This window comes from Thalassotalea sp. PP2-459, assembly GCF_001913705.1.
GTDB classification, from domain to species: Bacteria; Pseudomonadota; Gammaproteobacteria; order Enterobacterales; family Alteromonadaceae; genus Thalassotalea_C; species Thalassotalea_C hakodatensis.
Map to the genome: position 1 here is coordinate 1 of NZ_MKQD01000046.1, position 57,671 is coordinate 57,671.

The 57,671-nt window shown below is 36.6% G+C and carries 57 protein-coding genes, 1 tRNA gene and 5 pseudogenes (1 of these 63 running past the window's edge); 24 read left to right on the forward strand and 39 right to left on the reverse strand.

The annotated features are described in order from the left end of the window. Positions 1 to 326: 326 nt before the first annotated feature. Both BI291_RS11545 and BI291_RS11550 read left to right on the forward strand, forming a co-directional pair. Positions 327 to 728: a hypothetical protein gene (locus BI291_RS11545; RefSeq protein ID WP_074498925.1), complete on the forward strand. Its 402-nt coding sequence runs from the start codon at positions 327 to 329 to the stop codon at positions 726 to 728. Positions 729 to 831: 103 nt separating this feature from the next. Further along, positions 832 to 1,227 carry a hypothetical protein gene (locus tag BI291_RS11550; protein ID WP_074498926.1) on the forward strand — a complete coding sequence of 132 codons (396 nt, stop codon included), beginning with the start codon at positions 832 to 834 and terminating at the stop codon, positions 1,225 to 1,227. A 28-nt stretch (positions 1,228 to 1,255) separates the two neighbouring features. Here the strand turns inward: BI291_RS11550 and BI291_RS11555 are convergent, their stop codons facing one another. Then, complete coding sequence (locus tag BI291_RS11555; protein ID WP_074498927.1) at positions 1,256 to 2,206, reverse strand: IS110 family transposase; 951 nt, start codon at positions 2,204 to 2,206, stop codon at positions 1,256 to 1,258. Positions 2,207 to 2,900: 694 nt separating this feature from the next. Between BI291_RS11555 and BI291_RS11560 the strand changes: the two genes are divergently transcribed. The 5 genes and pseudogenes from BI291_RS11560 to BI291_RS11580 all read left to right on the forward strand — a co-directional run. Next, positions 2,901 to 3,704, forward strand: a complete 804-nt coding sequence (locus BI291_RS11560; RefSeq protein ID WP_074498928.1) for a serine hydrolase — start codon at positions 2,901 to 2,903, stop codon at positions 3,702 to 3,704. A 15-nt stretch (positions 3,705 to 3,719) separates the two neighbouring features. Further along, on the forward strand, positions 3,720 to 4,055 hold the full coding sequence (locus BI291_RS18325) for a hypothetical protein (protein ID WP_074498929.1): 336 nt from the start codon (positions 3,720 to 3,722) through the stop codon (positions 4,053 to 4,055). A gap of 253 nt (positions 4,056 to 4,308) precedes the next feature. After that, positions 4,309 to 4,395 (forward strand): annotated as a pseudogene (locus BI291_RS18590) (Mobile element protein); the annotation flags it as partial. A 91-nt stretch (positions 4,396 to 4,486) separates the two neighbouring features. Beyond that, positions 4,487 to 4,744 (forward strand): type II toxin-antitoxin system Phd/YefM family antitoxin, encoded by a 258-nt coding sequence (locus BI291_RS11575; protein WP_074498930.1) that lies wholly within the window; start codon positions 4,487 to 4,489, stop codon positions 4,742 to 4,744. After that, positions 4,732 to 4,944: pseudogene (locus BI291_RS11580) on the forward strand (type II toxin-antitoxin system RelE/ParE family toxin); the annotation flags it as partial. The gene BI291_RS11575 and the pseudogene BI291_RS11580, both read left to right, overlap by 13 nt. Positions 4,945 to 5,297: 353 nt before the next feature. On the opposite strand, the gene BI291_RS11585 reads toward BI291_RS11580, so the two are convergent. Beyond that, positions 5,298 to 6,263 (reverse strand): CPBP family intramembrane glutamic endopeptidase, encoded by a 966-nt coding sequence (locus tag BI291_RS11585; protein WP_175573117.1) that lies wholly within the window; start codon positions 6,261 to 6,263, stop codon positions 5,298 to 5,300. A 701-nt stretch (positions 6,264 to 6,964) separates the two neighbouring features. Here BI291_RS11585 and BI291_RS11590 point away from each other — a divergent pair. Next, positions 6,965 to 7,285: a hypothetical protein gene (locus tag BI291_RS11590; RefSeq protein ID WP_074498932.1), complete on the forward strand. Its 321-nt coding sequence runs from the start codon at positions 6,965 to 6,967 to the stop codon at positions 7,283 to 7,285. A gap of 162 nt (positions 7,286 to 7,447) precedes the next feature. After that, positions 7,448 to 8,491, forward strand: a complete 1,044-nt coding sequence (locus BI291_RS11595; protein ID WP_139302611.1) for a serine hydrolase — start codon at positions 7,448 to 7,450, stop codon at positions 8,489 to 8,491. 5 nt (positions 8,492 to 8,496) lie between these two features. Here the strand turns inward: BI291_RS11595 and BI291_RS11600 are convergent. Next, a pseudogene (locus tag BI291_RS11600) lies at positions 8,497 to 8,838 on the reverse strand (LysR substrate-binding domain-containing protein); the annotation flags it as partial. Positions 8,839 to 8,894: 56 nt separating this feature from the next. Here BI291_RS11600 and BI291_RS11605 point away from each other — a divergent pair. After that, positions 8,895 to 9,173 (forward strand): annotated as a pseudogene (locus tag BI291_RS11605) (putative sulfate exporter family transporter); the annotation flags it as partial. Positions 9,174 to 9,298: 125 nt separating this feature from the next. Here the strand turns inward: BI291_RS11605 and BI291_RS11610 are convergent. The 3 genes from BI291_RS11610 to BI291_RS11620 form a co-directional block, all read right to left on the reverse strand. Beyond that, a tRNA-Pro gene (locus BI291_RS11610) sits at positions 9,299 to 9,375 on the reverse strand. Positions 9,376 to 9,449: 74 nt separating this feature from the next. Then, positions 9,450 to 11,135, reverse strand: a complete 1,686-nt coding sequence (locus BI291_RS11615) for a DUF3413 domain-containing protein (protein WP_074498935.1) — start codon at positions 11,133 to 11,135, stop codon at positions 9,450 to 9,452. Between the two features lie 42 nt (positions 11,136 to 11,177). Next, a complete protein-coding gene (locus BI291_RS11620; protein WP_074498936.1) occupies positions 11,178 to 11,393 on the reverse strand; it encodes a DUF1414 domain-containing protein in 216 nt (71 codons plus the stop codon). A gap of 74 nt (positions 11,394 to 11,467) precedes the next feature. On the opposite strand from BI291_RS11620, the gene yejK reads away from it, so the two are divergent. The 5 genes from yejK to BI291_RS11645 are packed head-to-tail and all read left to right on the forward strand — an operon-like array spanning position 11,468 to position 16,131. Then, entirely contained in the window at positions 11,468 to 12,532 is a 1,065-nt protein-coding gene (gene yejK / locus BI291_RS11625; protein ID WP_074498937.1) for a nucleoid-associated protein YejK, read from the forward strand. Between the two features lie 39 nt (positions 12,533 to 12,571). Then, positions 12,572 to 13,606, forward strand: coding sequence for a dihydroorotase (gene pyrC, locus BI291_RS11630; RefSeq protein ID WP_074498938.1), 1,035 nt, complete (start codon positions 12,572 to 12,574; stop codon positions 13,604 to 13,606). A gap of 7 nt (positions 13,607 to 13,613) precedes the next feature. Beyond that, positions 13,614 to 14,495, forward strand: a complete 882-nt coding sequence (locus BI291_RS11635) for a 6-carboxytetrahydropterin synthase (protein ID WP_074498939.1) — start codon at positions 13,614 to 13,616, stop codon at positions 14,493 to 14,495. Next, on the forward strand, positions 14,488 to 15,318 hold the full coding sequence (locus tag BI291_RS11640; protein WP_074498940.1) for a M23 family metallopeptidase: 831 nt from the start codon (positions 14,488 to 14,490) through the stop codon (positions 15,316 to 15,318). Before BI291_RS11635 ends, BI291_RS11640 begins: the two co-directional genes overlap by 8 nt. A 27-nt stretch (positions 15,319 to 15,345) precedes the next feature. After that, positions 15,346 to 16,131, forward strand: a complete 786-nt coding sequence (locus BI291_RS11645) for an ABC transporter substrate-binding protein (protein ID WP_074498941.1) — start codon at positions 15,346 to 15,348, stop codon at positions 16,129 to 16,131. On the opposite strand, the gene BI291_RS11650 is transcribed toward BI291_RS11645, so the two are convergent. The 3 genes from BI291_RS11650 to BI291_RS11660 form a co-directional block, all read right to left on the reverse strand. Then, a complete protein-coding gene (locus BI291_RS11650) occupies positions 16,120 to 17,016 on the reverse strand; it encodes a tyrosine-type recombinase/integrase (RefSeq protein WP_074498942.1) in 897 nt (298 codons plus the stop codon). The two genes, BI291_RS11645 and BI291_RS11650, sit on opposite strands and share 12 nt — an antisense overlap. Positions 17,017 to 17,506: 490 nt before the next feature. Next, the gene (locus BI291_RS11655) at positions 17,507 to 18,040 is read right to left on the reverse strand and encodes a cold shock domain-containing protein (protein WP_074498943.1); all 534 of its coding nucleotides are present in this window, start codon (positions 18,038 to 18,040) and stop codon (positions 17,507 to 17,509) included. A 48-nt stretch (positions 18,041 to 18,088) separates the two neighbouring features. Then, a complete protein-coding gene (locus BI291_RS11660; protein WP_074498944.1) occupies positions 18,089 to 18,499 on the reverse strand; it encodes a helix-turn-helix domain-containing protein in 411 nt (136 codons plus the stop codon). A gap of 124 nt (positions 18,500 to 18,623) precedes the next feature. On the opposite strand from BI291_RS11660, the gene BI291_RS11665 reads away from it, so the two are divergent. Beyond that, positions 18,624 to 19,127: a DUF2938 domain-containing protein gene (locus BI291_RS11665; protein ID WP_074498945.1), complete on the forward strand. Its 504-nt coding sequence runs from the start codon at positions 18,624 to 18,626 to the stop codon at positions 19,125 to 19,127. 131 nt (positions 19,128 to 19,258) lie between these two features. Here the strand turns inward: BI291_RS11665 and nhaD are convergent, their stop codons facing one another. Then, on the reverse strand, positions 19,259 to 20,677 hold the full coding sequence (nhaD, locus tag BI291_RS11670; RefSeq protein ID WP_074498946.1) for a sodium:proton antiporter NhaD: 1,419 nt from the start codon (positions 20,675 to 20,677) through the stop codon (positions 19,259 to 19,261). A gap of 289 nt (positions 20,678 to 20,966) precedes the next feature. Here nhaD and BI291_RS11675 point away from each other — a divergent pair, with 289 nt between their 5' ends. After that, the gene (locus BI291_RS11675; RefSeq protein ID WP_074498947.1) at positions 20,967 to 21,353 is read left to right on the forward strand and encodes a response regulator; all 387 of its coding nucleotides are present in this window, start codon (positions 20,967 to 20,969) and stop codon (positions 21,351 to 21,353) included. 5 nt (positions 21,354 to 21,358) lie between these two features. Here the strand turns inward: BI291_RS11675 and BI291_RS11680 are convergent, their stop codons facing one another. The 4 genes from BI291_RS11680 to BI291_RS11695 all read right to left on the reverse strand — a co-directional run bounded on the left by BI291_RS11680 (position 21,359) and on the right by BI291_RS11695 (position 25,829). Then, positions 21,359 to 22,573 carry an EAL and HDOD domain-containing protein gene (locus BI291_RS11680; protein ID WP_074498948.1) on the reverse strand — a complete coding sequence of 405 codons (1,215 nt, stop codon included), beginning with the start codon at positions 22,571 to 22,573 and terminating at the stop codon, positions 21,359 to 21,361. Between the two features lie 97 nt (positions 22,574 to 22,670). Further along, positions 22,671 to 23,873 (reverse strand): alkaline phosphatase family protein, encoded by a 1,203-nt coding sequence (locus BI291_RS11685; protein ID WP_175573118.1) that lies wholly within the window; start codon positions 23,871 to 23,873, stop codon positions 22,671 to 22,673. A gap of 105 nt (positions 23,874 to 23,978) precedes the next feature. Then, positions 23,979 to 24,536, reverse strand: coding sequence for a phosphoribosyltransferase (locus BI291_RS11690; RefSeq protein ID WP_074498950.1), 558 nt, complete (start codon positions 24,534 to 24,536; stop codon positions 23,979 to 23,981). Between the two features lie 111 nt (positions 24,537 to 24,647). Then, positions 24,648 to 25,829, reverse strand: coding sequence for a tetratricopeptide repeat protein (locus tag BI291_RS11695; RefSeq protein WP_083602022.1), 1,182 nt, complete (start codon positions 25,827 to 25,829; stop codon positions 24,648 to 24,650). A 542-nt stretch (positions 25,830 to 26,371) separates the two neighbouring features. Here BI291_RS11695 and BI291_RS11700 point away from each other — a divergent pair. Both BI291_RS11700 and pepE read left to right on the forward strand, forming a co-directional pair. After that, on the forward strand, positions 26,372 to 26,779 hold the full coding sequence (locus tag BI291_RS11700) for a type II toxin-antitoxin system HicB family antitoxin (RefSeq protein WP_074498951.1): 408 nt from the start codon (positions 26,372 to 26,374) through the stop codon (positions 26,777 to 26,779). Positions 26,780 to 26,798: 19 nt separating this feature from the next. Then, the gene (gene pepE, locus BI291_RS11705; protein ID WP_074498952.1) at positions 26,799 to 27,518 is read left to right on the forward strand and encodes a dipeptidase PepE; all 720 of its coding nucleotides are present in this window, start codon (positions 26,799 to 26,801) and stop codon (positions 27,516 to 27,518) included. A gap of 68 nt (positions 27,519 to 27,586) precedes the next feature. Here the strand turns inward: pepE and bioD are convergent, their stop codons facing one another. The 4 genes from bioD to bioB are packed head-to-tail and all read right to left on the reverse strand — an operon-like array spanning position 27,587 to position 31,265. Beyond that, on the reverse strand, positions 27,587 to 28,252 hold the full coding sequence (gene bioD, locus BI291_RS11710) for a dethiobiotin synthase (RefSeq protein ID WP_074498953.1): 666 nt from the start codon (positions 28,250 to 28,252) through the stop codon (positions 27,587 to 27,589). Position 28,253: 1 nt separating this feature from the next. Continuing rightward, positions 28,254 to 29,039 (reverse strand): malonyl-ACP O-methyltransferase BioC, encoded by a 786-nt coding sequence (bioC, locus tag BI291_RS11715; protein WP_074498954.1) that lies wholly within the window; start codon positions 29,037 to 29,039, stop codon positions 28,254 to 28,256. After that, entirely contained in the window at positions 29,029 to 30,183 is a 1,155-nt protein-coding gene (locus tag BI291_RS11720) for an 8-amino-7-oxononanoate synthase (protein WP_074498955.1), read from the reverse strand. Before BI291_RS11720 ends, bioC begins: the two co-directional genes overlap by 11 nt. Before the next feature lie 5 nt (positions 30,184 to 30,188). Next, positions 30,189 to 31,265, reverse strand: coding sequence for a biotin synthase BioB (gene bioB / locus BI291_RS11725; RefSeq protein ID WP_074498956.1), 1,077 nt, complete (start codon positions 31,263 to 31,265; stop codon positions 30,189 to 30,191). Between the two features lie 102 nt (positions 31,266 to 31,367). On the opposite strand from bioB, the gene bioA reads away from it, so the two are divergent. Further along, complete coding sequence (gene bioA, locus BI291_RS11730) at positions 31,368 to 32,669, forward strand: adenosylmethionine--8-amino-7-oxononanoate transaminase (RefSeq protein WP_074498957.1); 1,302 nt, start codon at positions 31,368 to 31,370, stop codon at positions 32,667 to 32,669. Here bioA and BI291_RS11735 read toward each other — a convergent pair. Beyond that, a complete protein-coding gene (locus BI291_RS11735; RefSeq protein WP_074498958.1) occupies positions 32,659 to 33,027 on the reverse strand; it encodes a hypothetical protein in 369 nt (122 codons plus the stop codon). The two genes, bioA and BI291_RS11735, sit on opposite strands and share 11 nt — an antisense overlap. 146 nt (positions 33,028 to 33,173) lie before the next feature. On the opposite strand from BI291_RS11735, the gene asnS reads away from it, so the two are divergent. Then, positions 33,174 to 34,574 carry an asparagine--tRNA ligase gene (gene asnS / locus BI291_RS11740; protein WP_074498959.1) on the forward strand — a complete coding sequence of 467 codons (1,401 nt, stop codon included), beginning with the start codon at positions 33,174 to 33,176 and terminating at the stop codon, positions 34,572 to 34,574. Between the two features lie 129 nt (positions 34,575 to 34,703). Here asnS and BI291_RS11745 read toward each other — a convergent pair whose 3' ends face one another. Both BI291_RS11745 and BI291_RS11750 read right to left on the reverse strand, forming a co-directional pair. Further along, entirely contained in the window at positions 34,704 to 35,258 is a 555-nt protein-coding gene (locus tag BI291_RS11745) for a nitroreductase family protein (RefSeq protein ID WP_074498960.1), read from the reverse strand. After that, positions 35,255 to 35,959: a DoxX family protein gene (locus BI291_RS11750; protein ID WP_074498961.1), complete on the reverse strand. Its 705-nt coding sequence runs from the start codon at positions 35,957 to 35,959 to the stop codon at positions 35,255 to 35,257. Before BI291_RS11750 ends, BI291_RS11745 begins: the two co-directional genes overlap by 4 nt. Positions 35,960 to 36,160: 201 nt before the next feature. Between BI291_RS11750 and sppA the strand changes: the two genes are divergently transcribed. Both sppA and ansA read left to right on the forward strand, forming a co-directional pair. Next, positions 36,161 to 38,020, forward strand: coding sequence for a signal peptide peptidase SppA (gene sppA, locus BI291_RS11755; RefSeq protein ID WP_074498962.1), 1,860 nt, complete (start codon positions 36,161 to 36,163; stop codon positions 38,018 to 38,020). An 82-nt stretch (positions 38,021 to 38,102) separates the two neighbouring features. Then, positions 38,103 to 39,110, forward strand: coding sequence for an asparaginase (ansA, locus tag BI291_RS11760; RefSeq protein WP_217693825.1), 1,008 nt, complete (start codon positions 38,103 to 38,105; stop codon positions 39,108 to 39,110). Between the two features lie 43 nt (positions 39,111 to 39,153). Here the strand turns inward: ansA and BI291_RS18595 are convergent. From BI291_RS18595 to lrp, 13 genes and pseudogenes are all read right to left on the reverse strand, one after another. After that, positions 39,154 to 40,233, reverse strand: a pseudogene (locus tag BI291_RS18595) (ABC transporter substrate-binding protein). Between the two features lie 67 nt (positions 40,234 to 40,300). Continuing rightward, positions 40,301 to 43,114: a DUF349 domain-containing protein gene (locus BI291_RS11775; protein WP_074498966.1), complete on the reverse strand. Its 2,814-nt coding sequence runs from the start codon at positions 43,112 to 43,114 to the stop codon at positions 40,301 to 40,303. Further along, complete coding sequence (locus BI291_RS11780) at positions 43,111 to 43,422, reverse strand: YeaC family protein (RefSeq protein ID WP_083602024.1); 312 nt, start codon at positions 43,420 to 43,422, stop codon at positions 43,111 to 43,113. Before BI291_RS11780 ends, BI291_RS11775 begins: the two co-directional genes overlap by 4 nt. Before the next feature lie 2 nt (positions 43,423 to 43,424). Further along, entirely contained in the window at positions 43,425 to 43,754 is a 330-nt protein-coding gene (locus BI291_RS11785; protein WP_074498968.1) for a zinc-ribbon domain-containing protein, read from the reverse strand. Between the two features lie 99 nt (positions 43,755 to 43,853). Next, positions 43,854 to 45,332, reverse strand: coding sequence for a sodium:alanine symporter family protein (locus BI291_RS11790; protein WP_074498969.1), 1,479 nt, complete (start codon positions 45,330 to 45,332; stop codon positions 43,854 to 43,856). A 38-nt stretch (positions 45,333 to 45,370) separates the two neighbouring features. Next, a complete protein-coding gene (locus BI291_RS11795) occupies positions 45,371 to 46,498 on the reverse strand; it encodes a M14-type cytosolic carboxypeptidase (RefSeq protein ID WP_074498970.1) in 1,128 nt (375 codons plus the stop codon). 68 nt (positions 46,499 to 46,566) lie between these two features. Next, positions 46,567 to 47,046, reverse strand: a complete 480-nt coding sequence (locus BI291_RS11800; protein ID WP_254849571.1) for a peroxiredoxin — start codon at positions 47,044 to 47,046, stop codon at positions 46,567 to 46,569. A 129-nt stretch (positions 47,047 to 47,175) separates the two neighbouring features. Further along, on the reverse strand, positions 47,176 to 48,456 hold the full coding sequence (gene serS, locus BI291_RS11805) for a serine--tRNA ligase (RefSeq protein ID WP_074498972.1): 1,281 nt from the start codon (positions 48,454 to 48,456) through the stop codon (positions 47,176 to 47,178). Positions 48,457 to 48,476: 20 nt separating this feature from the next. Then, complete coding sequence (gene crcB / locus BI291_RS11810; RefSeq protein WP_139302610.1) at positions 48,477 to 48,878, reverse strand: fluoride efflux transporter CrcB; 402 nt, start codon at positions 48,876 to 48,878, stop codon at positions 48,477 to 48,479. After that, a complete protein-coding gene (locus BI291_RS11815; protein WP_074498973.1) occupies positions 48,862 to 50,217 on the reverse strand; it encodes a replication-associated recombination protein A in 1,356 nt (451 codons plus the stop codon). The genes crcB and BI291_RS11815 overlap by 17 nt, the downstream gene beginning before the upstream one ends. Then, positions 50,204 to 50,872 (reverse strand): outer membrane lipoprotein chaperone LolA, encoded by a 669-nt coding sequence (gene lolA / locus BI291_RS11820; RefSeq protein WP_074498974.1) that lies wholly within the window; start codon positions 50,870 to 50,872, stop codon positions 50,204 to 50,206. Before lolA ends, BI291_RS11815 begins: the two co-directional genes overlap by 14 nt. 4 nt (positions 50,873 to 50,876) lie before the next feature. Next, on the reverse strand, positions 50,877 to 53,375 hold the full coding sequence (locus tag BI291_RS11825; protein ID WP_074498975.1) for a DNA translocase FtsK: 2,499 nt from the start codon (positions 53,373 to 53,375) through the stop codon (positions 50,877 to 50,879). 72 nt (positions 53,376 to 53,447) lie between these two features. Continuing rightward, on the reverse strand, positions 53,448 to 53,927 hold the full coding sequence (gene lrp / locus BI291_RS11830) for a leucine-responsive transcriptional regulator Lrp (RefSeq protein ID WP_074498976.1): 480 nt from the start codon (positions 53,925 to 53,927) through the stop codon (positions 53,448 to 53,450). Between the two features lie 136 nt (positions 53,928 to 54,063). On the opposite strand from lrp, the gene ald reads away from it, so the two are divergent. After that, complete coding sequence (gene ald / locus BI291_RS11835; RefSeq protein WP_074498977.1) at positions 54,064 to 55,182, forward strand: alanine dehydrogenase; 1,119 nt, start codon at positions 54,064 to 54,066, stop codon at positions 55,180 to 55,182. Between the two features lie 69 nt (positions 55,183 to 55,251). On the opposite strand, the gene BI291_RS11840 is transcribed toward ald, so the two are convergent. The 5 genes in view from BI291_RS11840 to BI291_RS11860 are tightly spaced (at most 53 nt apart) and all read right to left on the reverse strand, a layout consistent with a single transcriptional unit that may run on beyond the window. Next, positions 55,252 to 55,671 carry a hypothetical protein gene (locus BI291_RS11840; RefSeq protein ID WP_074498978.1) on the reverse strand — a complete coding sequence of 140 codons (420 nt, stop codon included), beginning with the start codon at positions 55,669 to 55,671 and terminating at the stop codon, positions 55,252 to 55,254. 53 nt (positions 55,672 to 55,724) lie between these two features. Further along, entirely contained in the window at positions 55,725 to 56,150 is a 426-nt protein-coding gene (locus BI291_RS11845; protein WP_074498979.1) for a GNAT family N-acetyltransferase, read from the reverse strand. Between the two features lie 9 nt (positions 56,151 to 56,159). Further along, positions 56,160 to 56,804 carry a DUF6058 family natural product biosynthesis protein gene (locus tag BI291_RS11850; RefSeq protein ID WP_074498980.1) on the reverse strand — a complete coding sequence of 215 codons (645 nt, stop codon included), beginning with the start codon at positions 56,802 to 56,804 and terminating at the stop codon, positions 56,160 to 56,162. 2 nt (positions 56,805 to 56,806) lie between these two features. Further along, positions 56,807 to 57,229, reverse strand: coding sequence for a hypothetical protein (locus BI291_RS11855; protein WP_074498981.1), 423 nt, complete (start codon positions 57,227 to 57,229; stop codon positions 56,807 to 56,809). 19 nt (positions 57,230 to 57,248) lie between these two features. Continuing rightward, on the reverse strand, positions 57,249 to 57,671 hold the 3' portion of the coding sequence (locus BI291_RS11860) for a Crp/Fnr family transcriptional regulator (RefSeq protein ID WP_074498982.1). 111 nt of this gene lie beyond the right edge of the window; 423 of the gene's 534 nt are visible here — the last part of the coding sequence; the start codon falls outside the window, past its right edge; it ends in the stop codon at positions 57,249 to 57,251.

The following is a 57,671-nucleotide window of genomic DNA, read 5'->3' on the forward strand; positions in this document are numbered from 1 at the left end:
TTTTAGTATTTAACAAACTAATTATGGCTCTGGCTATCAGCTAATCCACGAATGATTGGAGATCAGCACTTTCGTGGGGAGTCATTATGTCTAGCTTTCAGGTATATGATGCGATCAATAATTTTTGTTCTAGCTCTGGTTTTTTCTTGTAATACACTTGCTAAACATGTCGAACTATCGAAAGGTTCAGAAAATAAAGTTTGTACCAAGCTATTTTCAATTCGACTAATGAAAGCCACTTCAAGCTTTAGAGAAGCTGCAAAGTTATTGGCTGGAAAAAGGGAACGCCAGAGTGGAGGCAGCGAAAGTTATCCGATGACTACTCTTTGCTTAACAACGTAAATTATGCTGTCTTTGACATAGATAATGATGGCGTTAATGAATATGTGTACTCGCATTTTACATGGATGAGTGGTCAGCCTGGGGAAGTTTATAAAGTATTTAGCACCGACGTTATAAATACCAAAAACGATTTAAAGACATATGACTTTCATAAACAGGCAGGGCTTGATTCTGTGAGTCCACAGTTCGATTATCGAGAGTTTGGTGTATGGTTTGCTGATCTAATACATTATGTAGGCATTAAAGATATATACTTCGGAAAGGAAGATTATATTGACCGAAAGTTCTTTGTTGCTAAATATTCAAATAAAATGATCGTTGGTAAATCTGGTTATAAAACCTCAGATTTGGAAAACATTTGTACTTTTGAATATGTAGAAAGCTAACAAGGCGCTCAAGAACGGACAAAAAATAGTTGGCTTTTGTTCACTACGTTCACTATTTTAGCCAACAATTTTTTGCCGCTTAGCGTGGCGTTAGCTAGACAATATGCCAACTCCAGTATTATTTGAAAAGTTAGGCTCTAAATTAGGGCACCATAAAAAGTTAATCGATGCCTTATTTTTTGTAAGCATAACCGTTTTGGCTGTGTGCGTAGTATTGTTAAAAAACGAATCTGAATCTATTTGGCTAATGTTTGCTTTTGCTTCTTCTGGCTATCTTTTAATGTGGTCTGCCATTTTTCAAATGGTGATTTCTTGCTTCGATGTAAATTTTGAACAACATAGAACTTTCATAAATAAATTTTTGGCTATGCCTAATCGTAATGGTGTTGCTGAATCAAAATTAGCTCAATGGTTCTCCAGCTTATTCTTTTCGTTTTTTATGTTTGGGTTGTTTATATTTCCATTTTTTGGCATCTTCGTATGGTTGATGTCTAGCTAACAAGAGACTATGGCGTCAATAGTTAATTTTACACTTTTGGCGCTTCCCACATTACACCGTCTCTGAGCATCGAATTTAAAATCACAATCATCTTTCTGATACACGCTATTATCGCAACTCTTTTAGGTTTACCAACGGCCAGTAATCGTTGATATGTTGCTTTAAAAACGGGGTTTGATTGCATCGCTGACATCATTGCCATGTACAATACGGTTCTAACTTGTGCACGACCTCCTTGTATCTTTCTTTGGCCTTTATATCGCCCACTTTCTCTATTCATTGGTGCTACTCCCACTAAGGCTGCCGCTTGTTTACTGTTGATATAGCCCAATTCTGGTAAGTTACTGATGATAGATGCTGCGGCTATTTTTCCAATCCCAGTCATGCTTTGTAAAATCATGTTTTTGGCTTGATAATCAGGACAGCTCTCGATGACTTCGACGATTTTCTTTTCTATTTTATCTATTTGATTTTTAAATGCTGTGAGTATTGGTTTTATTGTCATGGCGAGGTTCTTTGGGAGTATTTGTAAGCGGTTCTTTTCCATGGTTTGCATCACAAGAAGTTGATTTCTACGCGCAACTAAATCACTCATAACCTGCATGGTATCTGGTTTCAACTGTGACAGCCTGGGTTTAATCGCCTCACCATAATGGGCAATTAATTGGGCATCGAGTTTGTCGGTTTTAGCGCGTTGACCAATGGCACCAGCAAAACGTTTAATATGAACCGGGTTGGCTATCACAAACGGTAAGTTTGCTTTGGCACATGCCATAATGAACGGCATTTCAAGGCGTCCTGTTGCTTCAATGATGATGCGCGTTGGTTTGTGTTTTTTGATAATAGAAACGGCTTTTTTAATGCCTGTTTCATCATTGTTCACTGTGAAATATATATCGAGAGGACGAATATAAATGTCGAGTTGATATTTACCCGTATCGACACCAACGTTTATGTTTTGCTTTGTTTTTGTATTCATAATAAGCTAACTCTTACTTGCATAATGCGGGTTCGAGACCCAGTAGACTATTCGAGTGTGGTGCTTGGAGTCCTTTGTCGCGTTCGTTCTTGTTATCGGTCTCTCAACTGAGGAGCCATCACTCAATCGAACTACGACAAGGAAAGCTTAAGTTGCTGCTTAAGCCTGGGTCTCACTTTACCTAAAGATGTTTAAAAAGAATAAAAAAGATGGGTGTATTATCCATACAAGGCGCTCAAACGGAAAAATTACAGTTGGCTCGCGCTTAGCGCAGTTTAGCCTAACTGTATTTTTCCGCTTAGCTTAGCGTTAGTTGCCCTAGGCGTAGGCGTCGAGTTTTGATGGAAAATATCTACCATTAGTGCCACTCAATTGCATCAAGCCTAACCATCCAATTGCATTTTGGTTTGCCACTTTTAAATGTAAGTGTTAGCAAGAGAAAATCTGATATTTATTAATTTTAAGGCACTGTAAGGCTAAAGCTGCCGTAATCAAAATTTCGAAATATGTCTTCAGTGCCAATAACAATAATTGTGATCATCCGATTTTGCTCATTTCATCACTTTGTTGACTTTTTCAACAAAAAAAGTGAACCTACGAGGTGTTACGTAGTTTATTTGTCTGCTTGATGTAAAGGAAAGTGATGAAACTACACAACTATCAGAATAGTTAATAATAAAAAAAGGGAAAATTAATGTATAAAAGTATTCAAGGAATCGCTGGGGTTATTTTGTTACTTTCATTTAGCGTTATGGGAAACGAAACCCAACTAACGCTGCTGGAAAAGGAAATTGATAGAATTGCAGAAGAGTCTATTCCAACTAATGGACCGGGGTGCTCTGTAGGTATTATTAAGAATCAACAATTTTTATTCAAGAAAAGCTACGGTTTGGCAAACATCGAACACCAGGTTCCGCTCAGTTCAATATCAGTATTTCGTATGGCATCTGTATCCAAACAATTCACCGGGTTTGCGGTATTGCTATTAGCAGAAAAAGGGGAAATTAACCTTGATGATGATATACGGAAACATCTTACTGAATTGAAAGACTATGGTGTAAAAGTAACTATTAACTCAATGTTAGGTCACGTTTCAGGAATGGCAGATTACGATACACTTCAATCGCTCTTACCCAAACCACTACTGTCGACCGCAGGTGGTCCGTTCAGACTTGGTGATGAGGACTACCTGACCAAAGAAGAATACTACGATGTCATAAAATCGCTTCCTTTAGAGCATCAGCCTGATACGCAACAGGCTTATAGTAACTTCGCTTATTTTTTATTGTCGGAGTTAGTCGCTAAAGTCAGTGGCATGTCCATGCGGGAGTACACTACAAAATATATATTTGAACCGCTTGGGATGCACGACACTTTTTTCGCTGATGATATGCGAGAGATAGTACCTAACCGTGCCGAAGGGTATAGAACATTCAAAGATATTGGATTAAAACGTTATGAAACAAATATTTTTGTTGTGGGTGACGGTGGTCTTTAAACGACACTCGAAGATATGTTGATTTGGGATAATCACTTTTATACCCCGAAATTAGGTGATGCTCCTAACAAATTGATGGCTCAATTTAATACGCCAAATAGTCAACACTCATTCGAAAACAACGGAATAACTTTTTATGCTAATGGGCAATATATAGAGCCAAATTATACGCTGCACAATGGCGGATGGATGGGTACAAGCACTAGTTATATCCGTAGACCCAAGGAGCAAGTAGCCTTTGTTGGTATGTGTAATAGCTCTTCACTCGATGCAAATGTTTTTACTTACGAAATACCGAAAATCCTAACTAAACTTAAAATATGGGATGTGACTGACCCTGCAATTTTTTAGTCTGATTTTAGTTTTTAAAAAATAAAGGTTCATAGTAGCGGGGGAAGATCACTGCTAACAGTTTGCTCGGTTTCGCTTCGCTCGGTATTATAGCCAACAATTTTAAGCCTGTTATTTAGGCGTTAGGGTGAATAACTCATTTACTTATCGTTTGTTAAGTTTAGAAAATAATCTAGACACCCACAATTAACTTGTAAAATTCCAGTGTTTGTCTAATCTTTGAGTCATTGTAAATCAATCGCAAGGAAGCGAAATGACTATCGCCAGAAGTCGTCAAGTATGTTTGGCGGCTACACCTTATTATCATTGTATTTCCCGTTGTGTTCGCCGTGCTTTATTAAATCTGCTGTTCACTAAGGAGTAAGATTGTAACCTTGAGTTAATGTGATACTATTGTGATACATTATTTGAATGTTTATATAAGATTTATCATGAGAGTTGAACTTGTAACAACACTTAAACGGCAAGCTACTAAAATTCTCGCTGACCTACATACATCAAAAGAACCCGTACTGATAACTGAACATGGTCAACCATCTGCTTACTTAGTTGATGTAGAAGATTATGAGTTTATGCAACAGAGATTGGCTATTCTTGAAGGTGTAGCACGCGGTGAGCAAGCAATTAAAAATGGTGAAACTTTCTCAAATCAAGAAGCAAAAGAGAAAATGAGTAAATGGCTGAAGTAATATGGACTTCCTCAGCCCTAGATGATTTAAACGAGATCGCTGAATATATTGCTTTAAGTAATCTTTCTGCTGCAAAAAAAGTTGACTCAGAAAGTATTTGATAAAATATCTAGATTAGAAAATCATCCTGAATCTGGTAAAAACCACATGAATTGATGAACTTAAATTATCGTGAAGTGAATATTAATCCTTGTCGTATTTTTTATAAAGTGGATAGCGACAAAGTTTATATTTTACATGTTATGCGACAAGAACGCGATCTACGCAGGTTTCTTTTACAGAGTTAAATACGGCTAACAAAAATTTAAGCCGGACTGTTAACAGCTTAGGTGGTTCCGCTTTGCTACACAATTTGAACAAACTCGATATGGCTCTGCCTTTTTAAATTAGCGACTGTATAAATTGTCAAAAAAATTTTAGGTACTGTAATGTTTGTGATTAAAGATTTTAGATTTTTAACTATTCTACTGGATGTCCTATCTATTCTGCTTCTTCGTTGGTATTTATAACCATTTATAAATTCATTGATAAACACTACATGTTCTGAGAAACGTTAAGCACTGGATGTTAAATTAATCAATTTTCGTTCATTTGATTTAGTTTTACTTGCAGCGAACGTTAATTGGATCAATATAATTAATAGTATTTCAAAGGCTGTCACTAGAACCGAACCTTCTAAACCAAAGTTTCCTCCGGTAATTAACGAGTTTTCGTTACGAACAATTACTAGCCAACTTTCCATTTTATGACCGCTAACTTCGAAGCCCAAAACGGTACCTTGAAAAAAATTCCAAGTAAAGTGAAGCATAATGGGGAACCATAAATTTCTGGTGTGTAAATAATAAAGGCCAAAAGTAACACCTGCTAGTGCTAAGTTAATTAGCGATATTAATGTCCAATTATCATTACCTAAATGGAGTACCATGAAAATCATTGAGGAAATAAATAAAGCTAAGTAGGGTGTCGTTGCCCTCATTAAAAGACCTTGGATAAACCCTCGGCATAAAATTTCTTCTAACATTGCTACTATTAAAAAAAGTGAACAACTTGCTAACCATGGTACAAGGTTAAATGGCCGAACTGTATATGAGATATAACCTTTGCTGACTAATAAAAAGAAACATGTTGCTATAATAATAATTCCCGCCAACGCGCCTAATATCGCATCAGTTTTATAACCATTTAGTTTAAAGCCTAAGGAACTGAAAGGGATGTTTTGGATGTAAAAAGCTATTTTTATACAAATTATAATAGCGATTAACTCGGCTAATAAAACAAATGATTCGCCAGCAGTGCCAAGTGCTTCACTATATTCACGTTGTGACAAATTAAACATATCAAGGGTTAACATGCCATTAATTAAGAGTGGTATAAGAAAAATAAACTGAATAAGCAGTGTTCCAATGAGTACTAAAAAGGTTATATATAGAGCTCCTAAAATACTGGGTTTATCTGTATTATCATCACTGCATTTAGAACGAGCCTTGAGTGAGTCGTCTGGCTTTTCTTGGATGCGCATTATGTGTTCCTGTTGATAAATATAGTCTTTAATTAAAAAGGGCAAAACTTGAGGCTGCATATAAATAGCGCTGGGCTGTCTATTAACTTTGTGCTAATTAACGGCTTTTACTTCTTAATCAAGCACGATTAAATAATAAAAAACTTCACGTTAAACAACAAATCAATAAAAATACAAACAAGTAAATTATCTGTTAAGCCTTTGTTCTTATGTATTTATTTTTTTGTTGTATTTATATTGTAAAAAGGTAGTCCGCGAAAAAGGAGCCTTTTTAACTTAAATGATGATTATAAAGTGTCAAAGTCCACAAGTTTCTCACAAGCAAGAATCACTCGCGCGCAATAAATTGTTTTGAGTGAACATTAATCAAAAAACACAAGTGGCAGCTAAAGTTAGGCGCTCACTACACTGGAAGTATTATTATTTTGTGGGATATTATCTATACGATGAAAATTAAATGAGGCAAAAAAACAGCTGGCTTTTGCCCTAGTGTCGCTTATTTTGGCCAACATATTACTTGTCTTTAACATGTGTTATATACCAAGGAAGTAGGCAAGTTTTAAAGTGCATTATTTCTCAGCATAAAGAAATCATCTCAGCCAAAATTGCAGTGGTCACTTCTTTAGATGGATAGCTATTAAATATCTTGCGTATTGCATATATGATACTAACGTTATTTTTCTGAAAGGTTTGATTAACTTATGACTTGTATAACGAATATTATCCTTACTACCGCCATACAAGATGGGGCTTGGATGAACAGTGATTACGGTAGTATAGATACAATTAATGAATATTTATCTAAAAAATATCAAGGCACAAGGCTTAATTCAGTAGAAAATAGTGCTGGTGGCCACAAAACGATTAGTTGTGATATGTTTGTTGCTGCCGTAGATTATTTGGAGCTACATGAATTCATTGCTGTATTTGAAAAAATAAATTGGGATAAACCAGCCGAGGTGCATCTTCTTATTAAAGGTCATAATGACTTAACTTTTACGTCGTATTATCCAAAAACTTAGTAAATAGGTATACTGCTAACTAGGTTAGTTATTCATCTATTCTTTCAATTTAGTTGGTTGATGTCGTTTAGTAAATTTTTAGTATACTAACAAATAGGGAGTGGGTTAGCGATTTCAAATCATTCGTAATGTTTGATAATTAATATATTGAGGTGTAATTTGATAAAACCAAAGGCAAAAAAAATATTCGGTTTTTCGCTTATTATTACGTCTATTTTTTCATTATATTTTGTGCCGTGGCTATTAGTAAAGGCATGGCTACTACCGTTACCTAATACAATACAACAACAATTAGATGAAGCCATAGAACATGGTTTTGACGGCATGATTGTATATATTAACCAAACAGGTAAGCCAGCTCAGGTTTATACAGCAGGTTGGCATAATAAAGAAGCTAAAGTAGCTGCCAAACCTAAAGCGCTTTTCAAAATTGCCAGCATTAGCAAACTTTACGATGCTGTTGCAGTAGCAAAGTTAGTTAACGATGGAAAGCTTTCATTGAATAAAAGCCTTGCAGATTATTTACCAGAACTAGTCGGTCAAATTCAATATGCAGAAAGTATCACTCTAAAAATGATGGTAGAACATCGAAGTGGAATACCAAATTTTACCGATACAGAAAATTTCTGGGGTACTCCAACCGAAACTTACGAAGAAAGCTTAGCATTAATTTTAAATAAACCGGCTAATTTTAAACCCGGGGATGGTTATGAATATAGCAATACTAATTATCTGTTAATAAATAAAATAATGGATGAGGTCTTGGGTTACGATAATTTTCAATTTATTAAAGCACGAATTCTTACGCCACTTAACTTAGTGAATACATATTCTGGCCTAGATGAAGTTACGCTTGAACAGGTAATGAGTGGTTATCATGTCGGACACCCTTTTGATTTAAAGGAAGACGAACATGGTATGCTCGCGACAGCTGAAAATGTTGGCCTTTTTGTAAAAGCATTAAACGACGGCTCTGTTTTTTCAGGGAAAGAGCAGGAAATATACTCTAGCATTTATAAGTTCGAACATGCTGGTTGGGTGCCTGGATATCAAAGTTTCGCTAATTATTACAAAGACCTAGATGCTGTGGTAATTCAATTCTATAGTACAACGGATCCTAAGTTGTATAATTGGAATTTATCAGAAATTATAAATAGTCGGATCGCTAAAATACTTACAAATCAAAAAAACACAAACCCAAATTAATGTGTTCAAACAGTAAATAAGATTGCTTCAAACGCATTAGCGGCATGGGAACTAGGTCTTTCTTTATATTTTAATTGGTATAAAGATCTTGATGTTTTCTCATTATTTAGCGGTTCTAGACGTTTTAGTTTACCAAGCTGCACTAACTCTTCAGTTACAACATTTGGTAATAGGGCAACGCCTAAACCTTGTGCAACTGCTCTCGCAATGGCTTCATTGCTGCCTAGTTGCATTCTATTTATAACTTTAATATTTTTTTGTTCCAATAGCTGTTTTGAAATTTCTAGCGTACCTGAACCAGGCTCCCGTAAAAGCCAATGCTGATTGCTTAACTAGATTTTTATATTGACCGTTTTTATTCTTTTTATCTATTTGGCTCAACAAAAATAATACAAATGGGCATGAATCTCACATTGAGTTTCCTTGGTTTGCATTATTTTTTATTTTAGCAAGTGGTGTTCATTCAACTTCATGGATATCTTATGAAGTTTCTCAAAGCATTGCTTGGTTAGATAATATTTTATTAACTATTGCGATGGTCGCTTTAGGTTTACGTACCCACATAAGTGCGATACGTAACGCGGGGATCAAGCCATTGTTACTAGCTTTTTGTTTATTTTTGTTTCTCTGTATTGGTGGTTACGTGATTAATTTAGGGTTAATGAAGTTGTTTTGGCTATAATTTTTCAGCAGCGTAGTATTAAAATGCCGTGATGTTGTTATAGATAACTAAAGAAGCAATATTATAATTAATCCGTTTGAAACGATAAGCAATGAGTGTAAATTATAATATTTTTCAGATGAAAATGGTCGGGATAGCAGGACTTGAACCTGCGACCTCACGTCCCCCAGACGCACGCGCTACCAGACTGCGCTATATCCCGATAGCGCAGTATAATAGCGCTTTATATTTTTAATGCAATCAATAATATTGCTTTACAAACTAATTGGTTTTTTATTAATCACTCGAGCCATCTTTTTTATCTGATGTTTGACTGTATTGTTTGATAAAGTGAACACCATCAATCATTAACGGAAAGTCTCTATTGACCATAATGGGGGATTCAAGTTGACGAGAGTAACTTTGAAAATTACCGTTCTGATCAACTAAAACTGATTTATCTTTGCTAAATACCATGATGCCATTATCAACCGTATTGGCAATAATACGACTTTGATATAACGTTGTGATGTCTTTACCAACACTATGATTAATTCCTCTAAGAGGGCAGTTCAGCCAAGTAGTTAATATGGTTGGAACTAAATCAAAATGACTGGTTAAACGATTTGGTGCTTTAGCTTCACTTTTTGGGTTAATAAAGAGCGCGGGTTTAATATTTAAACCATTTTCAATTCGGTTATTACCAATGCCACTGATCCAAATAGTATCTTTTTCTTGTTTACTTCGTTGTGCAAGTAATAAAGCATCAACAAATAATTCAAACTGATACTGATCATTTTCTGCAAAGTAATAAATATGTAGTGCTTGTTTATTGGAAGATAGCTTTTTTCCGACAACAAAGTTTGAAATATTTTCAAAATAATTTACATGATCAAAAAGTCCTTGATATTCCAATAGACTTTCATCTTCTTTACTAGAGAATACGGTAAGGTTAGTGGTAAGATTTTTAGCCGCTAAAACTTGGAAAAGCACCGGTGGCTTTTGTTCTGCAATAATCGGTTTTTTATAAATGGTAGGTAGGCTATAAAGCAAATTAAACCAAGAGTTTTTTGGTAACGCGTTATCTATGTGTTTAACGAGCGGTAAGGCATTTTCACTAGCTCTTCGAGAAAATTGTGCAATTTGACGTTGAGATATATCGCTATTCGTCAATACTAAAATAGCGCTGTTTCTAGGGGAGAATTCAGTTTCACAAGCCTGCGTTATAATAGGGTATTTAGGTGTTTGTTTGCCAAATGATAACGGACTAGTACGTCTTGCCATATAATCGTTTTTATCAAACATTCCGTATTTAGTGAGTAACGTTTTTGCCGTAGCAGGGTACGATAATGGTAGTACCGTGTCTTGTCTTAACACGTCATATTCAAGGTTTGCATCTGCCCAGATATGAGTGATATGGCTAAAAAAGAAAGACGCTACTAAACCAAACACAACAAATTTTGCGTATGTATTTTTTTGTAATTGTCTTAAGTGTTTCCAGGCATAGTTACTCACCACTAATTCAAAGGTAAAAATAGCAAAAAATAATAATAAGCTAATAAACCAAAAAGCACGGCTATTTTGGCTGATTTGTGTTTGAATTAATGAGATTATTTGGTCGCTAGACGAAGCGTTTAAATGATAACCTAGTCGTGCATAAATAAAGGCATCAAGTAATAATAATAAAAGCCCAAAGGTAAACACAATTGATGCAGTAGCCCGAATGAAGCGTGTTTTAGGAATAATTAACGTTAATGGGAATATCAACAATACAAAACCAATGAAGGTTAAAAATCCCATGTGGCTTAACCAAGTTGTGATTAAATACACTTTACCTAATAGCGTTTCAGGTATTGATTCGGTAAACAAATAAAACGTTGATAGTAAAATTGCCGCCAGAATATTGAAAAAAGTAAACCAATGACTCCAACTAACTAGAGGCATTAACCGTTTACTGTATGTTGATGATTTATTTGAAACCATTAAACTTTGTTACTCTTATTCGTGTTTATTGTTAAGGTGTATTTATTTGTTAATCGATTTTTTTAACGCGTTAGTAAAATTATCAACCATCGCTTGCTGTTGAGCTTCTTTTATATCATGCTCAATGATGCTGGTAACAACATTACCCAAACACATTAAGGCGAGATCAGCGGTTACTTTTTCGTCAACTAATACATTTTGTAGGTCTTGAATAATTTTTTCTACACGTTCGTTCGAATACTTAGATACAATAGGCATAATAATATTTAAAAATCTTTAATAATTGCGTTAAGTTTATCAAAAGCTTACTCAATATCATACTGACAATACTTATGAGTTTAATAATTTCTAACATAGCACTTCATTATATTACTAGAACTGGCGAAAACAGTGATGTTCAGGTAACGTTCGGCCCCGATCAGGTTGAGATCACACCTCGCATTGAAAATTTCGTTGATTCATTACATAACATATACAACGGAAAGGGCAGTAAAGCATATGGCCATTTCTCTAATGAGCCAACACCTTCTGATCACAAAAACTTTATTGAATTGATCACTGATTATCTTGATGAGTCAGAACCTTTCAATGATTTCAGTAAAAAATCAACAGCACTATTGAAGCTTGAACTAGAAAAGTACGACATAGAAGAAAATGGCTACTTGGTTTTTTGCTATTATGAATATATGGGCGGCAGATATTTGTTAGTAGCAGTTATTCCCGTATCAGAGCATTATTCTGTTGATGGTGACCTTACCATCTCGGCCAATAAACATTTAGATACTTCTAAACTACAGCTTGCTGCACGCATTGATTTATTTGATTTTCAGCAAAACGCTGAGGGTAATCGTTATATTTCGTTTATTAAAGGCCGAGCAGGTCGAAAGATTTCTGATTTTTTTCTTGATTTTTTATGCTGTCAAGAAGGTTTAGATGCGAAAGAGCAAACACAAACGTTAGTAAAAGCGGTGGAAGATTTTGTATCGGTGAATCAACTAGATGCAAATGAAAAACAAGATACTCGCAAGGAACTTTTATCGTATTGCAAAGATCAAAAAGCTTCTGCTCAAGATGTTTCTATTAAAGAGCTTGGTAATATGATATCTAAAGAAGGTGCTGAGCAAGACTTTTACTCTTTTTGCCAAGAAAATGACTATCCATTAGAAGAGTCATTTCCGCATGAGCAAGCTATTGTAAATAAAGTGACTAAATATTCAGGATACGGTGCAGGCATCAGTATCAGTTTCGAGCGCAGTCATTTTGGGCAAGATGTTGTGTATAATGCTGCTAACGATAGTTTAACCATTTATAAAATACCGCCTAATTTAAAAGAACAGTTACTTAAGCTGTTGCAAGATGAAGATAGAGCGGCGCAAACTAGCCAACCTTTCGAATAAACGCGTTGGCAATATATAGAACACAAGTAAAGGATATTCATGAATACATTAACGATTACTCGACCTGACGATTGGCATGTGCATTTACGTGATGGTGAGTTTTTAAGTACTACTGTAGCTGATATTAGCCGCTACTTTGGCCGTGCTATTGTGATGCCAAACTTAGTACCACCAATCACTAATAAAGAGATGGCCGAGGCTTATTACCAACGTATTATGGCGAACAATCCGTCATCAACATTTAAACCGTTAATGGTGTTATATCTTACTGATAATACAACAGCGCAAGATATCAAAGCAGCTAAAGAAAGTGGCATTGTGTATGCTGCAAAGCTTTATCCGGCAGGGGCTACAACAAACTCATCTTCAGGTGTAACCAATGTTGATAACATTGCCAGCGTTATTGCAGAGCTGGAATCGCTTGATATGCCATTATTAATTCATGGCGAAGTAACCAGCGTAGATATTGATATTTTTGACCGGGAAGCCGTTTTTATTGACACTATTTTGAAACCATTAGTGGCTAAGCATCCTAACTTAAAAGTAGTACTTGAACACATTACTACTAAGAATGCGGTAGACTTTGTAAATAGTGCAAGTGAAAATGTTGCAGCTACCATTACAGCCCATCATTTACTATATAACCGCAATCATATGTTGGTTGGCGGTATCAGGCCGCATTATTTCTGTTTACCTATTCTTAAACGCAATATTCATCAGCAAGCATTAATTGCTGCAGCAACAAGTGGTAGCAATAAATTTTTCTTAGGAACTGATTCTGCCCCCCATCCTAAAGATGCTAAAGAATCAGCCTGCGGTTGTGCTGGTTCTTATACCGCTCATGCGGCTATCGAGTTATACGCTGAAGTGTTCGAACAGGAAAGCGCCTTAGATAAATTAGAAGGGTTTGCGAGTTTAAATGGCCCACGTTTTTATAATTTGCCTGTAAATTCAGACACCATTACGCTTGAAAAGTCAGCTTGGTCAGTTCCTGAAACGATGGCACTTGGTGACGATATAGTTGTTCCAATCAGAGCCGGTGAAGATATTCATTGGCGTGTTTTAGATAAATAGGTAAGTAATGCAATTATTTGTCAAAGATTTAACCGTTATTGATTTTTCCTATTGTTGCTCAGAACGAGGAATAGTAGGAGAGAGTTGGATTGTTGATGTGCTGCTTGATGGTTCGTTAAACGATATGAAAATGGTGCTTGATTTTGCAGTAGTTAAAAAGCAGATCAAAGCGATTATTGATGATGCAGTCGATCATAAATTGTTGATCCCAGAGCAATGTTCATCGGTACAAGTGTCAGAATCTACCTTTCATAAGGAACATGAATTTGTAGATTTAGCTGCGAGCCGTGCACAATATTACTTGCAATCACCTGCATGCGCTTTTGCAAAGTTGCCGGCAAGTGAAATCACTATTTCCTCTGTCACTGATTATCTTACCACTATTATTTTAGCGCAATTACCTAATAATGTGGCTGGCTTAGAGTTAACGTTACGACCAGAAAAAATAGACAGTGATTTTTATCATTATACTCATGGCCTTAAATTACATGATGGTAATTGTCAGCGAATTGCGCATGGTCACCGTTCAAAAATTGAATTGTTTCACAACGACAATCGTTCTACTGACTTAGAGCATTTTTGGTGTCATCGTTGGCAAGACATTTATATTGCCTCAGAAGATGATCGGGTATCAAAACAACATATTCAATTGTCTGAAAATGCACATTCAAAATTATTAGACAGTCATCATTACTTTGCTTATCAAGCGCCACAAGGTCGATTTGACATTGCCGTTGAAACAAAGGTTCTTGAAGTTGTTGATTGTGACTCTACCGTGGAATTATTAGCTGATTACATTGCTCGTCAATTAAAATTACAACAGCCTCAAGATAATTTTACCGTAATTGCGTATGAAGGTGTTGGTAAAGGAGCCATTGCACATGCTTAATTACAGTAAATATGTAAGCTTAGCAGCAGGGTTTCTGCTATCAACATCGATAACTATTTCTGCTTCAGCTCAGGAAGTAACACTTAAAGGCGTTATTAAGCAGGGCGGTTTGATTATTGGCAAAACCATACCTAACAGTAAAGTCAGCTTAAATGGTGAACCACTTTTATTGTCTGACAATGGTGATTTTGTTTTCGGTTTTTCACGTGATGAAGCAAAAACTAAAAAACTTGTGGTAGAAAAGCCAGATGGAACAGTTTACACAAAAACGTTAACACCTAAAAAGCAGCAATATAATATTCAACGGGTTGAAGGGATCGCAAAAAAAATAATGAATCCCGATCCGAACAACGTTAAACGGGCAAAAAAAGACGCTGAACAAGTTTACTTGGCTCGCAATAAAACCAGCCACCGGTTAGACTTTACCCAAGGCTTTATTGCACCGGCAACTGGTACAATCACAGGTGTTTATGGTAGCCAACGTTTTTATAATGGTAAACCTGGTAGGCCACATTATGGTTTAGATTACGCTGGACCAACTGGAACACCTGTGATAGCACCTGCGTCAGGCATTGTGACCTTATATGTTCCTGATATGTTCTATTCAGGTGGCACGATGATCATCGATCACGGGCACGGCGTTACTTCAACCTTTTTACATTTAAGTGATAGTTTTGTAAAAGAAGGGGATACGGTTAACAAAGGTGATAAAGTGGCGGCTATTGGTGCCACAGGGCGTGCCACAGGGCCGCACCTTGATTGGCGTATTAATTGGAAACATGTCAAACTTGACCCCGCTTTAGCACTAAAAGCATTTGAATAATTCAATCTAATATAGGGAAGTGTTGTTGTGAATATTAAAATTTTTATTGCTATAACAGCAACTCTTTTATGCTTATCAAATGCATCTGCAAACACCAAATCAATCCTTGCGGTTGGTTGGGAGCTTTGGTATCCGTATCAATATCATAATAATCAACATGAGTTAGTTGGCTTAGATATTGAAATATTTAATAAAATTGTTAAAAAAGCTGGATACAATATTGCCTATACTGAATTACCATGGAAGCGCCATTTACAATATATAAAAATGGGTAAAATGGACATTGCCATGGGCGCTTCACTATCGAAAGACAGAACTGAATACGCATACTTCACCAAGCCTTATAGAAAAGAACAAGTGAAGCTGTATGTAAGAAAAGGAACCCGGCAAAACATTATTCTTAACTCTTTAGCTGATTTATCAAAAAGTAATTACATGATCGGTGTTGAAGGTGGTTATTATTACGGTAAATTGTATAAAAAATTGATCTTACAAGCTGAGTTCAGAGCACATATTAGTGAAGTAATTGACTTAGAAGAAAACGTAAAACAAACATTAAAAGGGCATTTAGATGGTTTTCTAGTTGATCCTGTGACCATGCGAGCCTTTGTTGAAAAATATAAGCTATTCAATGAGTTTGAAGAACACCCAGTAGAAATATATCAAGATGAAATTTATTTGATGTTAAGTAAATCTACGATGAATGAAGATGATTTAGCTCGATTTAATGATGCAATTGAGAGTTTACAACAATCAGGCGAGTTGTTTGAAATCAACCAACAATGGACAAGCTTGCAAGCATCAAAAAGGTAGGGCTTTCGCCGCTTTATTTTTCGCAATATCTGCCCGTTTATCATAGTTTTTAGTGGTTTCAACAGAAGAATGGCCCATTAAATCTTGTACAACGAACACGTCTTCACCATTTTCAAGTAATTTCGTAGCATACGTTCGGCGTAGATCATGCGGTGTTAAACGTTTTAAACCAGCTTCTTGATAACGTCTGATAATAATGTCGTAAATAGTTTGTCCGGATATCGGCGCATTAATGAGTTTATTTCCTTTGCGCGCTCTAAGAAATAAAGGACCTGGCTCAGTACCACGTTCTAATAACCACACATCTAAAATTTCTAAAATACGGTTATGTAAGGCATTAACACGTTCTTTATTTCCTTTACCTAATACCCGCAAGGTAGCTTCTGTTAAGTTTAAATCACTGAGTAATAGATTTGCCGCTTCATGGCGACGTAATCCAGCACCGTAAACTAGCGCCACAACCGCAGCGTCGCGCATAGCGATTACACCATCTTGCATCATGCAGTAATCAATCAACTGATTAAGTTCATCTAACGATAATGCGCGTCCTTTAACACTACGAGAGCCACGAACACGTCTGATTTCTTTGATGTGTTGATAGGTTTCTACATCTATTTCTTTTTTCCGCCAGGCTTCTTTAGCAACACCTTTAAGTGCAGATAAATACACGTTTATTGTTGCTGGAGATTTTCCTTGTGATGAAAGCTCAGAAAGAAAATAAAGAATATGCTCATAATGTAAAAAAGACCAATCAACATGTTGATGCGATTTCTTTTTTTGTAATTTAAAAGCAACAACATTTAACAATGATGCCATAGTCACACGGCTTTGTTCTGATTGTAGTGACATCAGATAAACTTCTGATGCGGATTTATTTGCAAACATTTAAAACCTACAAACGTGATGCGTTATTAACAAACTTATTTTATGTAAATAAAATAATGTGATTGAATATAAACAACATTAACGAACCCGATCACCAAAATAGGTTTTGAAGTATAAACCTATTAAATACAATGGTGATTGTACGTAAAAAAATAAGTGTTATTGGCTATCATAACAGCTAAATTTCACGTAGCGTAACGTATAAAACAATATATTTATGCTGAGAGCATGCGTTTTTATTGGACTGTAGTGAAAAATACCTAGATATAAATGATAAGTAATCACAAAGCACAATGAATAAATTTGCACTCAACACAGGCTATAAAGCTAATGTAACACGATTTATCGTTTAAATAATAGATAATCTTTTAAAATCGTGATTTTAATAAGTAATAAATCACAACATTTCTGAAGGCTTTCTTTTGGAAGCTTGATTGAAGTTTAATTTACTTTATGTAGGCTTAATAAATTCAAGATCAAATATCATTGATTAAAACCTTGAATCATTTTCACAAGGTATTCCGTCATTATCACCATCCATCTTTGTATTAGGACAATGTCTGGTAAAGAACTCAGCTTCTTCTCTAGATGTCATTTGACTACAATGCTGTCGTCCATCACAGGTAAAGTGCTGGGTTGGAGCAATGTTTGCTGGTATTGGCGTTGCTTTAAATTGTGATTGCGGTGTTTGATTACTTTGCCCTAAATCAAGGCGCTGAATGATAAATGCAGCGATTGCGATAATGACAGCAGCATAGATAACTTTATTGCCTGAACGAGTTTTATACGTTTTTGAAGCTTTAAAGGGTGAATTAGCTTTTACGCCTTCAATACGAGCATTAGTCGCTCGAGCCTTCCCTTTATGTTGCTCAACATCAAAATGAATGAAGTCACCTTGCTTAGGCTTTCTACTCATATGTTTGAGTGCAGAGATATGTATGAAAGTATCTTGGTTTAATTGAGCAGAGTTTATAAAGCCAAAGCCTTTGGCATTGTCCCACTTAGTTAACTGGCCTCGGTACATCACAATCCTTGTTTGTAATAATTGAGAAAAATATCAGGAGAAGTAAAGTTATACAGTATTGGTTTTTAATCGTCTAGTTGAAGTACGTAGTAACTTATTAAACCTTTCGCATTCGAAATGGTTTTCTTCAGGGCAAACTGCGGCATGTCGTAAGCCATCTCTCATTGATGTTAGTTGTATTATTTTTTGATCAATTTCATCTGCTTTTTGTTGTAGTTTTCTTCTATCTACTACAATTTTTCCTTTAGGTTCAAACATATTATTGATTTCATTGAGTGATAACCCTGCGAGTCTACCTAAGGAAATAAAAGATAGCTGGGTTAACACTGCGGGATCGTATTGTCGCCTAAGACCATGTCTTCCTATGGGGTTAATTAAACCTTTTTCTTCATAATACCTTAATGTTGATGCCGGTATTCCTGACAACCTAACAACTTCTCCAATATCTAAAATACTCATTATCTCCTCTTGACTTAAAGTTAACTTGAAGTGGCATGGTAGTTTATCAGATGAAAATAAACAGGCAAATGCTTATTTATTTGGCTGATTAATATTAAACAATATATCGCAAAGAGGTTAACAAATGATTGAATGGATAATTAACAGCGTGCTTATTGGTATTGGAGCAACCGTAGTGCTTGATTTATGGTCTTTATTTATAGAGAAGCTATTTAACATGCCACCTCTTAACTGGCGCATGGTCGGTAGATGGGTAGGATTAATGAGTGACGGGAAGTTTTATCATCAAAATATATCACAGAGTAAAGCGGTTAATAATGAGCTACTTATTGGGTGGGTGACACATTATATAATTGGTGTAATATTTGCCGGTGCTTTTTTATTGATAGTTAATGAAAGCGTTACTCTCACTTCAGTTTCGTTTTTGTCGAGTGTTATCTTTGGAATGGTCACTGTCGTTTTCCCCTTTTGTATCATGCAGCCTTGTATGGGGCTTGGCTTTGTGGCATCAAAAGCCCCTAAGCCAAATATTGCACGCATACGAAGTTTGATAAATCATATGGTTTTTGGTGTTGGATTATACGTAGCTACCCTCACCTGTATTATTGTTAATCAATCACTAACTTGAAAGTTATTGAGCAAGAGCGAGTTGCTCTCTGTGTTTTAAATTTTTGTTCAGCTTAGCCGCGGGTTAGGTCGAGGCATGAAGAGATATAAAGAAAAGGTAACAGGTTTACATTCCTGTTACCTATTTTAGTGCTAACCGTTAATTAAGAAGTGTACGTAGATACTGGCAACATAACCTAATGCAATTGCCCAACTCCATTTTAAATGACCAACAAATGAATATTTTCCTTTTGTTTGCCCCATTAACGCAACACCTGACGCTGAACCAACAGATAATAAACTTCCACCCACTCCTGCGGTCATTGTCACTAATAACCATTGCTGTATGTCCATTACCGGTTGCATACTTAATACGGCAAAAACTACGGGAATGTTATCAACAATGGCAGATAAAACGCCTACGGCTATATTTGCGTACGTCGGGCTCCAATTTGTGTATAGTAGTTCGGAGACTAAAGATAAATAGCCCATAAAACCTAGGCCTCCAACACACATCACAACACCATAAAAGAATAATAAGGTGTCCCATTCAGCTCTTGCTACTTTATCGAAAATATCAAATGGCACAATATTTCCTAAACGTTTTAGTGCCTTTTCATCTTTATTTATTTGTGCTTTAGTGCGTTTTTTATCTAAAGAGCGAGGTAAACTTTTTCGTAAATAAAAGCCAAGAAATTTTAAGTACCCTAACCCTAACATCATACCTAAAACGGGTGGCATCTGAATTAAGCTATGGCATAAAACCGCTGTGATAATGGTCAATACGAAGAGCGCCACTATCCGCTTAGCGCCACGTTTTAATTGAAACTCATTATCAAATATTGGCGTAGATTTATGATTAGAAATGAAAAAGCTCATAATCAATGCAGGAATAAGAAAATTGACCAAAGAAGGTATTAATAAAACAAAGAATTGTTGAAACTGTAATAAACCTGCTTGCCAAATCATTAACGTTGTAATATCACCAAAGGGGCTAAACACCCCACCCGCATTTGAAGCTACCACAATATTAATACACGCAATATTAATAAACTTTAGGTTGTTCGGGGCGACTTTTAATACAATAGCGCACATCAACATGGCCGTGGTAAGATTATTAGCGAATGAAGAAATGGCGAATGCTAATATGCCTGTGGTCCAAAACAAGCTTCGTAAACTGAGCCCTTTTGATACCATCCAGATACGTAAACTTTCAAAAATACCACGTTCTTCCATGGCATTGATGTAGGTCATTGCAACTAATAAGAATAATAAAAGTTGCGCGTACTCTAGTAAATTATGATTGAATGCTTCTTCCGCTTGTTTGGCGATACCGTGTTGCGTATAAATATAACCAATCATTAACCAGATAATACCAGCAGCAACCAAGACAGGTTTAGATTTCCTTAAATGAATAAACTCTTCTCCAATGACTAATAAATAAGCAATTGAAAATATCACTATGGCAGTAATGCCAAAAACCGAACCTGTTAAATCAACGGTGCCAGCACCCGATGCATAACTAGGAAAAGAGAATAAAATACTGAAAAATACAAAGAGTAACTTAGTCAAAATAAAGTCCTTGCTTGTTTTTTATTACAATAATTAGCGGAAAGAGTTGCGGCATGATTTTAGAGTAATTTATCTAATAAAGCATCAAGTAAAATAATTAAATGACAAAGTTCAATAGGCCTTAACAAATTATTAGAAAAAGCAGTGTTTAATTTATGTTGATAAGATTAAGTTTCTGCTATCAAACCATGATGGTATATTTGTAAAATTAAATAATATAAATATTGACTTAACAGGTACACGTTGACTATTTTTAAAGAGAGGAGTTTATCAATTAAGGGATATGATAATGTTTAACGTATTAGTCGTTGACGATTCATCTATCGATATTATGTTACTGGAAGATATTGTTAAAACGTCTTTACCCTTTAGCCAAAATATTGATACTTACACTGATAGTTTACTTGCACTCGATGCTTTTCATAAAAATAATTATCAGTTGGTGATCACAGATATTGAAATGCCTTTATTAGATGGTTTTGAGTTTATAGAAAAAATTAAGCCCACCACGAAAGGTAATGTTATTGCAGTTTCTGGCTGCGAGGCTCCTGAAAATCCAAATGAGTCAATTTTAGATGCTGCTAACTGTTATGGTGCTGACTATGCCGTATCTAAAAAGAACTTATATGCTAATTTAAGTGCGCTGCTTACTAAGTTATATCATAAGCAGCATTAGCCGCATTAAATTACACCTAACTCTTCACACCAAAGGCTTGCCTCCACAAATTTATTATGGATAAAATCAGCTTCTAATCCATATGCCTTTATCAAGTCTGATATGTTTTCACCATTGCCTGTAATATAGTTTGTTGTTAACACTAATAGCTCACCGAGTAAGCCGTCATGATCAACTAACGCTTTGGTAATAGGGTCTGCTAATGGCATTGTTTTGACAATTTCATCCATTGGCATACTTAAAATAACTTCTATTGCACTTAATAAGCCTGTGATGAATGCAAAATCACTTATTTCTTTAAAGGCACTTTCTTTAGCAAGAGATGTCATTAACTTAGCGGTAATTAACGCTTGTTTTGATGCTTCATCGGTTTTATCTGTCGTCAATTTTGACAGCGCAAGTATCGTAACAAATTGTTTAAGTTTCTCTTCACCTAAATATGCCGTTGCTTGTTTTAATGAAGTAATTTCAACACGGGTACTTGTTGCGACATTATTTACCATTTTTAATAAACCCACACTAAGGTTTACATCATGGCTGATAATTTTTGCAATTTTTCCGTAATCTAGTGGGGTATTGAACGTTTCGCTGATCAAGTGCAGCATTTGCGCTTTTATTGGGGCTAGGGTTTGCCCTTCTATAATTTCAGGTTCGTGATAAAAATAGCCTTGATAAAAGTTAAAGCCTACTTCGGTTAACGATTGTAATTGAAATTTAGTTTCTACTTTTTCAGCAGTAAGCTTTATATCGTAATTTTTTAATCGTTTCACAATCGGTTGTAAGCACTTTGGATTATGCTTTTCGATGTCGACTTTTATCATCGATAAATAGGGAAATAAGGCATCCCAGCGATCATCTAAATCATATTCCGTGAGTGCAATTTTATAACCTTTCTCACAATAATATTTAACGATCTTTAACAGTCTATCAGTTGGTGATGTATGCCCTACTAGTTCAATTACAATTGAGTTTTTGTCAAACATCAACGGATATTTGTTAATTAAACACTTCTCTGTAAAGTTGATAAATGCCAATTTTCCAAGTGCAATCGCTTTTATGTCGCCTTGTAAATGGTTTTGAATAATAAGCTTAGAACTTGCAACGTCTTGATCAATTTCTGGAAATTTATTGTCAGGGCTATCTCTAAACAAAAGTTCATAACCGATGGTATTAGAATTTCGATCTAAGATCGCTTGTCGAGCAATATAGGTACTATACATCTATTTATATATACTATTATCAGATTAAAATTACATCACCTATTCTAACCTTAAAAAGATAATATTAACAATCGAATAAAATGTACGTAACACTAATTTAAGGGGTGCGTTTAAAAAATGCTCGTATCACCTCTGAATGTTCGATATTTTGTAAAGATAACAATGAAGCAACTAAATGAAAAACATGTTTATTTTCTAACTTATCTATTTGGTGTCCTTGCTTAAATTTCGGCCCCAAAGCAATCATCATCGCATTTAAATCTTCGTTTTTTATAGGGTCGTACCCGTGAGTAGCAAAAGGTGTATGTTTTCCTTCTTTTACAAATATAGCAGGTGGAATTGCTTCAATAATCATATCAGGGGTTGTGTGTGTTCTTAGGCTTAACTGCCAATGCTTAGGAAAATCTGTAGCTAAATAGGTACGAAAATACTGTTGATTTTTATGTTTAGTTAATCGATTTCGTAGCCTTGTTAGTGCGACTTGGTTATCGTTATAAATATATAGTTGTGTTTGACCATTCACGACTACAGTGCCGGTTGGTGGGGTAAGTAAGTTATCAACGTTAAGCTTTTTACCATGCTTTACATCGATCATGCCGTGATCTGATACAATGATTATATTAGGTGTTAACGATGTACTTTGCTGTACTTTATTTACAAAGTCTTCAAGTAGCTTATCTACCTTACGAATTGCATTTTTAGTTTGTTCAGCCTTTGTTCCATGTGAGTGGCCAATGTCATCAATGGTTGAAATATAACTAATCAGTAACTGTGGACGCTCTGGTTCTGGTAACTGCAGCCAAGAGACAAGTTGAGCTAAACGTACTTCGTTAGGGGTATTATGTTGATACGCTTTAACATACGAAGGCAATATATTGTCTACTTTCGTTTCTGACTCAGGCCAAAAATACACGGCTGTTTTAATACCTTGCTGTTCAGCGATTGTCCATATTGGTTTCGCCGTTAACCAGGCACTGTTGTGTTTTCCGCTTCCTAACGTATAGTTTGTATTAAAACCTCGGTGATAAAAGCTATTATGTACAATACCATGTTCAGCTGGCGGCTTACCTGTCACCATCGTAAGATGATTTGGAAATGTTTTTGAAGGGTAAACGGGAATTAATGCATCGGTAAATACCCCTTTCTTTGCCATCGAAAGTAAATAAGGGGGTTGATATGTTGTTAAGTATTTACCCGCAAAACCATCGAGTGAAATGAGAATAACGGGGTTTTTGTTATTTACGCAATGTGCAAACGATGAAAAAGATACGACAAATAATAAAAAGGTAAGTTTAAACATAAAGTAATAAAAAAGCACAGTGTTATCACTATGCTTCATTAGTATAAGTGATTAGAGCGTATGATATGTATAACACAAATAATTCAACGCGCTCTAATGAATTTATTATGAAAATAATGACTTAATATTACGAAGGTCTGATTTTCCTTCAATGATTTCTTCAGATGTTAAACCAGAAATTTCATGCGGAAATACCAACCATTCAGATGATTCGTGAACAAAGTAGTTGGGTTCAAAACCTACTTTATTATTTTCAGGTTTAAACCAAGGACAAGCAACTCTAACATCTGTAGGCATGTTATTGCGCATTTGCAGCTTTAGCTGTTTAATTAACGCATCTATGCTTCTACCTGAATCAAAAACGTCATCAACAATAAGTAAACTATCATCAGTATTGGCATTTTCTATTATGTAATGCAAACCATGCACTTTTATTTCTTTACTTTGCTGATTAATACCATAATAAGACGAAGTACGAACTGCAATATGATCTGTTTCTACATTTTTATAATCAAAATATTCTTGTACTGCGATACCAATTGGTGCCCCACCACGCCAAATACCAACGATATAATCGGGCTTAAATCCATCTTCAAAGACTTGATGGGCAACACGAAAAGAGTCTTCTAAAAGCTCTTGTGCTGAAATAAAGCGTTTTTGCATGTGTGCTCTCTTAACTATTTTTAATGTGAATATTATAAACAAAAATAGAAAGTTATTTAACTAATTGGTCAACATTTTATTGGTATTATTTCCCCTAGCATTTTGTGAAGGTTATTCATTATGTTGTGTTATCACATTTAGCTTCGCAATATATTGATTTTCTGTTGACGGATATCGATTATAAGAAATCGCTTTTTTAATCGCATTTTCAGCTTTATCCGTTTCTTTTAGAGCAAAATATACTCTTGCAAGGCCGAAGTAAAACTCATGCCCTTTTTTTTCCAACCGTATTGCTTTTTTAAACAATCTTTTTGCTAATTGATACTCTCCGCGATATAACGCTTCATCGGCTAACATTGCATGATAAAATGGATTTTTATGCCGTTTTTCGTGAAGCATTTGCTTAATAGCTTCGACTCTTTTATTTTCTCCTTGGTGTGATAATACGATTGTTAAGTTTTTATATGCAGTTAAGTTATCATTATCTAAAGCAATTGCGGTGTTATAGCTTTTTTTTGCTAAATCGTATTGTTTAGTTAGCTTATATAAAACACCTAAATTACCCCAAGAAGAAGAAAATGTAGGGTTTGCAATAATCGCACTCTTAAAATAAGCATATGCTTTATCATAATTTTGTTGAACTAAGGCACCAGCGCCTTTATTGTTGTAAAACATTGCTAACATGTCTTGCTTGGTGATTGTTTTTTTAGGAAAAGAACGGCGATATACTTCGGGGTCAAAATCAATTTGCATTAATTCATCACCGTAAACAACAGCCACGTTAGAAGCACGCTTCTCACTAACTGATAAATTAACATGACCAGTTAGCATATTATGCTCACCATTTCGTACCCAGTACTCTGGCACTTTGATACTTTGAAATTTAACATTTAACCCCGCTTCAGTTGCTAATGCATATGCCATTATTGTCAGTGACATACAGTTAGCAGTTTGACTATGATAGGCTTGAGAAGCCGTTAAGTTAGCGTTATTTTGATAGGCAAGGTTGATATCTTCTTTTGAGAAAATATGTTTTAAGAGTTTTCTCGCTTTTCGTAAATAATTTTTTTCTGGAATTAATCTTTTTTCGACGAAATCTTCCATTTGCGCATCTAATGCAAACACTTCATCGAGCGATTCAATATTATGCTTTTTATATCCTGGGAATGCCTCGTCATTAAGTAATTGCTGGTAATTATTAGGAGCCGGCTTTCTAACTGTTTGGAAATTGCTGCAACCAATTAAGCACACCAATAAACTACCGATCAATACGTTTATCTTAATAGAAAACATAAATCCTCCAAATACTCTTAGCAGATTAAAGCAAGCGTTATTGACCTTGGTATTTATGCCGTTACTTAATACAAAAAAGTCATCTCGCTAAGTTAACTATAATATAAGACCATGCATTTCGTATAAAAATCACACAGCATTTAGAAGTTTTTACACTTTAATGACTAGCGGTAGTTATTGAGGGATAAGCGGTTATGTTATTCCTGTTGTTAACGAAAGCCCTTTATTTTTTGCAATTTAATATCTTAAAAAATTATCGTCACAGTACTTATTAATAACTCTAATAACTATTGAATGTTCTTATTTATCAACAATGATGGTTTCTCCCTTACGGATATTTTTCTCTCCATATATATAAAGTTAAAACGTATGTAAATACTCACACCTCCCCCAAAAGAGTTATTGGAGTCATATCTATCCATACTAACGGAGTTATTGGAGTTCCGTATATTTATTTTCAAGAGTTATCAGGGTCATCAGAGCGTTGACAATTAAGAGTTGTCAGGGTTATCATTAATTTTCTTTTTTAAAAGGATTAAGTGATGAATTATCCCGTAAAAATTCAGTACAGAACTGATGAAAATAACTGGTTATTAACCATTCCTGATATACAAGGTTGTACAGTAGAGGGGAAATCAATTAGCGACACGCTTAAACAAGCAGATCACGCAATCGCTGATCATTTAGCTATTTTGGCTGAGTATGGTGAAAAAATTCCTACTGCGAGTGATATTGAAAATTTTATATCTACATCCCCAATGGCAAATATTGTGTGGGCGGTAATTGATGTTGATATCGTGCCTTACTTAGGTAAAAGTCATAAAATAAATGTCACATTGCCAGAATTACTGATTAAACAAATTGATGATCGGGTCAGTAAATCAGAGCAGTACAAAACACGCTCGGGATTTATTGCAACAGCTTGCATGACCGAACTTACCAACAAATAGATGAATAAAAGAGAGATTGATGAAAAACAGAGATTTATTATTACTCAGTAGTTCAAAGGTTGGAAATACGCCCTATTTGAGTCATGCATTGCAATGTATAGAACAACACCTAACGCAATCCAGTAACATCATTTTTATTCCTTATGCTGGTATTGGTATGAGTTACGATGAATACACAGAGAAGGTAAACCTTGCCCTACGTCCGATTAATAAATCAGTGACAGGTTTGCATACGTTTACTGATCAAAAAGAAGCGATTAAAAGTGCTGATGCTATCATTGTTGGCGGCGGTAATACTTTCTCACTGCTTAAGAAACTGTATGAAAGTGAACTTATTGAGGGGATAAAAACAGCAGTAAACGCACTTGGGGTGAAATATATTGGCTGGAGCGCTGGAGCCAATATTTCAGGGTTAAGCATAAAAACAACCAATGATATGCCCATTGAACAACCCTTTAGCTTCGAGGCATTAGCGCTAGTGAATTGCCAACTTAATCCACATTATAGTGAATATAAACCGCCGGGCTTTAATGGCGAAACACGAGAACAAAGGTTAGCGGAATTTATGATAGTCGAGCCAGAAACATTAGTAATTGGGCTTGTAGAAGGTTCTGCGTTACAGATAAATGGAGAAACTTATCAATATCTTACGGCTGATAACATTGACGAACCTATGTACTTATTTAAAGGAGGCATTAAACGTGCTGTATTAACTGCACCTGATAATTTAGATATTTAAAAATAACGACAGGTTAATAAAGGCGTACGGCAATGTGTGTTGTGTGTAACATTGCCGCATAACGTATATTAAATTGTTGAAAGATCAAGTAATTCAGCAACACTTTCAATATTAGGTTTATTATCAACAACACCAAGTAAAGGCATTGAAAAATATGAAAAAAGCTCATTAAGATTTTCATTAAGATATGCCATATCTTGTTGTACATTGGCTACCCAGCCTACACAGACTAAACCATCGTTCTTTATTGCTTCATATGTCAATATCGCGTGGTTTAAACAGCCAAGTTTCATATTTACCACAAGAATGACCTGTTGATCAGTTTGCTGTACAAATTCGGATAAAAACTTACCATTACCAAGTGGTAACCGCCAGCCACCAGCACCTTCTGTTATTGTCACTTCTGCATTAGTCTGACACATTTTTTTATGTGCCTGGGTGATCTCCTCTAATGAAATTGCGACTTGATTATTCTGAGCTGCGATGTGCGGTGCAATGGGCTCTGCAAATGCTATTGGGTTCACTTGCTCTATGGTTTGCTCACAATTGCTATAAGCCAACAAGTTTGCAGCATCTGCATTAATTAATTTGCCATCAACGAATTCACAGCCTGCGGATATTGGCTTAAAAACTTGTACTTTCTTGCCTTGTTTCACCAGCTTATTGACTATTGCACAGCCAATATGGGTTTTCCCGGCATCAGTATCTGTTGCTGTGATAAAATAATTTTTCATTTTACGCCTTTAATTTGACCATTAGGCCGGAAAATACGTGATAAGTTGCGGGGAAAATATTGTCTTGTTCTACAAACTGCGCGTAAGCAGTCATCATCTTTTGCCACTTTTCTTTACCAGCTAAACCACGATTCGATTTTTCAGGCACATGATTAGCGCCTAGCCCTTTTAACTCTCTAGCTAAATGAAGTACGTTTTCGTATTCAAGCACTACAGGTTTATCATGAAATTCCAATAATTTAGCATTCGGTATATCAAAACAATTTTTAAGCTCTTGTAATGATTTAAAATCAATAACATGGCGATCATTGTCGACAGCTTTCCAAGATGACTTTAACTCGTGTAATGTGCCATCTAATAAGGTGGAAAACACAAATAATCCACCAGGCTTTAACACCCGTAATACTTCTTTAAGTACTAATTCTAGCGGATCGCACCATTGGATCATTAAATTTGAATACACAAGATCAATAGATTGATCTGCAATAGGCAAATGATAAGCGTCACCTTCTAACCATGTGATCATTTTATTTCGGTTATTGTGTGCGTATGACAGCATCTTTGCAGAAATATCCACGCCAATAACATGTTGATACTTTGCCGCTAAAATATCGGTAAAAAATCCAGTACCGCAGCCTAAATCAAGCACCGTAATATCATGCCTTTTGGGTAACCAAGGCATTAAATTTTTACCACTAAAACGCTGTAATCTTGCAGAAATATCGTAAGACTGGCTTGCCTGACCAAATGATTTAGCTATATTATCGCGTTTACTTTTATCGATCATTTTTTCCTATAACCTTATTTACGCATTCTGCTAAGTATTTGATATCTTGTTCTTTATGGGATGAGGTTATGGTAACGCGTAACCTAGAGCTGCCCTTTGGAACCGTTGGTGGACGAATCGCACTTAGCCATATTCCGTATTGTTTTAATGTTTCAGCGCTTTGCATTGCTAATTGTTCACTACCCAGCACTAATGCATGAATTGAAGATGCCGTTGGCAACAATGTTATCTGCGTATTTAACGATTGCTTAAGTAGCTGACTTAAATGCGCTATCTTTTCCCTACGCCATGATTCACTGATCACTAACTCGATACTTTTTGCCGTTGCCCATGCAATAGCCGGAGACATCGCTGTCGAATAGATATAATGGCGAGAAACATTAACTAAATACTCGTATGTATAATTATCACAAGCGATAAATGCCCCACTTGTTGCTAAAGCCTTACCAAACGTTGCCATAATAATATCTATATCATTACTTACGCTGCTACTGCCTTGCCCTTCATTACCGGTAATACCGATACTGTGCGCATCATCAATATACAATTTAGCTTGATGTTGTTGAGCAACTTTTGCTAACGCGTTAATATCAGCACCATCACCATCCATGCTAAAAATCCCTTCTGATACAATAAGGTGATCACGGTAAGAAGAGGTGTTTATTACGTTACTCAGTTGCTGATAATCATTATGTAAAAAGCGCTTAACTTTCGCTTGTTGTGAAAAAGCGCCATCAAGTAATGAAGCATGAGACAGTTTATCTAACCAAATAGCAGCACTAGGCTGGGCAAATGCATTCAACGAGGCAAAGTTGGCCGAAAAACCACTATTAAACAACAAACATTTATCTTTGTTTTGCCACTGACAAATTACATTTTCGAGGTATTGATGGGCATAATTGAATCCGGTTAATAAGCTAGAGCCACTGGAGCATACACCATATTTTTCAGCACCTTCATTTAATGCCGCATTGATTTTAGGGTGATGATTTAACCCCAAGTAATCATTCGATGAAAAGTTAAGATATTGTTTGCCGTTATGCACCAAATGTCGCGCATTTTGCTGTTCAATCAACACTCGTTGACGGTAAAGGTGCTGTTCCTTTCTTGTCGCTAAGTGCTGATCAATAAAATCGAATGCCATTTACGCTATTTCGCTGCGTTATAAAATAAACTGTCACTCTCTTGTTCAGCGACTTGCGCTTGTAATACTTGTGCTTCCACTTCTTCATCAACATTATTTGCGACTGTTTCAGTGTTGATACCAAGTTTATTAAATAGCGCAATATCAGCATTAGATTCAGGGTTACCAGCTGTTAGCAATTTACAACCATAGAAAATTGAATTAGCCCCTGCTAAAAAGCATAGTGATTGCATTTGTTCATTCATGGCATCACGGCCAGCAGATAAACGTACATGGCTATTTGGCATCATAATACGTGCAACCGCAATACAACGAATAAAATCAAAATTATCAAGATCTTCAACATCAGAAAGCGGTGTGCCATCAATTTTTACTAACATGTTAATGGGAACACTTTCTGGTTGCGGCGATAAATTAGCAAGTTGTGCTAATAACGATGCACGATCCGTTGCTTTTTCACCTAATCCAACAATACCGCCACTACACACCTTCATTCCGGCAGAACGAACATTACTCAATGTATCAAGCCTGTCTTGATAACTTCGAGTGGTGATTATTTGATTATAGTGTTCTGGTGAAGTATCAAGGTTGTGATTGTAATAATCTAACCCTGCTTCTTGTAATTCACTGGCTTGATCTGAAGAAAGCATGCCTAAAGTCATACAGGTCTCCATACCTAACTTCTTAACACCTTTTACCATTTCAACGACATAGGGCATATCACGTTCTTTAGGGTTTCGCCATGCCGCGCCCATACAGAAACGCGTTGACCCTTGCTCTTTTGCTTTTTCAGCAGCTTCCAGTACTTTTTCAACTTCCATTAATTTTTCTTTTTCAATGTCCGTTTTGTAACGGGCACTTTGCGAACAGTATTTACAATCTTCTGGGCATGCACCTGTTTTAATAGACAACAAGGTACTCACTTGTACTTCGTTTGGATTAAAATGTTGTCGATGAATACTTTGTGCGTAGAACATTAGATCGTTAAAAGGCAGATCAAATAACGCATTTACTTCAGCGTTTGACCAGTTATGCCTAAGTTGCCCTAATTCGAAATTAAGTGCCGAATTCGCTTTTATCATGAAAAATTGCCTGCTGTTGAGTGTTTGCAACGATAATTGAATACGGGTAGTCTATGCACCACCAAGAACTTGTCAACAAATTCCTGCACATTACGTTTACTAATGATTAATAATTATACTGATCTTGTTACTTTTGATAAAAAACATGTATGGCATCCTTATACTTCGATGAGCAACCCACTACCTTCATACGTAGTAGAACGTGCTGAGGGTGTAAATATTCAACTAAAATCTGGTGAAACATTAATAGATGGCATGTCATCATGGTGGTCTGTTTTACATGGCTATAACCGACCAGAGCTAAATAAAGCGATAACCGAGCAATTAGATAAAGTAGCCCATGTTATGTTTGGTGGTTTTACGCATGAACCCGCTATTACTCTAGTAGAAAAGTTGGTATCGCTGACACCTGATGGTCTAGAAAAAGTGTTTATTTCTGATAGTGGCTCTGTTGCGGTAGAAGTAGCAATAAAAATGTCGCTTCAGTATTGGCAAAGTAAGAAACAAGCAAACAAGCATAAATTGATGACGGTACGTAATGGCTATCATGGTGATACATTTGCTGCTATGTCTGTGTGTGATCCTGTTACAGGTATGCATCAAATTTTTGATAAAGTATTGATGAAAAATATCTTTGCTCCTGCTCCTACCATTATGTTAAACGATTCATGGGATGATAAAGAGACTGAACAACTCGAATTTCTGTTTGCTAACCATCATCATGAATTAGCGGCATTTATTATTGAGCCTATTGTACAAGGTACGGGAGGCATGCGCTTTTATCACCCCAATTACCTCAAAAAAGTTCGACAATTATGTGATAAATACCAAGTACTGTTTATTGCTGACGAAATTGCGACTGGCTTGGGGCGCACCGGTAAACTATTTGCTTGTGAGTGGGCTGATATTTCACCTGATATTATGTGTTTAGGAAAAACCTTAACCGGTGGTTATTTATCGTTAGCAGCAACACTTTGCACCACTAACATCGCGGAAACAATTAGTAATGGTGAAGCAAGCTGTTTTATGCATGGGCCAACTTTTATGGGAAATCCACTGGCATGCAGCGTCGCCAATGCTAGCATTGATCTTCTATTGCAAAATAACTGGCAGGCGCAAGTTAAACAAATTGAGTCTTGGTTTAACCAAGCGATTAAGCCTCTAGGTGAAAATAAACGAGTCAAAAATGTACGAGTTTTAGGTTCAATAGCAGTAGTAGAAACACACCAAAGTGTTAATGTAGCAACAATACAACAACATTTTGTAGAGCAAGGTGTTTGGATCCGCCCTTTTGGCAAGCTGATTTATATGATGCCGCCACTTATTATTACTCAAGAACAAATAGAAACGCTAATCAATGCGATAGCATCGGCACTACCTCATGATAAGTTCTTTAACGACTAAGTTGGAAGACGATATACACTGTCCAAGCAATTGATACGATAAACAATAAAAAAATATTAAATCTTGTGTTATCGGATTTTCTTCTACTACGAAACTTATGGATGATAAGCGCGAAATAACTTAGTAAGGCGCTTATCCATAATAAAATATATAAATAACCCGTTAACGGCGTTAACCAAAACTTTCTGACTGATATCCCATGATAGCGTAAAACGCCAAATTCATTATCAGGGGCAGCGTAATAAGAAACGATAAGGGCAACAATAAAAACAGCCCATGCAACTAAGGTTAATATCTGAATGGTTTTTAACCAAACATCTGAATGAACTCTTCGTTCTTGGCCTAAAAAACGACTCATTGGCTTATTATTTCCTTAAAACCATATGCTATAGCGATAAAATCGTGCCGTAGTGCAAGTTTTTACTTGTGAAACCTAATGATCACGGTAACATATCAGCCCTTAAATTAAGAACAAGTTTTTTACTCATAAAAGAGGTTTGATAAATGTCAGTTATCGCTATTTCTGATGTGTTAGCAGGTAAATTTCCTGTTGATAAAGAGATTTCTGTGCATGGTTGGATCCGTACCAGACGTGATTCTAAAGCAGGAATTTCATTTTTAGCCATCCATGATGGTTCATGTTTCGATGCTATTCAGGCTATAGCGCCAAATAATTTAGATAATTATCAAGATGAAGTTTTAAAATTAACCGCAGGTGCGGCTGTTAAAGTAACAGGAACTTTAGTGGAATCTCCGGGAGAAGGTCAATCATTTGAAATTCAAGCAACTCAAGTAGAAGTGCTAGGTTTAGTGGACGATCCAGATACCTACCCAATGGCTGCTAAACGTCATTCTATTGAATTTTTACGTGAGCATGCGCACTTACGTCCTCGTACGAATATTGGCGGTGCCGTTACCCGTGTAAGAAACTCATTAGCACAAGCGATTCATCGCTTTCTACATGAAAAAGGCTATATGTGGATCAGCACACCACTTATTACTGGTAGTGATTGTGAAGGTGCTGGCGAAATGTTCCGTGTTAGCACGCTTGATATGGAAAACCTACCTAGAACAGATAAAGGTGATATTGATTACGCTGAAGACTTCTTCGGTAAAGAAACCTTTCTAACTGTTTCTGGTCAGTTAAACGTTGAAACATACTGTTGCGCGTTATCAAAAGTGTATACCTTCGGTCCAACTTTTCGTGCTGAAAATTCCAATACTAGCCGACATTTAGCGGAATTTTGGATGGTTGAACCAGAAATTGCTTTTGCTGATTTAGCAGATGCAGCTACTTTAGCGGAAGAAATGTTAAAGTACGTGTTTAAAGCATTACTTGAAGAACGTGCTGATGATATGGCTTTCTTCCAACAACGCGTTGATAAAACCGTGATAGATCGTTTAAATGCTGTGATCAATAAAGACTTTGTTCGTATGGATTACACTGACGCAATTGATATTCTACAAAACTGCGGTAAAACCTTTGAAAACCCAGTTTCATGGGGTGTTGATTTAAATTCAGAGCATGAGCGCTATCTTGCAGAAGAACATGTGGGTGGCCCGGTAGTACTTCAAAATTATCCAAAAGATATTAAATCATTTTATATGCGTTTAAATGACGACGGAAAAACCGTTGCAGCAATGGATATTTTAGCACCAGGTATCGGTGAAATTATCGGTGGTAGTCAACGTGAAGAACGTTTAGATGTACTAGATAAACGTATGGGCGAAATGGATTTAGATCCAGCGGATTACAGTTGGTACAGAGATTTACGCCGTTATGGTACAGTACCTCATTCAGGTTTTGGTTTAGGGTTTGAGCGTTTAGTTGCTTATGCAACCGGCATGCAAAACGTAAGAGATGTAATCCCTTTCCCACGTACGCCTAACAACGCGTCTTATTAAGTTAGTTATTGTTCTATTGAAAAGCCACTTGTTAAACAAGTGGCTTTTTTTAGTCTCAAATAAAATATTAAGGGGTCATTAAGAAGGTCACCATGAGTTTATCTTTCAAACATATCACCTAACAGTATTCTACCCATTAATTATTCGAACCCGATCTTCAAAATACCGTTCAGGTTTTACTGGCATGTCTTTGGCTTTTGTACCGATATAAAGAAAGCCTGCAATATCATTATGTAATGTAATATTGAGTGACGATTTAACATCGTTGTTGAACGCTAAATCTCCTGTACGCCACATTGCACCATATCCGAGTGAAAATGCTGCCATTTGCATTGCATGAACGACACAACCAGCGGTGATCAACTGCTCTTTTTCAGGTACCTTTTCATGAGGTTGGTAATCAGTACTAACCACAACAACCATCGGGGCACGAAAAGGCATTTTAGCTACTTTATCTATCTTAGCTTGCTCTGCTTTTTTTAATGTCATTGCCTTTACAAATGCATGACTAAGTTTACTAAGGCCTTCGTCGGTATACACAGAAATAGTGAACGGTTTTAACGCTCCATGATCAGGTATTCTCATGCCTGCCGTTAAAATAGTATGTAATTCATCATTGTTTGGTGTCGGCATTGTCAGTGATGGATCAGATTGACGGTTTAGTAGCAGCTCAATTGCATTCATAAAGTATTGTTCAACTGTAATTTAGGTTTGAGCCAGTAAGTATAAAGGTAATAGTCGGCACTAGTAAATCGTCCACCGCCAATAAATAGCAACGCAAGCAACATAATAAAATACGTAGCCGCCAGTTCTATGCCATTATTCATTACGCCAATATTGCCTTTTTCAAATAACCAATCTGTATTGCCATTTTCTGCTAAAATTTCGCGCATTTTATTAAGTCGTACATATACTTGGTCGCTGTTTTCTAAACTTCTTTGAGCGGCATCAATACCTAGCCAGTCAAGCACATTCGCTGTACTTACCGCAGAATTACTGGGTGCAACGGCAAACCAACCATGTTCAAGGTGTACCGTGGTTGCCGCAACAACCATTGTAAACATTAGTGGAAGAGTAATAAGCCGAGTGAATAATCCGATAAGTAGCATCCATCCACCTAAAAACTCGGTCCATGCGGCAAGGTTGGCTAACAACTCAGCATATGGTAGCCCTAATCCCCATTCTGCGTTGCTGAACCAATTAACGACATTGTCACTTGCTAATAAAATTTCAAACCCTGTAACATCAGGATCAGACAAGTTTAACTTACTAAAACCTGCAATAATCATAATCGGTGCTAAAAACAGCCTCAATAACAGCGCTGGTATGCCATTAAACCAATATAACTTACTAATACTTTTTTGATAGAGCGCAATAATATTCATAATTTCTCACACAAATCTTTAATATTATATAGAACGTTTTTTATACTAAACCCTTTCATGCCTTATCCTCTTATATTCATATTAAAAGAAAAACATGAAAAACGGCGCTTTATTCAACATTATTTACAATTTGCACTACTTAAACGATAGATATTCTTATAGCATATAAACATGTATTGCATTATTTAAGATTAAATATTTATGAGTGATAAACACCCTAGCGCTATTGTTAGGATCAGCAAAAGCTTATTTCAGTTACTAAACGTTTCCCGAAAAATTATCGTTAATGTTGTCTTCTTTTTAGTATTATTTATTGTTGTCATTATTTTCACCAATGATGAGGCTGAAGTTATCGTGCCTAGTAAAGCTGCATTAGTGTTAAATATAGAAGGCGATGTTGTTGAACAAAAAGTTGAAATTGATCCACTAGATGCCTTTTTAGCTGAGGCTACCGATCAACCTAATGATCGACCAGAGGTATTATTACAAGATGTATTAGATGCAATCTCTACCGCGAAAGAGGATGATCGTATTCAAATGATCGTCTTAAAATTAGCTAAAATGTCTAGTGCAAACATTACAAAAGCAAGAATGATTGCTAAATATATACAAGACTTTAAAACCACAGGTAAAAAGGTAATTGCTGTTGGTGATCAGTTCACTCAAGATCAATATTACTTAGCCAGTTACGCTGATGAAATTTGGATGAACCCTAATGGGTGGTTACTACTTGATGGTTACGGTCGCTATCAAACATATGTTAAATCAGCCTTTGATAAATTAGCAATTTCACAGCATGTATTTCGTGTTGGTACCTATAAATCTGCAGTGGAGCCTTTTATTCGTGATGATATGTCACAAGAAGCAAAAGAAGCCAATCGTCTGTGGTTATCGCAGTTATGGTCTCAATATAAAACAGACGTAGCAGCTCAACGAGAATTTAGCATTGATAACTTTGATGAATCTATTGATATTTTGCTTGATAAACTCGAAAAAGCCGATGGTAAAATTGCGCAATACGCACTAAATAATCACTGGGTAGATCAACTAAAAACTCACGATGAAATAAATGAAGCTCTACTAACTATGGTTGGCGGAAACTCACGCGGAAATTTCAATCAAATAGGCTTAAATCAATATCTTCGAGCAACAACATCAATGGTACCGATTGGACAAGGTAATACAGAAAAAGTCGCTGTTATTGTGGCTAAAGGGACCATTTTAGACGGTGAACAACCTCCTGGCACTATTGGTGGTGATACGTTAGCAAAATATTTGAAACAAGCGCGATTAAATCATCACGTTAAAGCTGTTGTACTCAGGGTTGATAGCCCAGGAGGCAGTGCATTTGCCTCTGATATAATACGCCATGAAATAGATCTACTTAAACAAGCAGGTAAAACCGTTGTAGCTTCGATGGGAGCTTATGCTGCATCTGGTGGCTACTGGATATCAGCGCCTGCTGATGCCATTGTTGCATCCCCTACTACTATTACCGGCTCTATTGGCATTTTTGGCTTTTTTATGACCTTTGAAAAGTCATTAGAAAAACTAGGCATTTTCACAGATGGTGTTGGCACAACTGATTTAGCAGGCTTTAGCATTGCTCGTCCTCTTAATGATAAAGTAGCTCAAGTTTTTCAACTCGGTATTGAACGAGGTTATCAAGATTTTATTGCCTTAGTCGCTAAACATAGAAATATGTCTTTACAAGAAGTTGATAAAATAGCACAAGGACGTGTATGGTCAGGTATACAAGCACAACAATTAGGCTTAGTTGATGCCCTTGGTGATTTAGACGATGCTATTTCACTTGCTGCTGAACTTGCAAATTTAACGAATTACGAAACAATGTTAATTGAAAAAGTAAGGTCAACAGAGGAACTTTTTTGGCAAAATATTTTTACTGAAACACGTGCTTTTTTACCTACACAAACCAAGCAAACACCTGATCAGCTACAAATATTATTAAACCATGTGAAGCAAGAACTAATGGCTGTTTCAACGTTAAACGATCCACAAGGTATTTATGCTAAATGCATAGCATGTGAGCTAAATTAGCCAATAAATTTACTTTACTATAATTAATGCCTCCGATATTTATTCTTTCACGGGGGCACTAACCATAGACGCACTCAACATTATGAAGAAAAAAATTTATATCGCCTATACTGGCGGCACCATTGGTATGAAGACAAGTGAACAAGGTTATATACCCGCTAAAGGGCATTTAATAGAGTCTATTCAAAATATGCCTGAATTTTATCGTGAGGAAATGCCAGAATTCACTTTAAAAGAATACCATCCTTTAATCGATTCATCGAATATGACACCAAGTGATTGGCAACGTATAGCTGATGATATTGCAGAGAAATATCAAGAATATGATGGTTTTGTTGTCTTACACGGTACTGACACTATGGCCTATACTAGCTCCGCTTTATCTTTCATGTTTGAAAATTTATCAAAGCCCGTTATTGTCACTGGTTCACAAATTCCGTTCAGTCAATTACGTTCAGATGGACAAGTGAATCTTTTGAATGCCCTTTACATTGCAGCAAACTACCCGATTAATGAAGTCGGCTTGTTTTTCAATAACCGGTTGTTTAGAGGAAACCGCGCTATAAAAGCTTACGCTGATGGCTTTAATGCTTTTGATTCCCCTAATATGCCTCCTTTACTAGAGGCTGGGATAAACATAAAAATTGTCGCCGGTAGCATTGCCTCTGGATCTACAGATACAGTAAAGATGACAAGGATCACTCCTCAGCCTATCGGTGTTGTACATTTATACCCGGGTATCAGTCATGAGTTAATCGCCAATGTGATACAACAACCAGTAAGAGCACTTATTGTTCGAAGTTATGGCGTAGGTAATGCTCCACAAGATGAGCGCTTACTAGCCCTACTTTCTGATGCCAATGAACGAGGCATTATTGTGGTTAATTGTAGTCAATGTATTAAAGGTAGAGTGAACATGGAAGGATATGCAACGGGATCAGCTTTAAGTCGATGCGGAGTTATCAGTGGACAAGACATGACATTAGAAGCAACTCTAACAAAATTACATTACTTGTTAAGTCAATCATTAACGAACGAGCAAATTAAAGGTTTATTCATTAAAAACCTACGTGGTGAATTAAGTGATTAATTCACCCATATTAATAAAATAGTAACCATACTAATACGTGAAACTACTGGTGCAATGAAGTTAAAACATGATGAAAAGAGAAGTCATAACTTGTCTTTTCATTATTGACTAACGAAAACAGAGAAAAATCTACCTGCCGCCAGTCTACCTTGTTAGTTAATACTTTGTATTGTTCAATATTATCACGTGTTATTGCTTCGAGATCGTAGGTTTTGCCGAGGTCGCCTGGTTTAAAAAAAGATTTGCCATTATGGTGATCGTAAAGCTTAATAAGCGCCCAGGCTGTTTGCATGAAATGACCTCCAACGCTAGCCGCAATACGCCCATTTTCAATTTCTTTCAAACCTTCTTCTGTCCAGTCTACCCCACCAATAATCATGTTAGTATTTAAGCCTTTGTAACCACTATCAATTGAATCTAAAACCCCCAATGCCATACCATCAGAAGCAGCCCATGCGATATCTATATGACCAAATCTAGCATTGAGTTGAAAGATAATATTTCTACTTCGTTCCCTACTCCAAATAGCAGGTACAACTTGCACTAAAGATACAAAGTCAGTTTCTGCAATTGCTAATTCTAATCCTTGTGTGCGTTCGTTCGACTCACCACTAAAACTTCCCGCTAAACCTATTGCGACAATGTTTTTGTTTTGCTGCTATTTCTTTGCTGCTTTTATCAGCTCATCAGCGAGTAATCGCCCTGCAAACACATTGTCGTGAAACACTTCTCCAAGCCAATAAGAAAATTTTTGCTGGGGAAAGCCGATCATTGTTTGTTCATGTTTTTTTAAGGTTCGTTCGATGGTCACAAATGGAATTTTAGCATGTTCGAGGCGCTCAAATGTATTAACGGCATTGCCATCATAGGGCATGAAAATAAGATAATCTGGTTTGTTATCTGCCGCAATTACTTGTTCGATGGCTTTAAAATTATAGATGCGGTTATCTTTACCGTAAACAATTGTAAGGTTAATAGAAAGGTCTTCTGCCGCAGCTTTTGCTACGGCAGTCACTCTATCCCAAAATGGTGTGCCAGGTACTGAAGGGTTTACGAAAGTAACATTAATGGCAAAACAACTAAAATGAATCAGCCCGATGAAAAAGAGTAAAAACAATTTCATGCTATCTCCCCTTTAAACTCTTATAACTATAGCAGGAAAATAAGAGTTCAATGGGAAGGCAAGTTATTTATTCAATATTGAATGCGCTGTTATTTAAAAAAGCTGGCTTGATACGAGTTAATAGTGGAACATCTTCTTCAATTAGTTTTCCAAGTGACAACCATTGGCTAAATAACAGCTCAATGTCAGTCATATTTTTTAATGTCATTTTTGCTTGCATAAGCGCGACTTGAGCTTGTAATTTTTGACTCGCATCAGCTTCTGCTGAATCGAGATCAGCCAGCACTTCAATAGCAAACGTTTTTTCTAAACGCTGTGCATTGTCGCGTTCAGTTGCAGTCACGCAAGTTGTTATTTTCTTTTTCCAACTATTAGTCAATGTCTCAAAAGTGTTGTTAGGCATTTCTTCACCTTTGGCAATAGCCGTTAGCAAATCAAATATTACTTGCCAATGTTCCTGTTGTTGGTGCTCTTTAATTTTTTCACGTTGCTGTGTTAACTGAGTAATAGCACTCTCTATTGAAGTACTGACTTTTTTAGCAATATTTTGTTGCTTAGATTCTTCAGCCAACAATGTAAGTTGTTTTATACCGGCGGTTATAGATGTAATTTCGTTACTACAGTGTTGAACGATAGCTTCAACTTGCTCTTTAACCTGATTAACTTGTTGTTTAGCTTGCTCATCAGCTTGGGCACTGTCAGCAAATTTGCGTGCAAATATTTCATCGTTTACTTGCCTAAACTGTTGCCATAATTTATTTTCTGCATCGTGACCACTAAAGCCAATTTTTTTCCATGAATTCTGTAAAGATTTTGCTTCATTAGCCGCTAGATTTGTATCCGCTAAGTTTTGCAACTCTTTGGCTTTAGCAATCAATGTTAATTTGGCATGTTCATTATTCTGATATTGTGAATTTAATGCTTGATTTAAAGGCGAAACAACACGGTTAAATTCACGGTTTAATTGCTTATATTTTGCACGTTCTACTTCACCAGCTTGACGCCATTTTTGCATTAATGTGCGTAATGAGCTTGCAACGGCTTTATCTATTTCAGCATTTAAATCTGTTGCACTGACTAATTGCTTAGCTTGTTCAATGAAACTTAGTCGTGCAGCGTAGTTTCTTTCTCTTATCGCTTCTTGCTCAGCAAAATATGTACGGCATGGCGCGAATGCAAGCTCACAATATTCGTTAAATTTTGTATTTAATGCTTGTTCTAGTGTGTCATCAGCATGCCCTAAACTATTCCATTGTTGGCGAAACATTTTCACTTTATCAGCTTGTGCTTTTGGATTATCTAAAGGTTGTTTTGCCAGTTGTTCAACGTCTGATAATAATGCTTGCTTTTTAGGGGTTGAAACATAATGTTCCCAATCATTTAGCTCGGCTAATTGCTCTTCAACGTTTAAATATAATTTCGATAAACGAGCTTGTTGCTTCTCCTGTAACTTTTCGAACATCGTTTTGGCACCTTTAAAAACACCAAAAGCAGCATTGTATTTACCTATGTGGATCAAGTGCTTTGTATCGTTCAGTTTTCGTTGTGTATGTCTAAAGTCAGATTCACGTTGTTTTTTAAACGGCGCAATTGCTTGTTGCCATTTAGTATTAATTTCTTGATAAGCTTCTGTGACATAATCAGGTAGATAATCAGATGCCTGTTGATAACACTTTTTCCAGTTAGATAACCAATCATAATATTGCGGCACAAGCGCATCGTATTGCATAATAGATTCAGGCACTGCCTTTTGTGAGAACGATGCTATTAGCTGTGTTGCCTGTGCGTTGGCTTCAATAATGTCTGAAATTCTGTCTAACCTTTGGCTAATCACTTGTAAATTTTGTTGCAAGGTTTTTTGTTGATTAGTCGATAATTGACTGCTTTTTAATTCAGTAATTAACAACGCTGTTTGCTGTGTAATTTCTTCAACTTGTTCAGTGTTTTCATTTAAAATAACATCATGAAGCTGATTTTTTAATGTTTGAACTGCTTCTGAAAACGCTTTGTGCTCTGCAATGCGATTTAACTCTTGTTGTTTGATTATTTTCTGCTGCTCAAATGCTTCTGCATTCGCACGTTGTGCATGTATTACTTGTTGGCTGATTTCTTGGTATTTAGCAGCCAATACTTCTTGTTTCGCTGAAGATAAACAATCAAACTGTGCTCTTAAAGTTAACCATTGACCATCGTAGTCATGTTGTTTATCAAGAAGTAGTTGATATTCTTTTTCATCTTTAAGGGCTAAATATTTTGATAACAATAATTGGCAAGACTTTTCGAGTTTATTGGGGAGCTCTTGCTGAGCTTTTAGTGTTGATATACGTAAAGCAATCTGTTGCTCAATACCTTCGGTACAAGAATACTTAACCAGTTTTTCTAGTTGTTCAATGGTTAATTTATCATCAAGTAACGCTTGTTGTATTTTAGGCTGCTGATGATGTTTAAACACAGAGGTAAGTAATTGTGGCTTATCTATACGTTTAAAAAGTGTATTGATCATCTCTGGATCAGATTCAGTTTTTAACCAATGCTCCAAGATGCCTTTATTCATACGAACATCATTAATAAGTTGATGTTTGCATTCGATAGATAACGCGTTTGAAGACGACCCCATAAGTTGTTTCTCAAGTTGTGCTTGAGAAAACTTACGTATCGATGCCATATCATTATCATGTGCAGCAGCTAGATACACAAAAATATTATCTATTTTAAGTAAAGCTGTTCGTCTGACTAGGTCACTTGGGTCTTGCTGAATAAGTGTATTTAGAATGTCATGTTCCGTGTCGTTATCAACACTTAATTCATTTTCTATTGCTTGTATGCGTACATTAGCATTTTTATGTTGCCAATTCGCTTTGAAAAACCGATCAAATATCATTGTGTTTTAAACCTAGCAATTTCTAACTCGCTTTTATCACAAGATTGAATTTCTTGTGGTGAATACCCAGTAAACTCTTCTTTTAATTGGCGCTTTGTTTTATTGATAATTTGACCATCAGCCCCAACAGATAACATTTCATCAGAATTAAGATGCTTTGCTTGATATGCCATTGAAAGTTGTAATGCAGATTCTCGTTGAGCATCGTCTACAATACTACCTTCAGGCCACTTACCTGTTTCTGCGGCATATCTGAGTCGTTCGTACATTTCAAATGGCATACTCTCTATAGCCGTCAAAATATCCATGATTACTTTCTTCTTCTTTTTAATAAAATTAGTTGTATACGTGTCGCGATGTACATAAAAAAGCCGATGATAACGGCGCCAACAGAGATGTAAAACTCAGTAGTACCCAATTGAACATTTTGCGAGTAATAATATAAAAAACCACCACAAAACAGTAACATTGCGATGAACGAGTATGTCATTATCCGCTGGGATTTTTTGATAAAATTTACCTTTTGCATAGTAGCAAATTTTTCTTGATCAAAGTCTTCTAGCTCTAAAGCGCAATGAGGACAAACTTTTGCTTTATCAGAAATTTTTTTATTACACTGTGGGCAGTTGATTACAGCCATTTTCTACTCCCTATATTTAATCTAAGGTATTCTACAAAAAAACGCCCGAAAGGCGTTTTTTATTTTTAATTATCTTACTAATTTTAAGCGAATAAACAATTACTTTCTATTTTCCCAAAATTCAGCATTTTTGATGTCAAGTGCTTTTGGATCAAAGGTATATTTTTCTACACCCTCTTTTTGCTGTCTTTCGTAATCTCTTAATGCCTTTATCGCAGGTTTAGACATAAAGAAAATAATGATTATACCAACAATATTAAGCCATGCCATCAAGCCTACACCAATATCACCCATTCCCCAAGCAGCATTTGGTTCAGCGACGGTACCATAAAATACAGCGCACATAATAACGACCTTTAATAGAAAACGCAGCGCAGGCATTTTAACGGTTCGGTTGATATATGAAACGTTATTCTCAGCAATAAAGTAATAAGCAAGTACCGTAGTAAATGCAAAGAAAAACAATGCTAATGCTATAAATGGTTTACCAATACCTTGAAGCACGCTATCAACTGCAAGCTGAGTAAAGCCTGGGCCATTAATCACAACATCTGCTGAAACATTTTGTACGATAAACACACTGCTACCTTCCGGCATAACATTGTATTGTTGAGTAATTAAGATCATAAAGGCCGTTGCAGAACAAACAAACAATGTATCTATATAAACTGAAAATGCTTGTACTAAGCCTTGCTGTGCTGGGTGATCAACTTCAGCTGCAGCTGCAGCATGAGGCCCTGTACCTTGACCTGCTTCATTTGAGTAAACACCACGTTTTACCCCCCAACCAATTGCAGCACCAAAGCCGGCCATTGGTGTAAAAGCATCAGAAATAATACTCATAAAAATGCCAGGTAACATATCAATATTTAACGCAATAATTGAACATGCAATTAATATGTAGGCTAATGCCATGAACGGCACTACAATCTGTGTGAAACTTGCGATACGCTTAACACCACCAAAAATAATGAAACCAAGCATTAATACAATAAATACCGCGGCATATACTTTCGTTAATGGTAATTCCCCCATGAATGAGTTAACCGTGCCACCTTCGCCAAATACATTAACGAGTGAATCACCGATACCATTCGATTGCACAACAGGGAGCAATAAGCCACATGCAACAATTGTCGCTAACGCAAATATCCAAGCGTACCATTTTTGCCCCATCGCTTTTTCAAAGTAATAAGCTGGACCACCACGATAAACGCCGTTTTCTTCTTCTTTGAAAATTTGCGCGCTAGTTGACTCAACATATGCAGTCGCAGCGCCTAAGAAGGCAACAACCCACATCCAAAATACAGCACCTGGCCCGCCAAAACCTATAGCCGCTGCAACACCGGCAATATTACCCGTTCCCACGCGACCAGATAAGGATACTGCCAGTGCCTGGAAAGACGAGATCCCTTTTTCTGAACTTTTCCCTGACATTAATAAGCGCCACATTTCTCTAAAATGGCGTATCTGTGCAAAACGTGTTAACACTGAAAAGAAAATACCCGCACCTAAACATAAATAGATAAGGTAAGAACTCCAAATGTAACTGTTAAGCGTATTAACAAATTGTTCCACTGCAAACTCCTGAAATTATTATAATTATTAAATTTTTATTATCTTAAATCATCAACAAGATGATAGATAGCCGTTAATACATCTTTACCCAATATTCTACTACGGTTATCTGACCAGCCCATTTCTGTATCTGGTAGCAATATATTATCTTTAAAAGGCATTTCTAGTGTGTATGCTAAACAATTGAATTGCTCACCCACCCAATTAGATCCTAAGCTTAAGTTCGCTTTTCCAGGTTCATCTTTTTCGTAACCTTTATCATCTTGAAACTCAGGTGTAATAGCAAGCAAGATATCTTTAAAGGAATTTTCTAATTTTGCTAATCGCTCATCGTATGACGGAATGCCTTCACCACCTGCAACGAAGTTATAAGGTAGGGCTTCGTCACCATGTATATCTAAGTGCATATCAACGCCGGTAGCCAGCATTTTTTCACGGACTAGGTATACTTCTGGGCTATTTTCCATCGTTGGGTTGTCCCATTCACGATTTAAGTTTACCCCTGCAGCGTTCGTTCTTAAATGTCCTCTAACTGAACCATCTGGATTCATATTTGGTACAAGATAAAAAACAGCGGTATTTAATAGACTAACAGCTACACCATCATCAATGTCGAGCAGTCGTTCTATAAAGCCTTCCATGAACCATTCAGCCATGGTTTCGCCAGGATGTTGGCGAGCGGTTAACCAGATAACTGGCTTACCTTCTGCTTCTTGCCCTACTTTTAAAACACTAATATCTCGGCCATCAAGCGTATGACCAAGTAACTGTAACTGACAGGCGTCGCTCAATTGTGCGTTATGTATTAATGACTGGTGTCGGTCATAACTATATGGAGCAAAATACGCAAAATATGTGCTATCAAATTCTGGAGTAAAGGTGATGGTTAAATTTTGCCCATCAAATTGGGTTGGTACACGGAACCAATGCTCTCGGTCATAGGAGGCTACGGCTTGGTAATCTTGCCAGCCTTCAACATAAGCTGCTTGGCCTGCATTGGTAATATGAAAAATATGTTCGGTATGTTCATTATTATGAACGTTGAAATGAAACCATTGATAAAACTCAGAATGATTATCTTTTTTTATTGCCAACTTAATATCTTTAATATTGGTGGCATCAATAACGTCAATGTTTCCGCTATCGAAATGTGAAGAAATGTGCATCGTTCGATTTAGCTTTTTTGATTTTATGAAACCCTAAGTGTACACAATCAAGCGTAAGATCAGAAGAACTAAAGTGATCTAATATAAAGACCTATTTCCGTTGAATATCCCATTGATTTAGAAATAACAGTATTTTGTTCATCTATAATGTAATAACTTGGATATCCGAGCACTTTGTATGCTTTTTTAATAGATTCATTTCCGTATGCAACGGGGAACGTTAGTTGATGACGACTGACAAAACGATCAACTTCCTCTTGTTCGATGAAGTCTAAACCAATTGCAATAACATCGATATGTGGATTTTTTTCATAAACGGCTTGAAGGTTGCCAATACTTGCGTGGCAAACACTGCACCAAGGAGCAAAGAAATAAAGTACTGTTTTTTTGGTGGGAGTTAACGAAACTGTTTGCCCTATTGTTGTTTCAAGTACAAATTGCTCCGATGCCATCGAGGTATCAGTAGAAAGCATATCAATTTGCTTGATAAACGACAAAAACTGAAAAATAATAAAAAATACAATAATTTGTATGGCTATACTTTTCAAAAAAAACTCCAACCAAATATGTGTTAGGCTTAAGTAGACCTTGTATGCTGTAACATAATTTCTTTAAAAGCAAAAAAGGGGTCAGGTACATTTAATAAATTGTACCTGACCCCTTTTATAAAGTATCTCTTAGCCGATTTTGGTTGCGCCTTTCATGTATGGGCGCAGCACTTCTGGTATTTCAATGCTGCCGTCAGCTTGTTGATAGTTTTCAAGTACCGCTACCAGTGTACGTCCAACCGCTAACCCAGAGCCATTTAATGAATGCAACAATTCAGGCTTATTGGTTTCACTATTACGAAAACGTGCTTGCATTCTTCTCGCTTGAAAATCTCCCATATTTGAACATGAAGAAATTTCACGATACGTATTTTGAGCCGGTAACCACACTTCAATGTCAAAGGTTTTCGTCGCACTAAAACCAATGTCTCCTGTACATAAAACGACTGTGCGAAAAGGTAAACCTAGTTTTTCCAGTATCTTTTCAGCATGGCCGGTTAATTCGTCTAACGCTTTCATAGACTCAGAAGGTTTTACAAGTTGCACCATTTCAACTTTATCGAATTGATGTTGACGGATCAAACCACGAATATCGCGACCTGATGATCCCGCTTCACTTCGAAAACAAGGTGTATGGGCACACATTTTAATCGGCAAGGTATTTTCGTCGACTATTTCATCACGAACTAAATTAGTAAGTGGTACTTCAGCTGTTGGGATCAATGAAAATTGTCTTGATGCTAAATCAGTATGGAATAAGTCTTCACCAAATTTAGGTAACTGCCCTGTTCCATATAATGAGTCATGATTAACTAAGTAAGGTACATACATTTCTTCGTAGCCATGTTCTTCAGTATGCACGTCTAACATAAATTGTGCTAATGCACGGTGTAACTTTGCAATACCGCCACGCATGACAGCGAAACGTGTACCGGCAAGCTTTGCACCACTTTCAAAATCTAAGCCTTTATCAAGTGCAGTTGCTAAATCAACATGATCTTTAACATCAAATTCGAACGTCTTAGGGGTTCCCCATTTGCGAACCTCAATATTATCGTCTTCACTTTCACCCATAGGTACTGATTCATCAGTTAAATTAGGGATCGCAGAAGCAATGTCATTAATTTGCGCCAATACCTTTTCTTGCTCTTGTTTCGCCGCTTCTAGTTCATCGCCAAGTTTACCAACCTCTGCTAATAAAGGCTGAATGTCTTCGCCGCGAGCTTTTGCTTGGCCAATGGACTTAGAACGGGTATTGCGTTGACTTTGTAATTCTTGTGTTTTGACTTGTATCGCTTTACGTTGTTCTTCTAACTGCGTTAATAAAGCGGTATCTAAAGTAAAACCACGTTTTGCTAATATAGCTGCTGTTGCCGCTACGTCTGTTCTTAAATATTTTGCATCAAGCATTGTTCATTCACGTCTAAAGTTTATTTGTGTAAAAGAGTAACTAAATACATACCTAAACCAGCTGCTAATATACATAAGCTGACATTAAGTAGTACATTGATTATGGCTTTCATTATTTCGCCTTGTTGCATTAAGAGCAAGGTATCGAGCGAAAATGTTGAAAATGTTGTGAAGGCTCCTAAAAAACCAATTCCGATAAGTGTGCGATAAACGCTCACTTCGATGACACCTTGTTCTATTAAACCGTATAAAGTGCCCATGATCAACGAACCGGAAATATTAACCGCCAACGTGGCAAAAGGGAATCCCTTTCCTAACCAATTAAAGATTAATTGCGAAAGAAAAAATCGGAAACTTGCACCAGCGGCACCACCTAATGCAACTAATGCGTATAAGGTGACTTGATTAATAGCGCTGGTCATCTGACTGCCGGTTTAATTGTTGTAAAAATGCTAACTTATCTTTTAATTGCTTTTCTAAACCACGATCAGTAGGTTGATAAAAACTCGTATGGCAAATTTCAGGTGGAAAATAATTCTCTCCGGCAGCAAATGCGTTCGGCTCATTATGCGCGTAGCGATATTCTTGCCCGTGACCAAGCTCTTTGGTAATGCTACTGGTTGAATTTTTTAAGTGTAAAGGAACATCTAATGAGCTGGTTTCTTTAGCCAACGATAATGCTTGTTTAAACGCGGAATATACTGCATTGCTTTTTGGTGCTAAAGCCATATATACGGTAGCTTGAGCGATTGCTCGTTCACCTTCAGCTGGACCCACTCGTTGAAAGGTATCCCAGGCATTAATTGCTAACTGCATTGCTCTTGGATCGGCGTTTCCAATATCTTCACTTGCTATCGCCAGTAATCTTCTTGCCACATATAACGCATCACCACCGCCAGTTAGAATACGAGCATACCAATACAAGGCTGCATCAGGGTCTGATCCTCGTACCGATTTATGAAATGCACTGATCAAATCATAAAAGGCATCACCACCTTTGTCATATAACGCAATTTTATTACCAGCAACTTGTTTTATGGTAGCTAGAGTGATCTCAATTGTATTTTTATTTGGCTCAGCTAGGTCAATACAGTTTTCAAGCAAGTTTAATAACCTTCGCGCATCACCATCTGCTAATAGTACAAGTTGTTTTGCTGATTTTTCGGGTAATGAGACTGACAATGTTTTTGTTTGTAAAATATGTGCTAACGCACGTGATAACACTAATGAAAGTTCCTGCTCAGACAGTTTTTTTAAGTTGTATACGCGCGCCCGTGATAAAATGGCTTTATTGAGTTCAAAGGCTGGGTTTTCTGTTGTAGCGCCAATAAAAATAATAGTACCGTCTTCAATGAAGGGTAAAAAGGCGTCTTGCTGGCTTTTATTAAATCGATGAACTTCATCAACAAATAAAATAGTACGTTTATGCTGATGAATGGCTCTCGCTTTTGCATCATCAATAGCTTGTCTAATTTCTTTTATCCCACTCGTGACCGCAGAAACTCTAGCGATATCTGCATTTGCATGAGTTGCAATAATTTCAGCTAAGGTCGTTTTACCTGTCCCTGGCGGCCCCCAAAAAATTAAAGAATGACACTTACCCTGGCCAATAGCCTGATGAAGTGGCATTCCCGGAGCGAGAATATGTTGCTGGCCGACATATTCATCCAAAGTACGAGGACGAAGCTGTGCTGCTAGCGGCTGAAATTCATGTATTTTATCGTCAAAGCCGAGCGCTAACTCGCCATTAGCGTTGGTCATCTAAATACACACCTTCAGGCACTTTAAATTGAAAGAGTTCCGCGTCTATTTTACTCTGACTATCCACCTCTGACAGAACTATATCACTTACTTGCCCCGTGGCGTCAGTAATCGTGAATTGTTTAATATTGACGGATGTTGGTTCAAAGGTGATCGAAAGAGATTGTACTTGGGCATTATCGTCAATAGAAGATAGCGTAAAATGCATATCAGACTGCTTAATTACCTGATATTGAGCCCATAGTTGGTCATCATCACTGGTCAGTAACAAAATGGGTGTGTTGGCAATAGAATCTTGTAAACTATAAGCGGTGGCTTGCTCAATAAAAGGATCAAATAGCCACAATGATTCACCGTCAGAGACAATCAACGATTCTTCGGGTTGCTTCGTATGCCAATACACTAAATTAGGTTTTTGTACTGCAAGTTTACCTGTTGTACGTTGCAGTTCGGTACCTGCACCATCACTAACTTGTTGAGCAAAAGCTGCTGAAAAATGCTCTAGCTTCGCTAGACGTGTTTTTAGTAATTGTTTATCTGACATTTCACTGCGGGTATTTTTTATGACAACTGTTTGTTCTGCCACAACATAAGTACTGCCAGTAGAGAATAAGCTACCAGCAAGCACTAGGTTGATTAATGATTGATACTTCATAAAATTAATCCTTAATTGGAGGTGGTGCTAATACTTCACGCGCACCATTTTGGCCTGGCATACTCACTACGCCTTGCGCTTCCATATCTTCAACAATACGAGCCGCTCGGTTATAACCAATTCTAAATTTTCGTTGAATACTAGAAATCGACACGCGTCGGGTTTCGGTGACAAACGCTAATGCTTCATCATATAATGCATCAAGCTCTGCGTCTTCACTCGCTTCGGCTTGTTCACTCGGTAATAACACATCTTGCTCACCTTGACCTGATAGAATATCTTCTATGTAGTCTGGCTCTGCGCGTGATTTCCAGTCAGACACAACAGCGTGTACTTCATGGTCATCAACAAAGGCACCATGAACACGCATAGGAATTGCTTCACCAGGGGGTAAATAAAACATATCACCCATACCAAGTAATTGTTCAGCACCTTGCTGATCTAAAATAATACGTGATTCAATTCTTGATTGAACCCTTAGCGCCATACGCGTAGGTATATTCGCTTTAATTAATCCTGTTATTACATCTGCTGAAGGACGCTGAGTAGCTAAAATTAAATGAATACCCGCAGCCCTTGCCTTTTGCGCAATACGTGCAATTAACTCTTCTACCTTTTTACCCACAATCATCATCATGTCAGCAAATTCATCAACAATGATAACAATAGAAGGCAGTTTTTCTAATGTCGGTGGAGTTTGTGTAAATGCATCGGTCGGTTGCCATAATGGGTCAATCATTGGCTCGCCAGCTTCTATTGCTTTACTTACTTTATCATTGAAGCCTTTAAGGTTTCTTACGCCTAACTTAGACATTAATTGATAACGACGCTCCATTTCACCAACACACCAACGCAAGGCGTTAGCGGCTTCTTTCATGTCAGTTACGACCTCAGAGAGTAAATGAGGTATTCCGTCATACACTGACAACTCTACTTGTTTTGGATCAATCATGATCATACGTACATCTTGTGGTGGTGACTTATACAAGATACTAACAATCATTGTATTAACGGCAACTGACTTACCTGAACCTGTTGTACCAGCAACTAATAAGTGTGGCATTTTAGCGAGATCAGCCACTACAGGGTTTCCTGAAATATCGCTTCCGATCCCCATCGCTAGGTTAGATTTAGATTTCTTAAACGCATCACAATGTAATACATCTGCAAAAAACACTGTTTCACGATATTTATTTGGTAACTCAATACCAATAACTGACTTACCTTCGATAACTTCAACTACCCGTACTGATTTAGCTGATAATGAACGAGCAATATCTTTGGAAAGGTTCGTTATTTTGCTTACTTTAACCCCTGGGGCTAAATCTAATTCAAAACGCGTGATCACAGGACCTGGTAATACGTCAACTACATCAGCTTTAACGCCAAACTCTAAAAGCTTCTCTTCTACTAAACGACTGACTTGATCAAGTTCATCTTGCGATATTGGGTGTTGTTTCTTATTAGGTTTATCTAACAACGATAAGGGTGGTAAACCAACATCTTTTACTTTGTTCGAGTGTTCGTCTACTTGATCAGTGGAGCTAGTAGGTTCTTCAACATGTATTTGATCTACTGGTTCTAATGCAGCGGTTATTTCTTCCGCACTAACGTGCTCTTGTACATTAATCGCGAGTGGTTCACCCATTAAGTCATCAATTGACACATAAGGTTCATTATCACGAAATGGTATGTCGTCTTTACTTTCAGCAAAAGGCTGTTCTGTGTTACTTGCTGTAATGCTGTCTAGATTAGCGAAAGGCTGAGATTCTTCTTCTGGCTCATTGTCGTATTCTTCAAGAGGTTGGTCTGTGGTTAATACAACAGAATTGTTATCTGAATAACTTACACCAGAAGTAGGCGTTTCTTGCATAGAAGCACTGAACTTGTCTTTTATCCATGCGGGCAAATCAGCTAATGCAATTACCCCATTAATTGTGTGCTCACCTAACAAATCAATTAAACGTATCAGAGATAAGCCAGTTAATAATACAAATCCCGTGGCTAAACACATTAAAAACAGTAACGTACTACCAACAAAAGATAAATAAGGTAAAACCCCTTGGCTTATTACATCACCAATGATGCCACCGGCAGAAAAGTAAAATACATCATCAAAATTCATGCTTGCGATGGCAGTTATACCAATAAAAAACATGATGAAGCCAATAAATTTAAGCCCTAAGGTTAGATAGTCAATCTGCATCAATTTATAATATTTTTGAAACGTTAGCCATCCAGTTAATGCAATGACAAAAGGCAAAATATAAGCAACGGCGCCAAACAAATTTAAAAATAAATCAGATAGAAAAGCCCCTACTGCACCGCCTAAATTACGTATATCATTCTGATACCCTGTTTGCGACCAACCAGGGTCTGCTGGGTCAAAACTGTATAACGCGATCATCATAAACATGGCAAAAACACACGACACCAACAACCCTGCTTCTAACAGTCGTTGAATACCATTTAGTTTACTGTTTGGCGCTACTTGATCTGACAATCTACTTTCCTTTTTACAAAACTTCTTTTTATAACCGCTAAAATACCAAACTAAACGAGCTAGATAAATGGTTTATCGCTTAATTGGTAGGATATTCGTCAATTTTACTTCTTCCATGACAACATAAGTTCTACTTTCACTGACAAATGGAAGTTTTAATAGTGTATCGCCAAGTAATTCTCGATAAGCTGCCATATCTGACACACGTGTTTTTAACAAAAAATCAAAATCACCAGAGACTAAATGACATTCTTGAATCACATCAATTTCTTGCACTGCCTTAGAGAAATCATCAAATACATCAGGACTGGTTCGTGTCAGGGTAATTTCGACAAACACTAATAAGGCTGCTTCTAACTTTTGTGGGTTAAGTGTTGCTTGGTAGCCGATAATATAATTGTCAGACTCTAATCGCTTAACCCTTTCCAAACATGGTGTAGGACTAAGGCCAACCCTTTTAGACAGTTCTACATTAGAAAGCCGACCATCTCTCTGTAATTCAGATAGAATGTTTTTGTCGATACGATCAAGTTTTTTCTCATTGTCAGCCATTTCTTTATATTTCTCTATTAAATTCTATTTATATAGTGATAAATTCTTAAAATACTCAAATAACGACAGGTTATTCTAAAGATTCGCAACTATACTAGCACCATATTTCAATAGAGCAAACTAAGAGCAAATAAATATGATTATTGGTGTACCAAAAGAAATAAAAAACCATGAGTATCGTGTTGGTATGGTTCCGGCTAGTGCAAGAGAGCTGATCGCTCATGGGCATCAAGTCGTGGTAGAAACCCAAGCGGGAAGTGGAATTGGTTTTACCGACCAAGATTACACAGACATTGGCGCAACTATCTTACCTACTGCTAGTGATGTTTTTGCACAAGCTGAGATGATTGTAAAAGTTAAAGAACCACAAGCAATTGAGCGTGCAATGTTACGCGAAGGTCAAATTCTATTTACTTACCTTCACCTAGCACCTGATTTACCTCAAACTCAAGATTTAGTAAAAAGTAAAGCAATCTGTATTGCTTATGAAACAGTAACCGATAATCAAGGTGGCTTACCTTTGTTAGCACCAATGTCAGAAGTTGCTGGTCGTATGTCAATTCAAGCTGGCGCACAAGCCCTTGAAAAATCAAACGCAGGCCAAGGCATGTTATTAGGTGGCGTACCGGGTGTTGAGCCAGCTAAGGTTGCTATCATTGGCGGCGGTATGGTTGGTGCTAATGCAGCGAAAATGGCTGTAGGTATGGGCGCTGATGTTGTTGTGTTGGATCGTAACGTTAATGTTTTACGTAAACTTGATGATCAATTCGGCAACCGTATCAAAGCTATTTATTCTACGGCCGATGCCTTAGAAAAGCATGTACTTGAAGCAGACTTAGTCATTGGTGGAGTGTTAATTCCAGGTGCAGCTGCACCTAAGCTTGTGACCAAAGAACACATAAAAAACATGAAACCTGGTTCTGCTATTGTTGACGTTGCTATAGATCAAGGCGGTTGTATTGAAACTTCAAAACCTACAACTCATGCTGATCCAACCTTCATTGTTGATGATGTAGTGCATTATTGTGTTGCTAATATGCCGGGTGCAGTGCCAAGAACTTCGACATTTGCATTAAATAATGCAACATTACCGTACATCATTCAACTAGCCAATAAAGGCTATAAGCAAGCGTTAAATGATGACAAGCACTTATTAAACGGCTTGAATGTTATTGATGGTAAAGTGACTGTCAAAGAAGTTGCTGAAAACTTAGGTTTTGAATTTGTTGAGCCAGTAACAGCCTTAAACAGCTAATAAATCGTTAATTCGAAAAAAGCCGGTTTGCCGGCTTTTTTTATAGCTAAAAATTACTGATGGTTACCATTACCACAGATAACAACGTATAAAAACTATCAATAACAAACCAAGGTAAGTATACGCTACAGTAGGCCTAATAGACTGTTGTAGATATGTTTTTATCAGTGTTAATTGACTTGGTCGATTGGCTATAAATTCACGTTGAAATTGAAATGGATGAATTGAAGATGTTGCATCCATTATCGCCTGTTCAAGAATAATAATGCGTTGTTCAATCCGTGATTGAAAGGTTTTCCAAATCGCTTCTTGCCCCCACATTAATAAAATAAACAACACTAAATACATTGAAATTCCATTAAAAACAAATGCATTAAACAGCATAAAAACACATACAAGCTTGATGAGTAATGCATATTTTTCATAACTATCACATTGATTTTGTAATAGCTGCCATTCAGTATGCAATGCACTTTTATTATCCGACATTGACCTTCCATTCCCTTTATTTTGAACATGATGACTAAAGAATCAGTATGAAATTATACCAACTCTGTTTTAGAAAAATGATGGCTTGCTATTACAAACCCTTCTCGTAGATAAAACTTGTGTGCAGAATACCGTTGAACGCCAGAATCTAGGTGTAATTGGCTACACCCCTGCTCTTTAGCAAATTCTTCTAACCAAGTTAAAATATCATGGCCAACCCCAGCTGAACGAAATGCTTCATTTGTTACTAAATCATCGACGTATAAATATTTACCCCATGCAAGCTTTTCGCCAATAACAAACCCTGCAACGGCCAAAACTTTGCCGTTATCTTTAACGTACACAATATTATAACCTGTTTGCTGCTGTTTCTTGATTTGTTCCGCTAATGTTTTTTTATTGTATTGTGGTCGTAGCTGTAACATCACTTCGAGCACGTGATCATAATCATCATTATTCGCAAGTAGCGTAATATCCATTCTTTTGCCTTACGTTATTTGTGGAGAGGTTAATTGATATTTTTTCCGTATTTGATCGACTAAACGATTACGTGAACTGTTAATTCTTTCGTGTGGAGCAAACAATGCGCTTGCACTATCTAATAAATTAACCGCCTTTTCTAAGCGCACTAAATCAGGGTGTGTTTCATTTTCAGCAATTAACTCATTAATAGACGTAATAGCAAATTCTTTTCGAGCAATATCTTGTACTAATCCAGAAGCGGTACATAGACCATAAGTTCCATTTAAAAAATGCTGCCATTCTTGGGTAATATGTTCATCTATATTGGCATGTAGTTTTTCGTCATGACAAACAAAACCTTGTTGCTTTAACTGTTGAATGGTAAGTCGGTAATTTTTATTAAAATATTGATAAATATCTGCCGGTTCAATTAACGCTTCAACAACACCCAACCACTTTACGTAACCTTTCGCATAATACTCTTGAACACTTTCTTCAGAATGGTCAGCTAAAAATGATTGGCAACTCGTTTGAATGGTTAAACGATAGGATGCTGTTGGCATCACCTTTTGCTGTTGCAGATACGCTAACTTATTAGCAGAGATATGGCTTAGCTGTAATAAGGTGTGTTTTGTATAAAAGCATTCATTTAGATAATTTATTAATTGCATATTTATTTCTCAGAAGTGACAACTACAGAACTTGTTTTATTAAAAATCATGGTTCTAAACTGTTCAGGAGGCACATTGTTTAACAACATAGGGCCTGTAGAGCCCGACATTAATTGACTAAAATTTTTTTCTCGTGATTCAAACTGTTCGTTATTCCGATAAGTCGTAATTAGCATCAGATGAAAAGGTGCTTGAGGCGTTGCAGGTACCTTAATTAACATGAAGGAATCAATAAAGCCTTTATTCATAGCTTTTTCACGTAGCACTTGCCAGTTATTTTCATAAAAATAAAGTGTTTCTTTGCTATAGGGGTTGTTAATTTTAATAAAGTCGATTGTTGATATTTGTTGTGCCGCTTGGCTATGACCTATTAGTGAGAACAACATAACCAATATCACCGACGCAATTGTTTTTTGTATTTTCATCGCTATTTTCCTTATGAGGTTAACGCGTAAATAACCGTTTTTTTATTCGACTTAAACCTACAGGAGTAACGCCTAAATAGCTTGCCAAATCACTTTGTGTAACGTTTTGTAATAATGTGGGTGTCGATTCAATAAGCTTTGCATAGCGTTGTTCTGCTGTTAAACATAACAATTCATATTCTCGTGTTTCTTTTTTTAAGGCAAGTGTAAGTAACAGGTCATTTAACTCATTAGCAAAAATAATATCATGTTTCGCCTGCATTAAAATGGCGTTAAATGACAGTTTAATTAATACGGTGGGTGCTAAACTGATTAGACTAAAAGAGCTTGATTGACGCAAATAAAGTGCAGTTAAGCTACCAATAACATCATTGGCAGATAAAAACGACTTTATAGATTCTTTGCCTTGTTCTGAGGTGTAAAATGCTTTTAATAAACCTGA

Excerpts from the sequence above, each read along its gene's own strand:
- pyrC (WP_074498938.1), top strand. The coding sequence starts at position 12,572 with ATGAATACATTAACGATTACTCGACCTGACGATTGGCATGTGCATTTA.
- BI291_RS11560 (WP_074498928.1), top strand. The coding sequence starts at position 2,901 with ATGTATAAAAGTATTCAAGGAATCGCTGGGGTTATTTTGTTACTTTCA.
- BI291_RS11615 (WP_074498935.1), bottom strand. The coding sequence starts at position 11,135 with ATGGTTTCAAATAAATCATCAACATACAGTAAACGGTTAATGCCTCTA.
- bioA (WP_074498957.1), top strand. The coding sequence starts at position 31,368 with ATGATTAATAATTATACTGATCTTGTTACTTTTGATAAAAAACATGTA.
- BI291_RS11575 (WP_074498930.1), top strand. The coding sequence starts at position 4,487 with ATGAGAGTTGAACTTGTAACAACACTTAAACGGCAAGCTACTAAAATT.
- BI291_RS11635 (WP_074498939.1), top strand. The coding sequence starts at position 13,614 with ATGCAATTATTTGTCAAAGATTTAACCGTTATTGATTTTTCCTATTGT.
- BI291_RS11840 (WP_074498978.1), bottom strand. The coding sequence starts at position 55,671 with ATGTCGGATAATAAAAGTGCATTGCATACTGAATGGCAGCTATTACAA.
- BI291_RS11845 (WP_074498979.1), bottom strand. The coding sequence starts at position 56,150 with ATGGATATTACGCTACTTGCGAATAATGATGATTATGATCACGTGCTC.
- BI291_RS11650 (WP_074498942.1), bottom strand. The coding sequence starts at position 17,016 with ATGTTTGCAAATAAATCCGCATCAGAAGTTTATCTGATGTCACTACAA.
- BI291_RS11550 (WP_074498926.1), top strand. The coding sequence starts at position 832 with ATGCCAACTCCAGTATTATTTGAAAAGTTAGGCTCTAAATTAGGGCAC.
- BI291_RS11555 (WP_074498927.1), bottom strand. The coding sequence starts at position 2,206 with ATGAATACAAAAACAAAGCAAAACATAAACGTTGGTGTCGATACGGGT.
- bioC (WP_074498954.1), bottom strand. The coding sequence starts at position 29,039 with ATGATCGATAAAAGTAAACGCGATAATATAGCTAAATCATTTGGTCAG.
- BI291_RS11785 (WP_074498968.1), bottom strand. The coding sequence starts at position 43,754 with ATGGCTGTAATCAACTGCCCACAGTGTAATAAAAAAATTTCTGATAAA.
- BI291_RS11590 (WP_074498932.1), top strand. The coding sequence starts at position 6,965 with ATGACTTGTATAACGAATATTATCCTTACTACCGCCATACAAGATGGG.
- BI291_RS18325 (WP_074498929.1), top strand. The coding sequence starts at position 3,720 with ATGTTGATTTGGGATAATCACTTTTATACCCCGAAATTAGGTGATGCT.
- BI291_RS11680 (WP_074498948.1), bottom strand. The coding sequence starts at position 22,573 with ATGTATAGTACCTATATTGCTCGACAAGCGATCTTAGATCGAAATTCT.
- BI291_RS11685 (WP_175573118.1), bottom strand. The coding sequence starts at position 23,873 with ATGTTTAAACTTACCTTTTTATTATTTGTCGTATCTTTTTCATCGTTT.
- BI291_RS11660 (WP_074498944.1), bottom strand. The coding sequence starts at position 18,499 with ATGAGTATTTTAGATATTGGAGAAGTTGTTAGGTTGTCAGGAATACCG.
- sppA (WP_074498962.1), top strand. The coding sequence starts at position 36,161 with ATGAGTGATAAACACCCTAGCGCTATTGTTAGGATCAGCAAAAGCTTA.
- BI291_RS11695 (WP_083602022.1), bottom strand. The coding sequence starts at position 25,829 with ATGTTTTCTATTAAGATAAACGTATTGATCGGTAGTTTATTGGTGTGC.
- BI291_RS11750 (WP_074498961.1), bottom strand. The coding sequence starts at position 35,959 with ATGAATATTATTGCGCTCTATCAAAAAAGTATTAGTAAGTTATATTGG.
- BI291_RS11780 (WP_083602024.1), bottom strand. The coding sequence starts at position 43,422 with ATGGATATTTTGACGGCTATAGAGAGTATGCCATTTGAAATGTACGAA.
- ald (WP_074498977.1), top strand. The coding sequence starts at position 54,064 with ATGATTATTGGTGTACCAAAAGAAATAAAAAACCATGAGTATCGTGTT.
- pepE (WP_074498952.1), top strand. The coding sequence starts at position 26,799 with ATGAAAAACAGAGATTTATTATTACTCAGTAGTTCAAAGGTTGGAAAT.
- BI291_RS11675 (WP_074498947.1), top strand. The coding sequence starts at position 20,967 with ATGTTTAACGTATTAGTCGTTGACGATTCATCTATCGATATTATGTTA.
- bioD (WP_074498953.1), bottom strand. The coding sequence starts at position 28,252 with ATGAAAAATTATTTTATCACAGCAACAGATACTGATGCCGGGAAAACC.
- BI291_RS11775 (WP_074498966.1), bottom strand. The coding sequence starts at position 43,114 with ATGATATTTGATCGGTTTTTCAAAGCGAATTGGCAACATAAAAATGCT.
- BI291_RS11585 (WP_175573117.1), bottom strand. The coding sequence starts at position 6,263 with ATGCGCATCCAAGAAAAGCCAGACGACTCACTCAAGGCTCGTTCTAAA.
- BI291_RS11690 (WP_074498950.1), bottom strand. The coding sequence starts at position 24,536 with ATGCAAAAACGCTTTATTTCAGCACAAGAGCTTTTAGAAGACTCTTTT.
- crcB (WP_139302610.1), bottom strand. The coding sequence starts at position 48,878 with ATGACCAGCGCTATTAATCAAGTCACCTTATACGCATTAGTTGCATTA.
- lrp (WP_074498976.1), bottom strand. The coding sequence starts at position 53,927 with ATGGCTGACAATGAGAAAAAACTTGATCGTATCGACAAAAACATTCTA.
- BI291_RS11735 (WP_074498958.1), bottom strand. The coding sequence starts at position 33,027 with ATGAGTCGTTTTTTAGGCCAAGAACGAAGAGTTCATTCAGATGTTTGG.
- lolA (WP_074498974.1), bottom strand. The coding sequence starts at position 50,872 with ATGAAGTATCAATCATTAATCAACCTAGTGCTTGCTGGTAGCTTATTC.
- bioB (WP_074498956.1), bottom strand. The coding sequence starts at position 31,265 with ATGATAAAAGCGAATTCGGCACTTAATTTCGAATTAGGGCAACTTAGG.
- BI291_RS11745 (WP_074498960.1), bottom strand. The coding sequence starts at position 35,258 with ATGAATGCAATTGAGCTGCTACTAAACCGTCAATCTGATCCATCACTG.
- BI291_RS11655 (WP_074498943.1), bottom strand. The coding sequence starts at position 18,040 with ATGTACCGAGGCCAGTTAACTAAGTGGGACAATGCCAAAGGCTTTGGC.
- BI291_RS11620 (WP_074498936.1), bottom strand. The coding sequence starts at position 11,393 with ATGCCTATTGTATCTAAGTATTCGAACGAACGTGTAGAAAAAATTATT.
- BI291_RS11720 (WP_074498955.1), bottom strand. The coding sequence starts at position 30,183 with ATGGCATTCGATTTTATTGATCAGCACTTAGCGACAAGAAAGGAACAG.
- BI291_RS11855 (WP_074498981.1), bottom strand. The coding sequence starts at position 57,229 with ATGAAAATACAAAAAACAATTGCGTCGGTGATATTGGTTATGTTGTTC.
- asnS (WP_074498959.1), top strand. The coding sequence starts at position 33,174 with ATGTCAGTTATCGCTATTTCTGATGTGTTAGCAGGTAAATTTCCTGTT.
- BI291_RS11815 (WP_074498973.1), bottom strand. The coding sequence starts at position 50,217 with ATGACCAACGCTAATGGCGAGTTAGCGCTCGGCTTTGACGATAAAATA.
- serS (WP_074498972.1), bottom strand. The coding sequence starts at position 48,456 with ATGCTTGATGCAAAATATTTAAGAACAGACGTAGCGGCAACAGCAGCT.
- BI291_RS11665 (WP_074498945.1), top strand. The coding sequence starts at position 18,624 with ATGATTGAATGGATAATTAACAGCGTGCTTATTGGTATTGGAGCAACC.
- BI291_RS11640 (WP_074498940.1), top strand. The coding sequence starts at position 14,488 with ATGCTTAATTACAGTAAATATGTAAGCTTAGCAGCAGGGTTTCTGCTA.
- BI291_RS11700 (WP_074498951.1), top strand. The coding sequence starts at position 26,372 with ATGAATTATCCCGTAAAAATTCAGTACAGAACTGATGAAAATAACTGG.
- BI291_RS11850 (WP_074498980.1), bottom strand. The coding sequence starts at position 56,804 with ATGCAATTAATAAATTATCTAAATGAATGCTTTTATACAAAACACACC.
- yejK (WP_074498937.1), top strand. The coding sequence starts at position 11,468 with ATGAGTTTAATAATTTCTAACATAGCACTTCATTATATTACTAGAACT.
- BI291_RS11795 (WP_074498970.1), bottom strand. The coding sequence starts at position 46,498 with ATGCACATTTCTTCACATTTCGATAGCGGAAACATTGACGTTATTGAT.
- ansA (WP_217693825.1), top strand. The coding sequence starts at position 38,103 with ATGAAGAAAAAAATTTATATCGCCTATACTGGCGGCACCATTGGTATG.